The sequence below is a fragment of the Fodinicola feengrottensis genome (assembly GCF_010993775.1).
Lineage (GTDB): Bacteria > Actinomycetota > Actinomycetes > Mycobacteriales > HKI-0501 > Fodinicola > Fodinicola feengrottensis.
In genome coordinates, this window is record NZ_WOTO01000051.1 from 1 (window position 1) to 54,846 (window position 54,846).

At 67.7% G+C, this 54,846-nt stretch carries 56 protein-coding genes and 10 pseudogenes (1 of these 66 only partly in view); 30 read left to right on the forward strand and 36 right to left on the reverse strand.

Annotated elements, in window-relative coordinates:
* Positions 1-53: 53 nt before the first annotated feature.
* The gene (locus GNX96_RS57725) at positions 54-254 is read left to right on the forward strand and encodes a response regulator transcription factor (RefSeq protein ID WP_313885861.1); all 201 of its coding nucleotides are present in this window, start codon (positions 54-56) and stop codon (positions 252-254) included.
* Here the strand turns inward: GNX96_RS57725 and GNX96_RS35750 are convergent.
* A complete protein-coding gene (locus GNX96_RS35750) occupies positions 157-1,593 on the reverse strand; it encodes a nitrilase-related carbon-nitrogen hydrolase (protein WP_163572281.1) in 1,437 nt (478 codons plus the stop codon). The two genes, GNX96_RS57725 and GNX96_RS35750, sit on opposite strands and share 98 nt — an antisense overlap.
* A gap of 140 nt (positions 1,594-1,733) precedes the next feature.
* A complete protein-coding gene (locus GNX96_RS35755) occupies positions 1,734-1,910 on the reverse strand; it encodes a hypothetical protein (protein ID WP_163572282.1) in 177 nt (58 codons plus the stop codon).
* A 98-nt stretch (positions 1,911-2,008) separates the two neighbouring features.
* Here GNX96_RS35755 and GNX96_RS35760 point away from each other — a divergent pair, with 98 nt between their 5' ends.
* A complete protein-coding gene (locus GNX96_RS35760; RefSeq protein WP_279582367.1) occupies positions 2,009-2,623 on the forward strand; it encodes a phosphotransferase family protein in 615 nt (204 codons plus the stop codon).
* Positions 2,624-2,824: 201 nt separating this feature from the next.
* On the opposite strand, the gene GNX96_RS35765 is transcribed toward GNX96_RS35760, so the two are convergent.
* From GNX96_RS35765 to clpB, 3 genes and pseudogenes are all read right to left on the reverse strand, one after another.
* Positions 2,825-3,271 (reverse strand): DUF456 domain-containing protein, encoded by a 447-nt coding sequence (locus GNX96_RS35765; protein WP_313885858.1) that lies wholly within the window; start codon positions 3,269-3,271, stop codon positions 2,825-2,827.
* Positions 3,214-4,101, reverse strand: coding sequence for a GntR family transcriptional regulator (locus tag GNX96_RS35770; RefSeq protein WP_313885862.1), 888 nt, complete (start codon positions 4,099-4,101; stop codon positions 3,214-3,216). The genes GNX96_RS35765 and GNX96_RS35770 overlap by 58 nt, the downstream gene beginning before the upstream one ends.
* A gap of 98 nt (positions 4,102-4,199) precedes the next feature.
* A pseudogene (gene clpB / locus GNX96_RS35775) lies at positions 4,200-6,830 on the reverse strand (ATP-dependent chaperone ClpB).
* Positions 6,831-7,001: 171 nt separating this feature from the next.
* On the opposite strand from clpB, the gene GNX96_RS35780 reads away from it, so the two are divergent.
* The 5 genes and pseudogenes from GNX96_RS35780 to GNX96_RS65705 all read left to right on the forward strand — a co-directional run bounded on the left by GNX96_RS35780 (position 7,002) and on the right by GNX96_RS65705 (position 15,057).
* Positions 7,002-8,591 carry a histidine kinase gene (locus tag GNX96_RS35780; RefSeq protein ID WP_163572284.1) on the forward strand — a complete coding sequence of 530 codons (1,590 nt, stop codon included), beginning with the start codon at positions 7,002-7,004 and terminating at the stop codon, positions 8,589-8,591.
* A 24-nt stretch (positions 8,592-8,615) separates the two neighbouring features.
* On the forward strand, positions 8,616-9,284 hold the full coding sequence (locus GNX96_RS35785) for a response regulator (protein ID WP_163572285.1): 669 nt from the start codon (positions 8,616-8,618) through the stop codon (positions 9,282-9,284).
* A 548-nt stretch (positions 9,285-9,832) separates the two neighbouring features.
* A pseudogene (locus GNX96_RS35790) lies at positions 9,833-10,602 on the forward strand (ABC transporter ATP-binding protein).
* Positions 10,603-10,607: 5 nt separating this feature from the next.
* Complete coding sequence (locus GNX96_RS35795) at positions 10,608-13,199, forward strand: FtsX-like permease family protein (protein WP_163572286.1); 2,592 nt, start codon at positions 10,608-10,610, stop codon at positions 13,197-13,199.
* Positions 13,200-14,028: 829 nt separating this feature from the next.
* Positions 14,029-15,057: an ABC transporter permease gene (locus GNX96_RS65705; protein ID WP_390624228.1), complete on the forward strand. Its 1,029-nt coding sequence runs from the start codon at positions 14,029-14,031 to the stop codon at positions 15,055-15,057.
* 602 nt (positions 15,058-15,659) lie between these two features.
* On the opposite strand, the pseudogene GNX96_RS35800 reads toward GNX96_RS65705, so the two are convergent.
* Positions 15,660-17,544, reverse strand: a pseudogene (locus GNX96_RS35800) (propionyl-CoA synthetase).
* Positions 17,545-17,620: 76 nt separating this feature from the next.
* Positions 17,621-18,145, reverse strand: a complete 525-nt coding sequence (locus tag GNX96_RS35805; RefSeq protein ID WP_163572287.1) for a TetR family transcriptional regulator — start codon at positions 18,143-18,145, stop codon at positions 17,621-17,623.
* Between the two features lie 105 nt (positions 18,146-18,250).
* On the opposite strand from GNX96_RS35805, the gene GNX96_RS35810 reads away from it, so the two are divergent.
* The gene (locus GNX96_RS35810; RefSeq protein WP_163572288.1) at positions 18,251-18,664 is read left to right on the forward strand and encodes an NAD(P)-binding protein; all 414 of its coding nucleotides are present in this window, start codon (positions 18,251-18,253) and stop codon (positions 18,662-18,664) included.
* Complete coding sequence (locus GNX96_RS35815) at positions 18,553-19,380, forward strand: FAD-dependent oxidoreductase (protein WP_163572289.1); 828 nt, start codon at positions 18,553-18,555, stop codon at positions 19,378-19,380. The genes GNX96_RS35810 and GNX96_RS35815 overlap by 112 nt, the downstream gene beginning before the upstream one ends.
* Here GNX96_RS35815 and GNX96_RS57735 read toward each other — a convergent pair.
* Complete coding sequence (locus tag GNX96_RS57735; protein WP_279582346.1) at positions 19,357-19,497, reverse strand: hypothetical protein; 141 nt, start codon at positions 19,495-19,497, stop codon at positions 19,357-19,359. The genes GNX96_RS35815 and GNX96_RS57735 overlap by 24 nt on opposite strands.
* Positions 19,484-20,253 (reverse strand): annotated as a pseudogene (locus GNX96_RS57740) (cytochrome c oxidase assembly protein). The gene GNX96_RS57735 and the pseudogene GNX96_RS57740 overlap by 14 nt, the downstream one beginning before the upstream one ends.
* 263 nt (positions 20,254-20,516) lie before the next feature.
* Between GNX96_RS57740 and GNX96_RS35825 the strand changes: the two are divergent.
* Positions 20,517-21,592: pseudogene (locus tag GNX96_RS35825) on the forward strand (NAD-dependent epimerase/dehydratase family protein).
* Between the two features lie 203 nt (positions 21,593-21,795).
* On the opposite strand, the gene GNX96_RS35830 reads toward GNX96_RS35825, so the two are convergent.
* The 6 genes from GNX96_RS35830 to GNX96_RS57760 form a co-directional block, all read right to left on the reverse strand.
* The gene (locus GNX96_RS35830; protein WP_163572290.1) at positions 21,796-22,821 is read right to left on the reverse strand and encodes a sensor histidine kinase; all 1,026 of its coding nucleotides are present in this window, start codon (positions 22,819-22,821) and stop codon (positions 21,796-21,798) included.
* Positions 22,818-23,057 (reverse strand): winged helix-turn-helix domain-containing protein, encoded by a 240-nt coding sequence (locus GNX96_RS61665; protein WP_313885859.1) that lies wholly within the window; start codon positions 23,055-23,057, stop codon positions 22,818-22,820. The genes GNX96_RS35830 and GNX96_RS61665 overlap by 4 nt, the downstream gene beginning before the upstream one ends.
* Positions 22,984-23,529 (reverse strand): response regulator transcription factor, encoded by a 546-nt coding sequence (locus GNX96_RS35835; protein WP_313885860.1) that lies wholly within the window; start codon positions 23,527-23,529, stop codon positions 22,984-22,986. The genes GNX96_RS61665 and GNX96_RS35835 overlap by 74 nt, the downstream gene beginning before the upstream one ends.
* A 4-nt stretch (positions 23,530-23,533) precedes the next feature.
* Complete coding sequence (locus GNX96_RS57750; protein WP_279582349.1) at positions 23,534-23,755, reverse strand: hypothetical protein; 222 nt, start codon at positions 23,753-23,755, stop codon at positions 23,534-23,536.
* 7 nt (positions 23,756-23,762) lie between these two features.
* Complete coding sequence (locus tag GNX96_RS57755) at positions 23,763-24,335, reverse strand: hypothetical protein (RefSeq protein ID WP_279582350.1); 573 nt, start codon at positions 24,333-24,335, stop codon at positions 23,763-23,765.
* 103 nt (positions 24,336-24,438) lie between these two features.
* Entirely contained in the window at positions 24,439-24,954 is a 516-nt protein-coding gene (locus GNX96_RS57760) for a hypothetical protein (RefSeq protein ID WP_279582351.1), read from the reverse strand.
* A gap of 107 nt (positions 24,955-25,061) precedes the next feature.
* Between GNX96_RS57760 and GNX96_RS35845 the strand changes: the two genes are divergently transcribed.
* The 3 genes from GNX96_RS35845 to GNX96_RS57765 all read left to right on the forward strand — a co-directional run bounded on the left by GNX96_RS35845 (position 25,062) and on the right by GNX96_RS57765 (position 27,058).
* Complete coding sequence (locus GNX96_RS35845; protein WP_163572291.1) at positions 25,062-25,721, forward strand: glycosyltransferase family 2 protein; 660 nt, start codon at positions 25,062-25,064, stop codon at positions 25,719-25,721.
* Positions 25,718-26,377: a TIGR04282 family arsenosugar biosynthesis glycosyltransferase gene (locus tag GNX96_RS35850; protein WP_163572292.1), complete on the forward strand. Its 660-nt coding sequence runs from the start codon at positions 25,718-25,720 to the stop codon at positions 26,375-26,377. Before GNX96_RS35845 ends, GNX96_RS35850 begins: the two co-directional genes overlap by 4 nt.
* Before the next feature lie 246 nt (positions 26,378-26,623).
* Positions 26,624-27,058 carry a hypothetical protein gene (locus GNX96_RS57765; protein ID WP_279582352.1) on the forward strand — a complete coding sequence of 145 codons (435 nt, stop codon included), beginning with the start codon at positions 26,624-26,626 and terminating at the stop codon, positions 27,056-27,058.
* Positions 27,059-27,136: 78 nt separating this feature from the next.
* On the opposite strand, the gene GNX96_RS35860 is transcribed toward GNX96_RS57765, so the two are convergent.
* From GNX96_RS35860 to GNX96_RS65715, 10 genes and pseudogenes are all read right to left on the reverse strand, one after another.
* On the reverse strand, positions 27,137-27,757 hold the full coding sequence (locus GNX96_RS35860) for a hypothetical protein (protein ID WP_163572293.1): 621 nt from the start codon (positions 27,755-27,757) through the stop codon (positions 27,137-27,139).
* Positions 27,758-27,774: 17 nt separating this feature from the next.
* Positions 27,775-28,563 carry a hypothetical protein gene (locus GNX96_RS35865; protein ID WP_163572294.1) on the reverse strand — a complete coding sequence of 263 codons (789 nt, stop codon included), beginning with the start codon at positions 28,561-28,563 and terminating at the stop codon, positions 27,775-27,777.
* Positions 28,564-28,615: 52 nt separating this feature from the next.
* The gene (locus tag GNX96_RS35870; RefSeq protein ID WP_163572295.1) at positions 28,616-29,644 is read right to left on the reverse strand and encodes a hypothetical protein; all 1,029 of its coding nucleotides are present in this window, start codon (positions 29,642-29,644) and stop codon (positions 28,616-28,618) included.
* Positions 29,645-29,871: 227 nt separating this feature from the next.
* Entirely contained in the window at positions 29,872-30,660 is a 789-nt protein-coding gene (locus GNX96_RS35875) for a hypothetical protein (RefSeq protein WP_163572296.1), read from the reverse strand.
* Positions 30,661-30,769: 109 nt separating this feature from the next.
* Complete coding sequence (locus GNX96_RS35880) at positions 30,770-31,447, reverse strand: Crp/Fnr family transcriptional regulator (protein ID WP_279582353.1); 678 nt, start codon at positions 31,445-31,447, stop codon at positions 30,770-30,772.
* Between the two features lie 143 nt (positions 31,448-31,590).
* Entirely contained in the window at positions 31,591-32,328 is a 738-nt protein-coding gene (locus GNX96_RS35885) for a DedA family protein (RefSeq protein ID WP_279582354.1), read from the reverse strand.
* A 175-nt stretch (positions 32,329-32,503) separates the two neighbouring features.
* Positions 32,504-34,261, reverse strand: coding sequence for a serine hydrolase (locus GNX96_RS35890; RefSeq protein WP_163572298.1), 1,758 nt, complete (start codon positions 34,259-34,261; stop codon positions 32,504-32,506).
* A 31-nt stretch (positions 34,262-34,292) separates the two neighbouring features.
* The gene (locus GNX96_RS57770) at positions 34,293-34,832 is read right to left on the reverse strand and encodes a DUF1343 domain-containing protein (RefSeq protein ID WP_390624229.1); all 540 of its coding nucleotides are present in this window, start codon (positions 34,830-34,832) and stop codon (positions 34,293-34,295) included.
* Positions 34,833-35,086: pseudogene (locus tag GNX96_RS65710) on the reverse strand (exo-beta-N-acetylmuramidase NamZ domain-containing protein); the annotation flags it as partial.
* A gap of 68 nt (positions 35,087-35,154) precedes the next feature.
* Positions 35,155-35,511 (reverse strand): annotated as a pseudogene (locus tag GNX96_RS65715) (exo-beta-N-acetylmuramidase NamZ domain-containing protein); the annotation flags it as partial.
* Between GNX96_RS65715 and GNX96_RS57775 the strand changes: the two are divergent.
* Positions 35,393-35,641: a hypothetical protein gene (locus tag GNX96_RS57775; RefSeq protein WP_279582356.1), complete on the forward strand. Its 249-nt coding sequence runs from the start codon at positions 35,393-35,395 to the stop codon at positions 35,639-35,641. The pseudogene GNX96_RS65715 and the gene GNX96_RS57775 overlap by 119 nt on opposite strands.
* A 263-nt stretch (positions 35,642-35,904) precedes the next feature.
* On the opposite strand, the gene GNX96_RS35900 is transcribed toward GNX96_RS57775, so the two are convergent.
* From GNX96_RS35900 to GNX96_RS35915, 4 genes are read right to left on the reverse strand one after another with little or no spacing between them, the layout of a single operon-like run.
* Complete coding sequence (locus GNX96_RS35900; protein ID WP_279582357.1) at positions 35,905-36,576, reverse strand: hypothetical protein; 672 nt, start codon at positions 36,574-36,576, stop codon at positions 35,905-35,907.
* Positions 36,576-36,956, reverse strand: coding sequence for a hypothetical protein (locus GNX96_RS35905; protein ID WP_163572300.1), 381 nt, complete (start codon positions 36,954-36,956; stop codon positions 36,576-36,578). Before GNX96_RS35905 ends, GNX96_RS35900 begins: the two co-directional genes overlap by 1 nt.
* Positions 36,947-37,264, reverse strand: coding sequence for a hypothetical protein (locus GNX96_RS35910; RefSeq protein WP_163572301.1), 318 nt, complete (start codon positions 37,262-37,264; stop codon positions 36,947-36,949). Before GNX96_RS35910 ends, GNX96_RS35905 begins: the two co-directional genes overlap by 10 nt.
* On the reverse strand, positions 37,261-37,842 hold the full coding sequence (locus GNX96_RS35915) for a hypothetical protein (protein ID WP_163572302.1): 582 nt from the start codon (positions 37,840-37,842) through the stop codon (positions 37,261-37,263). Before GNX96_RS35915 ends, GNX96_RS35910 begins: the two co-directional genes overlap by 4 nt.
* 170 nt (positions 37,843-38,012) lie before the next feature.
* Here GNX96_RS35915 and GNX96_RS57780 point away from each other — a divergent pair, with 170 nt between their 5' ends.
* The 11 genes and pseudogenes from GNX96_RS57780 (at position 38,013) to GNX96_RS35960 (ending at position 44,570) form a co-directional block, all read left to right on the forward strand.
* Positions 38,013-38,681, forward strand: a complete 669-nt coding sequence (locus GNX96_RS57780; protein ID WP_279582358.1) for an NAD(P)/FAD-dependent oxidoreductase — start codon at positions 38,013-38,015, stop codon at positions 38,679-38,681.
* Positions 38,681-39,064: an NAD(P)/FAD-dependent oxidoreductase gene (locus GNX96_RS57785; RefSeq protein ID WP_279582359.1), complete on the forward strand. Its 384-nt coding sequence runs from the start codon at positions 38,681-38,683 to the stop codon at positions 39,062-39,064. Before GNX96_RS57780 ends, GNX96_RS57785 begins: the two co-directional genes overlap by 1 nt.
* A gap of 11 nt (positions 39,065-39,075) precedes the next feature.
* Positions 39,076-39,384, forward strand: coding sequence for a hypothetical protein (locus GNX96_RS57790; RefSeq protein WP_279582370.1), 309 nt, complete (start codon positions 39,076-39,078; stop codon positions 39,382-39,384).
* Between the two features lie 290 nt (positions 39,385-39,674).
* The gene (locus GNX96_RS35925) at positions 39,675-40,043 is read left to right on the forward strand and encodes a hypothetical protein (RefSeq protein WP_163572303.1); all 369 of its coding nucleotides are present in this window, start codon (positions 39,675-39,677) and stop codon (positions 40,041-40,043) included.
* A gap of 4 nt (positions 40,044-40,047) precedes the next feature.
* Positions 40,048-40,308, forward strand: a complete 261-nt coding sequence (locus tag GNX96_RS35930) for a hypothetical protein (RefSeq protein WP_163572304.1) — start codon at positions 40,048-40,050, stop codon at positions 40,306-40,308.
* 158 nt (positions 40,309-40,466) lie between these two features.
* Positions 40,467-41,066 carry a hypothetical protein gene (locus GNX96_RS35935; RefSeq protein WP_163572305.1) on the forward strand — a complete coding sequence of 200 codons (600 nt, stop codon included), beginning with the start codon at positions 40,467-40,469 and terminating at the stop codon, positions 41,064-41,066.
* A 162-nt stretch (positions 41,067-41,228) separates the two neighbouring features.
* Positions 41,229-42,262, forward strand: a pseudogene (gene fbaA / locus GNX96_RS35940) (class II fructose-bisphosphate aldolase).
* A gap of 108 nt (positions 42,263-42,370) precedes the next feature.
* On the forward strand, positions 42,371-42,796 hold the full coding sequence (locus GNX96_RS35945; RefSeq protein WP_163572306.1) for a SigE family RNA polymerase sigma factor: 426 nt from the start codon (positions 42,371-42,373) through the stop codon (positions 42,794-42,796).
* Positions 42,793-43,776: a hypothetical protein gene (locus GNX96_RS35950; RefSeq protein ID WP_163572307.1), complete on the forward strand. Its 984-nt coding sequence runs from the start codon at positions 42,793-42,795 to the stop codon at positions 43,774-43,776. The genes GNX96_RS35945 and GNX96_RS35950 overlap by 4 nt, the downstream gene beginning before the upstream one ends.
* On the forward strand, positions 43,718-44,095 hold the full coding sequence (locus GNX96_RS35955; protein ID WP_163572308.1) for a hypothetical protein: 378 nt from the start codon (positions 43,718-43,720) through the stop codon (positions 44,093-44,095). Before GNX96_RS35950 ends, GNX96_RS35955 begins: the two co-directional genes overlap by 59 nt.
* A 64-nt stretch (positions 44,096-44,159) precedes the next feature.
* The gene (locus GNX96_RS35960) at positions 44,160-44,570 is read left to right on the forward strand and encodes a DUF3151 domain-containing protein (RefSeq protein WP_163572309.1); all 411 of its coding nucleotides are present in this window, start codon (positions 44,160-44,162) and stop codon (positions 44,568-44,570) included.
* On the opposite strand, the pseudogene rocD reads toward GNX96_RS35960, so the two are convergent.
* A pseudogene (gene rocD, locus GNX96_RS35965) lies at positions 44,567-45,768 on the reverse strand (ornithine--oxo-acid transaminase). The gene GNX96_RS35960 and the pseudogene rocD sit on opposite strands and share 4 nt — an antisense overlap.
* Before the next feature lie 624 nt (positions 45,769-46,392).
* A complete protein-coding gene (locus tag GNX96_RS35970; RefSeq protein WP_279582360.1) occupies positions 46,393-46,890 on the reverse strand; it encodes a bifunctional 4-hydroxy-2-oxoglutarate aldolase/2-dehydro-3-deoxy-phosphogluconate aldolase in 498 nt (165 codons plus the stop codon).
* A gap of 105 nt (positions 46,891-46,995) precedes the next feature.
* Between GNX96_RS35970 and GNX96_RS35975 the strand changes: the two genes are divergently transcribed.
* Entirely contained in the window at positions 46,996-47,331 is a 336-nt protein-coding gene (locus GNX96_RS35975) for a hypothetical protein (protein WP_163572310.1), read from the forward strand.
* 3 nt (positions 47,332-47,334) lie between these two features.
* Here GNX96_RS35975 and GNX96_RS35980 read toward each other — a convergent pair whose 3' ends face one another.
* The 4 genes from GNX96_RS35980 to GNX96_RS35995 all read right to left on the reverse strand — a co-directional run bounded on the left by GNX96_RS35980 (position 47,335) and on the right by GNX96_RS35995 (position 49,757).
* Positions 47,335-48,039 (reverse strand): polysaccharide deacetylase family protein, encoded by a 705-nt coding sequence (locus GNX96_RS35980; RefSeq protein ID WP_163572311.1) that lies wholly within the window; start codon positions 48,037-48,039, stop codon positions 47,335-47,337.
* The gene (locus tag GNX96_RS35985) at positions 48,002-48,211 is read right to left on the reverse strand and encodes a hypothetical protein (RefSeq protein WP_163572312.1); all 210 of its coding nucleotides are present in this window, start codon (positions 48,209-48,211) and stop codon (positions 48,002-48,004) included. The genes GNX96_RS35980 and GNX96_RS35985 overlap by 38 nt, the downstream gene beginning before the upstream one ends.
* A gap of 89 nt (positions 48,212-48,300) precedes the next feature.
* Positions 48,301-49,320 carry a LacI family DNA-binding transcriptional regulator gene (locus tag GNX96_RS35990; protein WP_163572313.1) on the reverse strand — a complete coding sequence of 340 codons (1,020 nt, stop codon included), beginning with the start codon at positions 49,318-49,320 and terminating at the stop codon, positions 48,301-48,303.
* 176 nt (positions 49,321-49,496) lie between these two features.
* Positions 49,497-49,757, reverse strand: a complete 261-nt coding sequence (locus GNX96_RS35995) for a UBP-type zinc finger domain-containing protein (protein ID WP_163572314.1) — start codon at positions 49,755-49,757, stop codon at positions 49,497-49,499.
* A 175-nt stretch (positions 49,758-49,932) separates the two neighbouring features.
* Between GNX96_RS35995 and GNX96_RS36000 the strand changes: the two genes are divergently transcribed.
* Positions 49,933-51,531 carry a Na+/H+ antiporter gene (locus tag GNX96_RS36000; RefSeq protein WP_163572315.1) on the forward strand — a complete coding sequence of 533 codons (1,599 nt, stop codon included), beginning with the start codon at positions 49,933-49,935 and terminating at the stop codon, positions 51,529-51,531.
* Complete coding sequence (locus GNX96_RS36005; protein ID WP_163572316.1) at positions 51,528-52,166, forward strand: phosphoribosyltransferase; 639 nt, start codon at positions 51,528-51,530, stop codon at positions 52,164-52,166. Before GNX96_RS36000 ends, GNX96_RS36005 begins: the two co-directional genes overlap by 4 nt.
* Positions 52,167-52,232: 66 nt before the next feature.
* On the opposite strand, the gene GNX96_RS36010 is transcribed toward GNX96_RS36005, so the two are convergent.
* A complete protein-coding gene (locus tag GNX96_RS36010; protein ID WP_163572317.1) occupies positions 52,233-53,042 on the reverse strand; it encodes a hypothetical protein in 810 nt (269 codons plus the stop codon).
* Between the two features lie 113 nt (positions 53,043-53,155).
* On the opposite strand from GNX96_RS36010, the gene GNX96_RS57795 reads away from it, so the two are divergent.
* Together GNX96_RS57795 and GNX96_RS57800 are read left to right on the forward strand one after the other, a co-directional pair.
* Complete coding sequence (locus GNX96_RS57795; protein WP_279582361.1) at positions 53,156-54,019, forward strand: class-II aminoacyl-tRNA synthetase family protein; 864 nt, start codon at positions 53,156-53,158, stop codon at positions 54,017-54,019.
* 46 nt (positions 54,020-54,065) lie between these two features.
* Positions 54,066-54,846 (forward strand): annotated as a pseudogene (locus GNX96_RS57800) (phosphatidylglycerol lysyltransferase domain-containing protein) (it continues 94 nt past the right edge of the window).

The following is a 54,846-nucleotide window of genomic DNA, read 5'->3' on the forward strand; positions in this document are numbered from 1 at the left end:
TTCCTCCGGCGCTGCGGCGAGAAAGGAACCGGATCGGACGGGCCCAGCAGCGGGTGGAGCAGCTCACCAACCGCGAGCGCGAGGTTCTTTCGCTGGTGGGCTCCGGTCTGTCCAACGCCGAGATCGCCGGCCGGATACATGTGGTCGAAGGCACGGTCAAGACGTATGTGAGTGCGATTTTGTCGCGTCTGGCGGTAAAGAATCGAGTTCAGGCGGCGATTGTCGCCTACCAGGCCGGGCTGACCGACGACTGATCAGAACCAGGACGAGCAGAGCGACGAGACACAGCCAGGCGAAAAGGTCGCCGAACAACCGGTAGATCGTTGCCGCACTCCTGGTCGGAACATCGGCCACCAGAGTTTGCGAAGCGTTGGTGGAATAGTCGCTGTAGGCGATGGTCCGCCCCTGGAAGTCGGTCACCGTGGCGACGCCGTTGCTCGCCTCTCGTACGATCGACGTGCCATCCTCAATCGCGCGGATGGTGGCCAGCTGTGCGTGCAAATCTGCGAATCCACTCCAGTCATTCGCCGGCACGAGCAGAATGTCGGCATTCGCTTTTCCCGCGAGGGCAGGGAAATCCAGGTCATAGCAGATAAGAGTCCCGATTCGACCGTACGGTGTCATGAGTGTTGGCGCTGGCTCGCCGCCGTCCACCATACCTTCGCTGGCCTCCTGTGGGGTCGGATGCGCCTTCTCGTAGTCCCAGCCGACCTGCCCAGTTGGAGTCAGCAGGATCGCCTTGTTGCGCAGCAAAGGAGCCCTGTCCGACACGACATTGAGATGCATGTCCACGTAGATGCCCGAAGTCCGCGCCACCTGTCGTACCCGATCGATCAACGCCGTCTCGGTCGCTTTGGTCGCGTAGCCGGATTCTTCTGACCAAACGACTATTTTCGCGCCGGCTCGTGCTTCTGTCTTCGTACGCGCGATCATCTCCGCGTTCACCGTCTCGAAAGCCGCTTGCGAATGCGTGGACCAGACTGCTTGCAGGGTCTTGCTTTCTGGGCTGATTCCGGCCACCCGAACGGTCGGGGAATTCGGTGCTGTCCAGGACATTCTGGCCGCGCCAAGGCCAAGCACGGTGACCAGGACCGACGAGTAGACGAGTACCGGTCTGAGGAGTTTCCGTTCCCAGCCAACGTTCGCGATCGAGGCCAGCCAAGCGATGAGGAAACTCACGCCGTACGAGCCGGTCACCGTCGCCAGCTGTAGAAGCGGGAGACTGCCGTACTGGGTCGCGGCGAGCGAGCCGTAGTTGCCGAAATCGGTGATGGCCTGGAAGCCGTACTCGGCGGCGACCCGCCCCAGCGGGAACAGCAGGCTGCCCAACAGCCAGCCGAACCTGTGCGCCAGCAGGCGGTCGAGCACATACGGCAGGCTTGCCAACACTGCCAGGAAAAGAAATGCGAACAGCACTGGCAACGAGAAAAGCAGGCCGGTCGTACAACACCACACAAGCGTCCCGACAACGTTCACGCCCAGCACCCAGAGTAGGCCGGTCAGCGGCTTGGACGAGCGGGTGAAGCGGAGCAGGAAAATCGAGAACAGCCATCCCGCAACGGGAAGGTCGGCACCGGTATGCAGGGCCAGCACGGACCCGGCGGCGCCCAGAACGAGCCATCTTTTTCGGTCACCAGCCGACGCTAAGTGTCGGCGGACCGCGTACGGAGCCCCCGAAAGGCACCCGTTGGCTCTGACTTTCGACAGGTCGCGGACACTGTGCTGGTGGATCTTCAGCCAGTGGGCAGCACCTTGGAGCCGCTGACCGGTGGCACGACCAATCGCAGTTGGCAGGTCCTTGTCGACGGTCGGCCGGTGTCCGTGCTGCTGCGCGAACCGGCCAGCGCGACGACGACGCCCTGCTCGGCATCGATCGTACGACCGAGCGCCGCGCCGCCCAGCAGGCTCATGATCTCGGGGTCGCACCTCCCGTCCTTGCGGCCTCAAATTCTGGTGCCATGCGGATCGGCTGGGTGAACAACGCCGTCGCGATGTCGGCGGACGCGCGCTGCTCAATGACGATTTTCGGCTTCGTCTCTGCGAAACACTGCGCCTCCTGCATTCCGGACCGGCGCTGGGTCGGGTCCTTGATCATTCTGCTGTCCAGACGCATTTATTGGCTGGCGTACGCGACCGTGGGCTCGCCTTGCCCGCCGGCTACGAGGATCTTCCCGGCCGAGTGGACCACCTCGCCGCGGTTTTGCGGCGCCAGCCGATGCCCGCGGTGCCATGCCATAACGACCTGTCGGCGGGCAACGTCCTCGACGACGGCGAGCGGCTCTGGCTGATCGACTTCGAATACGCTGCCGACGCCGAACCGGCCGCCGAGTTGGGCAACGCGATCGGCATGTCCGGCCTGCCGTTCACCGCCGTAGAACAGCTGGTCACCGCGTACCGCGGCGAGCCCGACCAGCTGCTGACCGACCGCGCGATGCTCTTCCACACGCTGAGCATCACCACGTGGATCCCGTGGATGATCCTCCAGGACGCGGCGCACCCGGGAATCCCGAGATCGCCGACTGGATCGAGCTGGACATCCGCGCCGTCCGCGCCGCCTTCGCCGGCCCGGACCTACGAGCCGCACTCAGCCGAGTCGAAAACTCCGCCTGAAAACCACCCGTAGCGGCGCGAAATTGTCGTAGGTGTCTGTTTTTCTTTCCCCCTCCCTTTGAACGGGCGGGGGGTGGGTTGAGAGGTAGTCCTTAATTTTTAGTTGAACATTGGTCCTCGAACCCCCCCCCCCACCCGTCACTGGGTGGGGGCGATTTTTTTCGGGCTCGGTACGACAGTTTCGCGCCGCACCCTATGTAGAGCGCTGCAGGATCTAGGCGAAGAGGGCGCCGGCGGTGAAGGTGAGGGCGATCGCGAAGGCGGCCATCAGCTCGATCAGCATCGACAGGCCGGTTGCCTTCAGGGCGGCGACAGTTGATGGCCAGGCTCCGGAGAAGCTCTTCGCGCGCTGGGCCTCGGCCAGGAAGACGCCGAGGATGAAGCCGACGAACAAGCCGACGACCACGGGGATCACGAACATGCCGACGATTCCCAGCACTACCCCGACGAGGATGGTGGTGGTTGGCACGCCGGACTCTTTCAGCTGCTTGCCCGGCCAGGTGAACTTGACCACCGTCCCCAGCACCGCCCACACCGTGGCGATGCCCAGGACCAGCCACTTTCCCCAGCCGGCGTCGGCGAAGATCGCCCACCCGAGGACGCTCAGCCAGCACAGCACCAGGCCGGGCAGGACGGGGACGATGATGCCGACGATTCCCACCACGATGGCGATCGAACCCAGGACGACCAGCAAAACCTGCATGGCTCCGAGATTAGTTGCGCCCCACCCGCGCCAGCACCTCGTAGCGGTCGCCGCGGAAAAGGGACCGGCTGGATTCCCAGCACGGCGCCGGTGGTGTCGCGGGTGACGCCGTCGATCAGCAGGCAGGGTTGGCTGGGCTCGACGGCCAGCGCACGAGCCTGCTCAGCGTCCGGGAGCACCGAAGCGATGTGGGCGTCGCTGGTGGCGGGGCGTACGGACCAGCGCTCCTCGAGGGTGGCGAACAGCGAACGGTCGGCCCAGTCCAGCGCCTGGATGCCGGGGAAGCGGTGCACCGACACGTCGGTGTGCTCCACCGCCATCGGCACTCGGTCGGCGGTCCGCAGGCGTACCAGGTGCAGCACCGGCGAGGCCGGTGCCACTTGCAGGCGGGTCGCCAGCCGCGAGCTGGCCGGTTCGACCGACACCGCCAGCGGCACCGAGCCGGGCACCATGCCACGGGCCCGCATGTCCTGACTGAACGATGTCAACAGGTCCAGATGGGCGGGTTTGGGCTCCGCGACCAGAGTGCCGTGGCCGTGTCGGCGAAAGAGCAGGCCGTCGGCGACCATCCGCTCGATCTCCTGGCGCACGGTCGTACGGGATACGGCGAAATACTCCGCCAACACCCGCTCGGACGGCATCAGGCCGCCCGGCCCCAGCCCGCCGGCGAGGTCCTCCAGGATCTCCCGGGAGCTGGTGGTGACCCTTGGGTCGGCCGGCGGCGAGCTCCTTGGTACGGAGCGCGTCGACGTCGATCTGATGGCGGCTACGTGGCACCCAACCAGTATCCGAGACCGAGCATCGTTTGCGCACGCCGGCTTCCGAACTCAAGTGGACCAGTTAGACCCGTTACCGGCGGGAAATTCCGGTAACGGGTCGGTGCTAGCTAGGGGAGTTGCTTGCGCAGGGACGTGCTGTCGGCGCGTGAGACGGACAGGCCGGATCGATCCGGGGTGACCTCGACCAGGATCGTGTCGCCGTCGGCGATCGCGCCGGACAGCAGCGCGCGGGCCAGCTGGTCGCCGATCGCCGACTGGATCAGGCGGCGCAACGGCCGGGCGCCGTAAACCGGGTCGAAGCCGTTGATCGCCAGCCACTCCCGAGCCGCCGGCGACACGTCCAGCGCCAGCCGGCGATCCGCCAGCCGGGCGCCCAGCCGGGTCACCTGGATGTCCACAATGGACGCCAGCTCTTCGGTGTCCAGTGCGTGGAAGACGACCACATCATCCAGCCGGTTCAGGAACTCCGGCTTGAAGTGCTGTCGTACGACCGACATCACCGCGGTCTCGCGGCCCTTGTCGTCCAGCGTCGGGTCGGTGATCGCCTGCGAACCCAGGTTCGAGGTGAGCACCAGGATCGCGTTCCGGAAGTCGACCGTACGCCCCTGACCGTCGGTCAGCCGACCGTCGTCCAGCACCTGCAGCAGCACGTCGAACACATCCGGATGGGCCTTTTCGACCTCGTCCAGCAGCACGACTGTGTACGGCCGGCGGCGGACCGCCTCGGTGAGCTGGCCGCCCTCTTCGTAGCCGACATACCCGGGCGGCGCGCCGACCAGCCGGGCAACCGAGTGTTTCTCGGAATACTCGCTCATGTCGATCCGCACCATCGCCCGCTCGTCGTCGAACAGGAATGCGGCGAGCGCCTTCGCGAGCTCGGTCTTGCCGACGCCGGTGGGGCCGAGGAAAAGGAAGGAACCGGTGGGGCGGTCCGGGTCGGAGACCCCGGAACGGGCCCTGCGTACGGCATCGGACACCGCCAGCACGGCTTCGGGTTGGCCGACGACCCGGCGGGTCAGCGACTCCTCCATCCGCAGCAGCTTGGCGGTCTCGCCTTCCAGCATCCGGCCGGCCGGGATCCCGGTCCACGCGGACACCACTTCGGCCACGTCGTCCGGGCCGACCTCGTCCTTGACCATCGGCTCGGTTTCCAGCTCCTGCTCGGATTCCGAGGCCGCGGCGATGTCCTTCTCCAGCTGCGGGATCCGACCGTAGAGCAGCTCGGACGCGACCGCGAGCTCGCCGTTGCGCTGGGCGCGCTCGGCCTGGCCGCGTACGTCGTCAAGCTCCTTCTTCAGCTGACCGACGCGGTTCAGGCCGGACTTCTCCTGCTCCCAACGCGCCGTCAGTGCGGCCAGCTCTTCCTGTTTTTTTTTTCGGCTATGTCGCGGCGAATCCGCTGCAGCCGGTCGCGAGAGGCCGCATCGTCCTCTTTGGACAGTGCGAATTCCTCCATTTTCAACCGGTCCACCACCCGGCGCAGCTGGTCGATCTCCACCGGGGAGGAGTCGATTTCCATCCGCAGCCGGGAAGCGGCCTCGTCGATGAGGTCGATCGCCTTGTCCGGCAGGAAACGTGAGGTGATGTAGCGGTCGGACAGCGCGGCGGCGGCGACCAGAGCGGCATCGGCGATGCGTACGCCGTGATGCGCTTCGTATCGCTCCTTGAGGCCACGCAAAATGCCAACGGTGTCGTCGATTGACGGCTCACCCACCAGGACCTGCTGGAACCGGCGCTCCAGCGCGGGGTCCTTCTCGATCCGCTCGCGATACTCGTCGAGCGTGGTCGCGCCCACCATCCGCAGCTCGCCGCGGGCCAGCATGGGCTTGAGCATGTTGCCGGCGTCCATCGCCGAATCGCCGGTCGCGCCAGCGCCCACCACGGTGTGCAGCTCGTCGATGAAGGTGACGACGACCTGGCCTTCGGAGCCCTTGATCTCCTCCAGGACAGCCTTCAACCGCTCCTCGAACTCACCGCGGTATTTCGCGCCGGCCAGCATCGCGGCGAGGTCAAGGCTGACCAGCCGCTTGCCGCGCAACGACTCCGGCACGTCGCCGGCCACGATCCGCTGCGCGAGGCCCTCGACGACGGCGGTCTTGCCGACGCCCGGCTCGCCGATCAGGACGGGATTGTTCTTCGTACGCCTGGACAGCACCTGGATGACCCGGCGGATCTCGGTGTCCCGGCCGATCACCGGGTCGAGCTTGCCGTCCCGAGCGGCCGAGGTCAGGTCCACGCCGTACTTCTCCAGCGCCTGATACGACTCCTCGCCGTCCGGGGTGGTGACCTTGTGGTCGCCGCCGCGGACCGTCGGGAAGGCTGCCACCAGCGTGTCTTCGGCGGCGCCGGCGCTGCGCAGCAGCTGCGCGGTGGAACCGCCGGTCCGGGCGAGGCCGGCCAACAGGTGGTCGGTGGGCCAGGTATTCGTCGCCGGCCGACCGCATGATCTGCTCACCGGCGGTGATCACGTTGGCCAGCTCCCGGGACAACTGCGGCTCGGCGACGCTCGCACCCTGTGCGGACGGCAGCCGGTCGATCGCGGTGGCCGCGGCGGCTCGTACGCCCGCCGGGTCAGCGCCGACCGCACGCAGCAACGCGGGCGCGGTGGACGATTTCACGTCCAGCAGCGCCAGCAGCAGGTGCGCGGGCTCGACGGTGGCGTGACCGCGGGTGCCGGCGACGGAGATCGCCTGCGAGAGCACCTCGCGGCTGGTGGTGGTCAGGATCTCGGCGTTCATGGGCTCCTCAGCAGCATCTCAACCAGCCAATACAGTAAACACAACGTAACTAAGTTGAGTCTATTCCACTCAACTACTTCAGAATAGTTGATCTGTCTACGACTGTCGGTGGTCCGGTAATCACCCGGCAGGTCGACGCCGGCCGGTTACCCCGCACCTAGAGTCGTTGATATGAGCACGCCAGACCCGGACCAGCCGACAACACCCACCAGGGTGCTGCCGTCGGTCGAGCCTGGCCAGCCCACCGGGGCCGACCAGCCCACAGAGACTGCCCCGCTGGTTGCCCGACCGGCCGGTCGGGCGCGTGGGTCGGCGTCGGTCCCGTCGTTCGCGCGGCAGGAGACGGTCCCGCAGATCGTGGCACCGCCGCGGCCGCCGTCGATCCTGCGGCCACCGCCGCCGTACGCGCCGCCGCCGGTGCCAATCGGACCCGGTGCGACCCGCGGCACCATGTACGGGACGCCGACGGCCGACGGCCGGCGGCCGCGGCGCCGGCTGCTGGAGCGGCTGGATTCGTGGCTGCGCGGCAACCCGTGGCTGTCGGACAGCATCCTCGCGATCGGCATGCTGCTTTTCGTCGCGCCGGTCTCACTGGTCATCGCGGTCTCAAACGATGGCATGGGCGTCGAGTCGACGCCGGCGGTGCTGATCCCGATCCTGATCCTGATCGTGCTGGTGACCCACGGCGTTGTCGTCGTACGCCGGGTCATGCCGATCACCGCGCTGATCGTGGTGACGGTCGCGCTGGCGATAAAAGTCCTGATCACCCCGGTCCCGTTCCCGTCCGACCTGATCTTCCTGCTGGTCACGTACTCGGTCTGCGCGTACGGGAGACGTCCGGCCGGCGCCATCGCCTTCGTGCTGGGCATTGCCGGCGGGCTGGCCGAGACGGCGCGGTTCAGCGTCCTCATCGGCTACCGGATGGACCAGGACCCGACGCTGATCCTGCTGCTGGTCTTCATCTTCATGTTCATCGTGGCGGCGGTGTTCGCATCCTGGGGGCTCGGGCAGTTCCGCCGTGTCCGGTACGCGTATTTCACGACTCTCGAAGACCGTGCCGAGCGCGCTGAGGCGGAGCGCGAGGAGCGCGCGGCCCGGGCCGTCGTCGAGGAGCGGAACCGGATCGCCCGGGAGATGCACGACGTGGTGGCGCACTCCCTCGCGGTCATCGTCTCGCAGGCGCAGGGCGGGCAGTATGCCGCGAAGACCAAGCCGGAGCGGGCGCAGGAGGTGCTCGGCACCATCGCCGAGACCGGCCGCCAGGCGCTCGCCGACATGCGTGGCCTGTTGGGCGTCCTGCGCAGCAACGAGCCGCTCAACGCCGACTCCGCCGTTGAGGTGAACCGCGGCCCGCAACCGCGGCTGGCCGAGCTGGGCGACCTGCTGACCCGCGTACGAGCCAGTGGGCTGCACGTACGCCAGGACGAAGAAGGACATCGCAAGCAGCTCGGACCGACCGCGGAGCTGGCGGTCTACCGGCTGGTCCAGGAGTCGTTGACCAACACGATCAGCAGCACGCTGGGCCGGACGCGCACGCCACGGTCGTGCTGCACTGGTCGTCGGAGGCGCTGGAAGTCACCGTCGCCGCCGACGACGGCCGCGGCCCGACCGTGCGCGACCCGGACGACCCGACCAGCGGCGGGCACGGCCTGGTCGGCATGCGCGAGCGGCTTGCCGTGGTCGGGCGGGTCCGTACACACCGGGCCCCGGCCGGGTGGCGGGTTCCAGGTCCGGGCGCGGCTGCCGTACCGTCCGGCCTAGCAAACGACTGATCGGATCCTCAGCATGACAATTCGCGTGTTCCTCGTCGACGACCAGGCGCTGGTCCGCGCCGGTTTCGCGATGGTGCTGGACGCTCAGGAGGACATGCGGGTCGTCGGCGAGGCCGGCGACGGGTCCGAGGCGCTGACCAAGCTCGCCGTCACGGCCGCCGATGTCGTGATGATGGACGTACGCATGCCGCGGATGGACGGCGTCGAGGCGACCCGCCGGCTGCTCGCCCAGCGGTCCGCTGAGGAAGGCCCGCGGGTGATCGTGCTGACCACCTTCGACCTCGACGAATACGCCTTTTCCGCGTTGCGGGCCGGAGCCAGCGGCTTCCTGCTCAAGGACGCGCCGCCGGAGCACGTCCTTTCGGCTATCCGTACGGTCTTTCGCGGCGACGCGGTGATCGCGCCCTCGACCACCCGACGGCTGCTCGACCACGTGGCGACCACATTGCCCGATCCGCAGCCCGGCCCGGACCCGCTGGCCGCCCTCACCGAGCGCGAGCGTGAGGTCCTGCTGGAGGTCGCTCGTGGCGCCTCCAACGCGGAGATCGCGGCGAAGCTGTTCCTGTCCGAGGCGACTGTCAAGACCCACGTGGGCCGCATTCTGGCCAAGCTGAAACTGCGCGATCGGGTGCAGGCCGTGGTGCTCGCGTACGAACGAGGCCTGGTCCGCCCCTCCGGCTGAGCTTTCCCCGCTTGGTACGAGCGTCGCTGGCTTTCGCGGTCACGCTTGCGGCAAATCTGGATCCACGAAATGCCCACTGCGGCGCGAAACTGTCGTACCCCCTTGGTTAATCTGGCCCCCACCCAGATCGGGTGGGGGGTGGGTTTGAGGCCGCGCGCGAGCAAGAATTTTGCGGTTCCGCCGTTTTTGTGACTGAAGTGGCTTTTGAGAAATCTCTGCCGAAATATGACGATAAGTGTCCGTCCACTGTGGACTCGCGGCCGCTCATACACCGAGCCCTACTGAAGATCCACGCTGGCAGCGCCAGTCGCACGCGATGAGGCATCGCGGCCGTCGTTGTTAAAGGGCTTGTGACCTTTCACGCGGCAGGAACGTGCTGGTCGCAGCAGATGGCGCGGCGCGTACGACTTGGGGATGAATGGGCGCACGGTGGACATGCGCCGTGAGGGGGGGCGGGTGGGCGCGACCGCGTGCGGACGCGAAGTGTCGGGGCCAGCGGGCAGAGTTGTGGACGGTTCACGACACATCTCAAGCAGGAGGCATCACCCATGGGAGCACCGCAGGCGGTCGCCCTACCCCAGCAGCAGGCCGCGCAACAGCCGGCGGCCGCCACCCGCGAGCTCGTCAAGGTCTACGGCAGCGGTGAAGCCGCCGTCAGAGCGCTGGACGGCGTCAGCGTGCAGTTCGGGCGCGCGCAGTTCACCGCCATCATGGGCGCCTCTGTTCTGGCAAGTCGACGCTGATGCACTGCATGGCAGGGCTGGACAGCGCCACCTCAGGGCAGGTCTGGGTGGGTACGACCGAGCTGACCCGGCTGCGGGACGCGCAGCTGACGCGGGTGCGGCGGGACCAGATCGGGTTCGTCTTCCAGGCGTACAACCTGCTCCCGCAGCTGACCGCCGAGGAGAACATCCTGCTGCCGCTGCAGCTGGCCGGGCGCCGCCCGGACGCCACCCTCTTCAACCACCTCATCGAGGTGCTGGGCCTGCGCAGCCGGCTGAAGCACCGGCCGAGCCAGCTCTCCGGCGGTCAGCAGCAGCGGGTCGCGGTGGCCCGCGCGCTGGTCAGCCAGCCAGCGGTGGTCTTCGCGGACGAGCCGACCGGCAACCTGGACTCACGGTCCGGCGCCGAGGTGCTGTCCTTCCTGCGCCGGTCGGTGCGCGAGCTCCAGCAGACCGTCGTGATGGTCACCCACGACCCGGTCGCCGCGTCGTACGCGGACCGCGTGGTGCTGCTCGCGGACGGCCGGCTGGCCGGCGAGATCCACCAGCCCACCCAGGACTCGGTCGTCGACGCGCTTCGTGGCCTGGGGGCCTGACAAACATGTCCGTTCTGCGCACCCAGCTGCGTGGCCTGGCCAGCCGGCCCACCCGGCTGCTGCTGACCTCGCTCGCCGTGATCGTCGCGACCGCTTTCGCGTATGCGACCTTCCTTGTCCAAAGCGTTGTCGAACAGTCCCTCCAGGATTCGTTCAGCACCACCACCTCGGCCACCAGCGTGGTGGTCAAGTCCTCGACCAACCTGCCGGACTCCGCCGCTGGCAAGGTCCGGGCGCTCCAGGGCGTCAGCCAGGTCGCCGAGCAGGGCGTCACCTTCATCCAGGGCGGCGGCCTCGACTTCTTCGTCCAGTCCGACCCTGGCAGCGGCCCATTGTCGCTGGTGAGCGTGGTGTCTGGGCACTACCCGACGGCTGCCGGGCAGATCGCGGTGTCCGAGGACACCGCCAAGAAGGCCCACCTGAAGATCGGTGACACCCTCCCGGTGCAACCGAGTGAGCAGGGCAAGAAGTCGATCCAGGTGACCGTCACCGCGATCGTCAGCCCGCATGGCCGGGGTGCTGACGTGTTCGTGCCTGCCAGCGGCCTGACCGCGTTGGGGGCGCATTTCAATCGGCTCAACATCAGCGCCACCGCCGGTACGGACACGGCCGCCCTGGTCAGCAGCGTGAAGAGCGCGGTCGGTGGCACCGGCATCACGGTCGACGACGCCGCCACCATTCGGCAGAGCGACGCGACCGACGTGAGCAAGGCGGTCGGCGAGCTGTTCCTGGTGCTCGGCCTGTTCGTGCTGGTCGCGGTGCTGGCCGCCGGCCTGGTCGCGGCCGCCACCTTCCGGATCGTGTTCGCCCAGCGGATGCGCCAGCTGGCCCTGCTTCGGGCGATCGGCGCGAAGCGCGACAAGATCATCGGCGCTCTCGTCATCGAGGGCGCGATCACCGGCCTGGTCGCCGGAGTCCTGGGTGTGGTGCTCTCGGCCGGCATCGCGTACGGCGCGATAGCGATCATCAACTCGACCGGCTCGGTCGTGCCGTTCCCCGGCCTGAATGTGCTGGCTCTGCTCGGCTGCGTGGCCGGCGCCGTGCTGGTGACGGTCGGTTCGGTGCTCGCCCCGGCGATCTCCGCCTCCCGAGTGCCGCCGCTGGCCGCGCTGCGGACGGCCGCGGTTGCCGACGGCGCCAAGAAGGTGGGCTGGCTCCGGATGTCCTTCGGCATCCTGCTCGTGCTGGCCGCCGCACTGGCGGGCGTTGCCGCGACGGTCATCCACTCCTCGACTGGCGCGCTCATCGTGGTCGTCTCCGGCGCCTTCGCGTTCGGCGCGCTGCTCACCCTCGGGCCGTATGTGGTGCCCTCGCTGGCCCGGCTGCTCGGCTGGCCGGCCGGCGCGCTGGCTCGCACGACCGGCCGGCTGGCCATCCGCAACGCGGCCCGCTCGCCCCGTCGAATCGCCGCCACCACGTCGTCGGTGGTCGCGCTCGGCGTGACGCTGGTGACCGGCCTGCTGGTGGGCACGGCGTCCATGCAGGCTTATGCGGATGCGCGGCTGAGCGCCGAATTCCCGACCGCGGTGGTCGCGTACCCGACCAGCGGCGCGACACCCGCGCAGCTGCAGGCGTTGGCGAAGAACCCGGCCATCGCCCGAGCGGTGCCCAAGACCGCGGCGGATGTCACCATCAGCGCGCAAGGCGCGCGAGAGACCCTGCCGGCGACCGGCTTGGACGCGAGTGCGGTCCCGAGCCTGGCCAAGGTCGCGGTCGCCGGCGGCCGGCCGAGCGACGTGGGGGTCGGTGACATCGGCCTGCACAGCGATGTGGCGGCCAAGCTGGGCGTGCATATTGGTGACTCGGTCGCGGTCTCGGCCGGCAACCGGTCGGTCACCCTGAAGGTCACCGCGACCTGGCAGACCGCCTTCGGGCCGGCGTTGCTGATGCCGTCCGATCTCCGCAAGATCGCGCCGAACGCCACGGTGAGCACCGTGCTGGTTGACCCGGCGGCCGGCCACACCGTGCCGGAGATTCGCAAGATCGTCAGCGCCGCTTTGCCGAACTCCCAGGTGCAGGACGCGGCGTCGGCGCGGGAGAGCTTCCAGGGCCCGCTGGCCACCGTGACGCTGATCGCGCTCGGCCTGCTGGCGCTGACCGTGCTGATCGCGGTCACTGGAGTGGCGACCACCATGACCCTGGCCATCGTGGAGCGTACGACCGAGTCCGGCCTGCTCCGGGCGCTCGGCCTGTCCCGCCAGGGGTTGCGCGGTTCGCTGATGCTGGAGTCGGGGGTGTTCGGGCTGGTCGGGGCCGCGATAGGGCTGGTGCTGGGATCGTTCTACGCCCTGGCGGCTGCTGGACTCGCTGTCGCTTGGGGTGAGCCTGGTGCTGCCGGTCGGCGAGCTGGTGCTGGTGGCGGTGGTGCTGGTCGCGCTGACCCTGCTGGCCGGCTGGCTGCCGTCCCGGCGGGCCGCCCGGATCTCCCCGGTCGACGCGCTCGCCACTTCCTGAGGAGTCACCCGGATGTTTCCGCTGCTGCGGGTCTTCCTGTCGGACCTGCGCCGGCACCCCGTCGGGACGTTGCTGCCCGGCGTGGCGCTGGCGGTCGGGCTGGCGTGTGTCGTCTCGTCTGTGCTGGTCGGTGGTGCATATGACACCGCCATCCAGCGGAACAAGCCGCACACGCCGGCCGGTTCGGCGGTGGTCATCCGGGCGCCTGGTACGGACCTGCCGGCCAGCCTGGTCACCGAGGTTCAGCAGCTGACTGGGGTAGCCACCGCGCAGCCCCGGCAGGTCACTTCCGGTCAGGTGCTCGGCGCGGACGGACGGCCGCTGAACACGCCGGCGAGCATTCGGGTGGAGCCGAGCGACCCGCGGCTGTCGACCACGACCATCCTGCAGGGCCGGCTGCCGCGCGGTGACCAGGAAGTCGCGATCGACGAGGTGGACGCTCAGCGTAAACATCCGCTCGGCAGTTCGGTGCTGATCGCCGACTACCGGACCGGCAAGCCGGTCAAGGCACTGATCGTCGGCGTCTCGGCGCAGGATCTCGGTCGCCCGGGTGGGATCGCGATGGTGGCCGCACCGGCGTTCGCCACCGCGCATCTGGACTCGACCACGATCTACGGCATGGACGTGGTGCTCACCGCTGGCACCCCGGTCGACGCGATGCTGCCTCGGATCGAGGCGACCGTCGGCGGCAACTATCAGGTAGAGACGGCCGCGCAGGCCCGGGCGAGCGAGCAGCCCAGCCCGATCGGCATCAGCAGCACGCTGTTCGTGATGTTCAGCCTGCTGGCGATGGCGACCGCGGTGTTGGTGGCCGGCGCGGCTTTCCGGGCGGTGACGGCGTCCCGGGTTCGGCGTACGGCGTTGCTCCGCGCGCTGGGCGCGTCCCGGCCGCCGCTGGTCGTGGTGACCGTGCTCGAAGCCGTCGTGATCGGGGTGGTGGCGGCCGGGCTGGCGGCTGGCGGTCGGGTCGGGATGGTTCATCTCGGTCGGCATGCTTTCGGTGCTGAACAGCGTCGGCGTGTCCGCGCTGCTCGGGAGCACCGGCGTGACGCCAGCCGTGCCCGGGTTGGTGCTGGCCACGGTGGCTGTGGCGTTGGGGGTCGCGGCGGCCGTGACCGCCGCGCTGCGGCCGGCCATTCAGGCCTCCGGGGTGCCGCCGGTGGCGGCGCTCTCCGCGGTGCCGGACGCCCCGGTCGAGCGTGGCGCCGGCGTCGCCCGGCTGGTCCTGGGGGCCGGCATCGTGCTGCTCGCCGGCCTGCTGGCGATGCTCGGCATCGCCGCCCGGAGCTTCTTCCCGCTGCTGGCGTCGGCTGTCTTCACCATGATCGGGCTATTCGGTGTGCTCGGCCCGCTGGTGGTGCCGCTGCTCGTACGGGTGCCCGGCTGGATCGCCGGCCTGGTCGCCCGGTTCCTCGGGCCGGCTGGTGCGGTCATCCGAGTCGCGGCCCGGGAGCCGTCCCGTACGCCGCCGTACGCCGCGCCGGGCGGCCGCCGTCGCGATGCCGCTGGCCGCGCGCTTTCTCGCTGCTCGCCTTCGGGGTGGTCGGCAGCGCCTCGCTGCGGGACGCGGTCGTTCGGCACAGCGACGCGGCCAACACCGCGGCCTTCGACACCGCCACCCTGCTCGGCTGGGGGCTGCTCGGCCTGTCCGTGCTGGCCGCCGTCAGCGGGGTGGTCGCGACCACCGCGGTCTCGATCACCGAGCGGCGCCGCGAACTCGCGCTGTCCCGCGCGCTGGGCGTTACCCGTACGGGCGTCGGCCTGCAGGTGGTCGCCGAGGCGATGCTGCTGTCAGTGGTCACCGCCGTCACCGGCAGCCTGATCGGCTACCTGTACGGCGTGGCCATCGTGTCGATGCTGAACCTGCCGACCGCGGTGGGCCCGCCGCTGCCGCTGCTGGCCTCCCTCGCGGCCGTCACCGTCCTGGCCGTGCTGGCCGCCGCCGGCCCAGCGATCCGCGGCGCGTTGCTCACCCCCACCAACGCTCTCGCCGACAACTAAGTGGTCTGGGCCGTTAGTCGGCTCCGCCACTTGAGTGCGGCACGCCCTGTACGTCACGCTCTGTTACCATTTACTTGCCCTATACCTGCCAGAGGTATGTCCGATTGTGACATTGTTGGCCGTTGGGGCGGTCGAATGGGCAACAACGTCACAATCGGACATAGCCGTCCGGCTATATATCCAAAATTTGGTGACCGGGCGCGAGAATCAGTCACCTCAGCCACTCCAGCCCTGTGTTGATCTTGGTTAGTTGGTCCGCCCAAAACGGACACTCACTCGATATGTCCGCTTCAGGTAGACCAGCTAACCAAGATCAACAACGGAAACAGTGGACGGTGACCGTCGGGCGGCAATCTCCACACGTACAGTCGCGACGATCGCAGTCAGAAAAACGCCCACTCTTGCGGAAAACCACGCACATCACACCAGTCACTCCAGCCCCAAAACAGGCCCCCCGAAATCGAGCGTTCACGACAGCACCGACAAAACGGCGCCACCCACCCAACGCATCAGCCAGACCGACCCCGTTCTTCCTTGAGGCCCCGCCCGGAGGGCAGACCTTGGCCTCCACCCCCGACGAACTAGCAGCCTGGACCACTAAGTCAGCGGCGAGAGCGCAGGACCGGGCGGAGCGCCTCGACCACAGCCGGGTCCTCGATCGTGGAGGGCATCGGCTCGTCCTTGCCATCGGCGATCCCGCGCATGGTTCGGCGCAGGATCTTGCCGGAGCGGGTTTTGGGCAGTGCGGCCACCACATTCACCTGCCGCAGCGCGGCGACCGCGCCGATCTCGTCGCGTACCCGCTGCACCAACTCCGCGCAGACGGTGTCCGGATCGGTGTTCACCCCGCTTTTGAGCACCACGAGACCACGCGGGACCTGGCCTTTCAGGTCGTCCGCGACACCGATCACGGCACATTCGGCGACCGCCGGGTGGCCGGCGAGCAGCCTCCATCGCGCCGGTGGACAGCCGGTGCCCAGCCACGTTGATGACATCGTCCATCCGGCCCATGACGTAGACATAGCCGTCCTGGTCGACGAAACCGCCGTCGCCGGTCAGGTAGTAGCCCGGATATCGGGACAGGTATTCGGAAACATAGCGGTCGTCGGCGTTCCAGAGCGTTGTCAGCGTGCCCGGCGGCAGCGGCAGTCGGATCGCCACCGCGCCTTCCACACCGGCTGGTACGCGGCGGCCGGACTCGTCCAGGATCTGTACGTCATAACCCGGCACGGGCACACTCGGCGAGCCCGGCTTGATTGGCACCCGATCGAGGCCACGCGGGTTCGCGCAGATCGGCCAGCCGGTTTCGGTCTGCCACCAGTGATCCACCACCGGCACGCCGAGAACTCTGCTGGCCCAGTCGTAGGTGGCCGGGTCGAGCCGCTCGCCGGCCAGGAACAACGTACGGAATCGGCTGAGGTCCAGTCGGGCCAGCGCCCGGCCGAGCGGGTCTTCCTTCTTGATCGCCCGGAATGCGGTCGGTGCGGTGAAAAGCGCTTTCACGCCATGCTCGGAAATGACCCGCCAGAATGCGCCCGCATCCGGGGTGCCGACCGGTTTTCCCTCGTACAGAACGGTAGTCGCGCCAATCAGCAAAGGCGCGTAGACGATGTACGAATGCCCGACGACCCAGCCGACATCGGATGCGGTCCACCACACGTCACCAGTGTGGACGTCGTAGATATTGGTCATGCTCCAGGCAAGCGCGACCGCGTGGCCACCGTTGTCCCTTACCACTCCCTTGGGTTTCCCGGTGGTGCCGGACGTGTAGAGAATATAGAGCGGATCGGTCGCCGCGACCGGTACGCAGGGTCGCGGGCTGGCGGTGGCCATCACTTCGGCCCAGTCCAGATCTCCCTTGCGCATCAACGCGACCGCCTGCTCGCGCTGCAGGACAATGGTGACGTCCGGTGGATTCCGGGCCAGCGCGAGCGCCCGGTCGACCAGCGGCTTGTATTCGATCACCCGCTTGCCTTCGATGCCGCAACTCGCGGTGACCAGGACTTTTGGCTGTGCGTCGTCGATACGGATGGCGAGCTCGGTGGGCGCGAACCCGCCGAACACGACCGAATGGACCGCGCCCAACCGGGCGCAGGCGAGCATCGCGATGACCGCTTCCGGGATCATCGGCAGGTAGATGACCACCCGGTCGCCGGCTACCACGCCCTGTTCTGCCAGCACTCCGGCGAAAAGCGCGACCTGGTCGCGGAGTTCTTGGTACGTGTACGTCCGCTGGGTGCCGGTGACCGGCGAGTCGTAAATCAGCGCCGGCTGCTGGCCGCGACCGGCGTCGACATGCCGGTCGAGCGCGTTGTGGCAGGTGTTGACACGGCCGTCCGGGAACCAGCGGTAGAACGGCGGCCTGGAGTCGTCCAGCGCCTGGGTCGGCGGCACGTACCAGCTGATCGCCTCGGCCGCTTCCAGCCAGAACCTCGCTGGATCGGTCAGGCAGGCGCTGCGCTGGTACGTCTCCCGATAGGACGGCATGGACGGGTTCCTCCAGGGTCAACCGACGGCATGTCCCCGTTGCCAGCCCACTGTCTCAGAGTCGCCGCCGGATGCGCTATTCGGCCAGGCCGGCGCGGATCCCGGCGAGGATGATTTCCAGCCCCGCGCGAAAACCCCGGTCGCGGTCGCCGCCGCGGGTCTGTTCCTCGATGGTGAACCCGTTGACGTAGCTGAAAATCGTGTCTACCGCGGTCAGCGCGGCTTGGTGGGTCCCGCCGGCCTTGACCAACACGTTGGCCAGCTGGTGAAAGGCTGCTTCGCCGGCCTCAGACGGCACTTGGAAGGTGGACATCAGCCGGGCGCCGTCGCGGTGCGCGAGCATCCCCGCGCGGGTGCCGATGGCGACCGCGCGGTAAACGTCCGCCCAGTCGCCCTCGAGGGCGTCCACCGGAATCCCACCGGAGCCGACGATGTGCCCGACGACCGCGTCCAGGAGGGCCTGCTTGCTGGGGTAATGCCGGTAGAGCGCGCCGGCCTGGACGCCGAGTTTGGCGGCCAGCTTGCGGGTGGTGAACGCGTCCAGCCCAACCTCGTCGAGCAGCTCGACGGCCGCCTCCAGCACCTCGTCCCGCCGCGCCATCCGCGTACCCCCTCCGCCTCGGCTCATCTTGCCAGTTGACAACCCGCGACCCGACTGTGAACATTGTTCACGTGAACAATGTTCACGTGACTGGAAGGATATGACATGAGACGCGTACTGGTGATTGGCGCTGGTCTTGGCGGGCTCGCGGTGGCGCAGGGGTTGCGTAAAGCGGGCATTGACGTGCAGGTGTACGAAAAGGACACCGATATCGAGGCGCGGTGGCAGGGCTACCGGATCGGGCTCCGGGAGTACGGCTGGTCGGCGTTGCGAACCTGCCTGCCGGCGGAGCTGTACGACCTGGCCTGGGCCACCTCCGGCAGCCTGGTCGGGCCCGGCCTGTTGTGGGACGAACAGCTGACCTGTTGGCCAGCGGCGATCAGATCGGTCCGCCAGAGGACGCCCGGGTGCTCGACCGGCACGTCTTTCGGCACGTGCTCTTCCGGGGCATGCAGGACCGGGTGCACTTCGGGAAGAAACTGGCCAGCGTCGACGAGACCGCCACCGGCGTACGGGTGACCTTCGCCGACGGCACGATGGCCGAAGGGGACGTGCTCATCGGCGCTGACGGCGGCCACTCGGTCGTACGCCAGCTGCTGCTGCCGCACTTCGGGTTCGTGTCCGCGGACCTGTGCGGCGCGATGGGGCGTACGCCGCTGACCGAGCGGTTCCGCCGGCTGGTCTACGGCCGCGGCACGATGGTCAAGGGGCCGCACCTGAACCTGATGCTCGGCCGGATGGAGTTCGCCAACGCGCCCGGTCCGCTCGGGCTGCCGCCGACCTCCAGCTATGTCCGCTGGGTGCTGCTGATGCCGCCGGACCACCCGGCCGCCCAGCCGACCGCCGTGATGCCGGACGTCCGCAAGGTCGTCCTGGAGCTGATCGACGGTTGGCATGAGGACCTGACCGACCTCATCAAACAGAGCGACGCGTTCAACAGCGCCATCGGCAGCCCGGTCCTGCTGGACCAGCCGGTGACCGCGTGGGACGCCGAACGCATCACGATGCTGGGCGATGCGGCTCACCTGACCATCGCCAGTGGTGGCAATGGCGCCAACACCGCGCTCCGCGATGCTGAGCAACTGACCCAGCGACTCACGAACGACGATGATGTGGTCGCGAGTTTGCGGGCGTACCAAACGGAAATGCTGGAATACGGCAACGAGGCCGTCGAGTTCGCCAAGGAAAATCAGAAGAACTTCGTTCCCGAGTCAGCTCCGGCGAAAGCGCTCTGACAGCTCCGGGTTGGTTTCCCACCACAACCTGGTCGGTTCTTCTTCGGCCTGGACTTCCTCGGCTTCATCCAACTGCTGATCGACTTTCGCCGCGTCTTTCGCGTCATCGGAGATCATCCGGCGAAAAAAGCGCGGCGAGGAACGGAAGCCCGGCAAGGTCGCCGCCGATCCACAGCACGCCGGCGCCAATGATCTGGTCCATTCGCAGGCTGGGGCCCCACGTACGGCCAAGTGCCGTGTAATACGCGGCGGCCACCACCAGGGGTCCCAGCCACAGCACCAAACCCAGGCCCGCGTCGAAAACTACCTCGACGAAGGTGATGGCGACCGCGATCAGGTGCGGGTATTTGCGCGGCATCGGGTCGATCTGCAAGCGGCCGTAGAAATAGACGAACCCGATCACCACAAGAGCCAGCCGGCTGAGTGCGTCGAGGCCGCCGTTGCGCAGAATCGCCTCGTACCAGCCGGTGAAATACAACAACCATGGCGTGGCCAGCAAAATCACCGAGCCAATTGGTGGGTACGTCAGCAGGTGGGCGACCTTGCCATTCAGGACACGGTCAAGTTTTGCCTTGTTTTCGCAGGCTTCCCGCAAGAGCGTGAGCGGCGCGCCCATCGCCAGGCGAAAGGCGTGATCATCAGCAACACGATGACCTGCACGGCCCGTACCCAGAAAAGCACGTCGTCGTACGCGCCAACGAAAGTCACCGACACCAGCAGCATGCTGCCCAGGCCACCCCCGAAAAACGCTGCTGACCTGGCCAACGGCCAGCCCGGCACGCGGCGCAGGGCCCACAGGTAACCGGCGCCGAGCGCGATGGCCAGCACCAGGCTGACCGCATCCGGCGTCCAGGTCGTCACCGCGGTTACCATCGTCAGCGGTTGCACATGCACGTCCGTACTCTCCTAACGCCGTTCTGCCAACGTACGCTCGCCGTTTCTGTCGGCATCCCGGAGGACCCTCAGATCCGGGGCGGCATTTTTCCTCCCTACCCACAGTCACCCACGCCCTCGTCATTCTGTCGATGCGGACAATGCCGCAGTTGCGGAGAGTGAATGGGCGGGTTTCTTACGGTCTGATGATGTAAGCCCGCGTACGGGCCTAAGCGAGTCCGTAGGCGGCTAGCGTCCAGACGGTGACTGTGTTGATCACCGGCGGCGCCGGTTTCGTGGGTTCGCACACCGCTGACCGGCTGGCCGCCGACGGCGTACCGATCCGGCTGGTGGACGCCCTGCTGCCGGCCGCGCACGGCGGCGACCCGCCGGCGTGGACCGAGCCGTACGGGCTGATCAGGGACGATCTGACCGACGTGGACACAGTCGCCGGAATGCTCGACGGGGTGGACGCGGTGTGCCACCTGGCCGCCATGGTCGGTCACGGCGTGGACCCCTCGGACGCGCCGGACTACGTCCACAACAACGACTACGCGACGGCCGTCCTGCTGGCCGCGATGGCGCGTACGGGCGTGCGCCGGCTAGTGCTGGCCAGCTCGATGGTCGTCTACGGCGAGGGCCGTTATCGGTGCGCCGAGCATGGCATCGTGGCAGCCGCGCCGCGCCGGCTCGCCGACCTCGCGGAAGGTCGCTATGACCCGCCCTGCCCGCATTGCGGCGGCTGGCTGAGAGCCCGGAGTTGATCGGCGAGGACGCGCCGGTCGATCCGCGAAGCACGTACGCGGCAACGAAACTCGCCCAGGAGCACCTCGCTTCCGCGTGGGCGCGACAAACTGGCGGCGCCGTGTGGGCCTTGCGCTATCACAATATTTACGGTCCGCGGATGCCACGCGACACGCCTTATGCTGGCGTCGCCTCAATTTTCCGTTCAATGCTGGAACGCGGCGACGCGCCGACCGTGCTCGAGGACGGCCACCAGCGCCGCGACTTCGTACACGTCACCGATGTCGCCGCCGCCAACGTCGCGGCGCTGTCGACGCCCGCTCCCGAGGGCCGGCTGGAGGCGCTGAACATCTGCTCCGGCACACCCCACACCGTCGGCGACTTCGCCACCGCGCTCGCAGCCGCGATGAACGGCCCGGCGCCGGTGATCGCCGGCGGAGCGCGGCCCGGGGACGTACGACACGTCACCGCCGACCCGGCCAAGGCCCGCGAAGTCCTCGGATTCCACGCCCGTACGTCCTTCGCGGCAGGCGTCGCCGCCTTCGCCACCGACGAACTCCGTGAGCCACCTCGTACGATGGCGCTCTCTACATAGGGTGCGGCGCGAAACTGTCGTACCCCTCGGGCAGATTTGCCCCCACCCAGTGACGGGTGGGGGGTGGGTTTGAGGACCAATGTTCAACTAAAAATTAAGGACTACCTCTCGACCCACCCCCCACCCGTTCAAAGGGAGGGGGAAAGAAAAACAGACACCTACGACAATTTCGCGCCGCACCTGCCGTTTCCGGCCGGGGAAAATCATGCGGCCTGGGTGGAGCTTTCCAGCGGGAGGCGGACTTCGAAGCGGCAGCCGGGGCCGTGGTTGCTGGCTGTGATCCGGCCGGCATGCGCCTCGACCAGGCCACGGGCCACCGCGAGGCCGAGGCCGCCGCCTGCGTCCGCGCCGCCGGGCGTACGGGCGGGGGTGCCTCGGTAGGCCACATCGAAGACCCGGTCGATCTCGTTTTCCGGGATCCCGCCGCAGGCGTCGTCCACCCGCAGCCAGGCCTCCGCGCCTTCGACGCCGGCGGCGACCACGACCGACCCGTCCGGCGGAGTGTGCCGGATCGCATTGGCGAGCAGGTTGCGAAGGACTCGGCCGAGTTCGGCGTCGCTGCCCTGGACCACTGGCCAGTCGGCGTCTTCGGCGGCGGCCAATCGCACGCCCTTGCGGGCCGCGCCGGCGCCCTCGGCGGCCAACGCCTCGGACACCACTTCGCCGAGCGACACCGCGGACAGGGTGAGCTGTAGGGCGCCCGCGGTGATCCGGGACAACTGGAACAGATCGTCGACCATCGCGGACAGCCGCTCGGTCTCGCGCCGGATGTTGCGGTTGTATTCGGCGATCTCGTCCGGCGAGGAAACGACCCCGTCCTCCAACGCCTCCGTCATCGCCCGGATACCGGCGAGCGGTGTTCGCAGGTCATGGCTGATCCAGGCGACCAGCTCGCGGCGGGATGACTCGAGCGTACGTTCGCGGGCTCTCGCCTCGCGCTCCCAGACGCTGTCCGCGGCGATCTGCCGGCCAAGCAGCAGCCCCGCCGGCACCGAGATGGCGGCCACCAGCAAGCACACCACGATGGTGTTTTTCAGTGCGGTGTCGAACATCAGGCCGTTGACCAGCAGCACGCCGGTCAGGGTGGCGAGCACCGGGACCAGCACCAGCACCGCGAGCGCGGTGGCGATCGACTGGCGGCGCATCCGCTGCAACACCAGGCTGCCGATCAGCACCATCGGCAGCGTGCCGACCAGCGCCAGCGGCGCGACGTGCAGGAAGAGGGTCATGAGGTGGTCCCCTGCGGGTCGTACCGGTAGCCGACGCCCCAAACCGTGGACAGCCGCCGCGGATGCACCGGATCGGTCTCGATTTTCTCCCGCAGCCGGCGTACGTGCACCGTCACGGTCGACTGGTCGCCAAAACTCCAGCCCCACACCTGTTCCAGCAGCTCAGGTCGGCGATGGACCTGTCCGGGATGTTTGAGGAAGAAGGCCAGCAAGTCGAACTCGCGGGTCGTCAGCACCAGCTCGCGGCCGGCGAGGACCGCTCGGCGGGCGTCCAGATCGAGGGTGAGGTCGCCGTCGGCGACCGTGCCAGAGGCCTTGTCCGCGTCGGCTGGCACGGCGGTGCGACGCAGCACCGATCCGATCCGATCCGATCCGTAGCACCAGCTCGCGCGGGCTGAACGGCTTGGTCACGTAGTCGTCGGCGCCAGTTTCCAGCCCCAGCACGCGGTCTTCTTCTTCGCCCAGCGCGGTCAGCATGATGACCGGGATGCTGCTCTTGGCGCGCAGCTGCCGGCAGACCTCCAGGCCATCCAGCCCCGGCAGCATCAAGTCGAGGACGACCAGGTCAGGTGGGTCGGCCTGGATAGCGGCCAAGGCGGCCTCGCCGTCGCCGCGGACCTCCACCCGGTAGCCGGCATGCGTCAGGTAGCGCTCCATCACGTCCCGTACGGTCAGGTCGTCGTCAACGACCAGTACGCGCGCGCCCATCAAGTCACCATCCTGTCGCGAGCAGATGATTGACCGCCAAGGCCAGGCCGGCCTGGGCGGCGAGCCACCAGCGGGTCTTGCGCACCGGGAGTGCCGCGCAGACCGGGACTATCCAGACCGCGAAGGGCAGCCAGATCCGCTCCACCTCAGCTTTGCTCAGCCCGGACAGGTCCGCCAGCACGACGGCCAGGACAGCAGCGCCGGCGAGCACCACCGCCGCCCCCATCCGGTCGTTACAATCGGATTCCGATTGTAACAACGGCGGGGGGTTTTAGCTGCGCAAACGTACTGCCGCGTGACAATCGGACACGACGCAGGCCGGCCACTGTGGCCGGGCCGATGACCAGCGCCAGCGCGGCGAAGTTGGCCCACACCCAGTACCAGTACGGCCGCATCGTCGCGATGCCCTGGTAATAGCGGACATGCACCAGCGCGATGCCCTGCCACCAGAGAAAGCCGGTCGCGCTGAAAGCCACCACCACCGCGACCACGCCCAGCCCGGCGATCAGCAGCGGACGGATCCGCCGGGTGATCAGGGCCACCGCGAGGGGCACCACACCGGCGAGAACGAGGCCGTACGACAGGTAAAGCCCGTAGCCGAGCAGCAGCCCGCCGCCGAGCGAGTACACCTCCCGCCACCGGCCGCGACCGACCGCGCCGACCGCGAAAGCGGCCACGCCCCAGGCCACCACGGCCGCGAAAATCGCGTCCGCCGACACGCCCATCCAGATCGCGCCAGGAAACAGCACTCCGAATGGCAGTGCCGTACGAGCGACCTTTTCGGCGCCGAGAGCGCGCAAAGTCACCGCGACGGCAATGCAGGCTGACGCCCCCGCGAAAATGCACAGCAGGCCGCCGCGATTCCTCCGCCACCGAGGCCGACCCGTTGCAATAGCACGAAAATCAGCGTCACACCGGGCGGGGGTGGCCGGCCACGTGCTCGGTCCACTGGTGTGGGCCAGCGACGATGCCGTCGGTGAAATGCGCCAGGAAAGCCCCGATGTCACGGATTTTCGGTACGGCACTGAGATATTCCGGCTGCCGCTCCAGGCGGCCCTGAATGCCGTCGCCCCAACCGTCCACCAGCGCAAGGAAAAAGATCCAACCGGCTGCGGTCGCGTACGCGACCCAGAGCAGCCGTTTCCAGCTGAGGCGGGCCGCCCATTCAGGGCCTTTGACCACCACCAGTGCGGCCAGCGCGAGCGCGGGCACAGTGCCCGGGCCGACATGCGGCGCCCACTGCGCCCACAGCGGTGGCCAGCCGGTGTACGGGCCGCGGCCGTTCGGGCCGACCGAAAAGTCGATCAACAACCAGCCGACGCCAGCGGCCACCGCCACGAGAGCGCCGACCGCGCCGACGGCGAGCAGGTCGCGGCGGGTGCCGCGATCCGGGCGCGCGCCAGCGCGGGTGGCAGTCGTCGTCACCCGGCTGACGCTAGTCAGTGAGCCGGCCACTCTCGGCGTTGTCGGGCAGTGCGTCACAAGACCGTAAGAAGAATCGGGCGCCGGATTCGGCCCTAGCCTCAGGTGACATGAGCCCACCCGTGGATGTCATCCTGCCGTGCCTGGACGAGGCGCTCGCGTTGCCGGGTGTGCTGCACGCGCTGCCCGCCGGATATCGGGCGATCGTCGTCGACAACGGTTCGACCGACGGCAGCCCACAGGTGGCGGCGAATTTTGGTGCCACCGTGGTGCATGAGCCCCGCCGCGGCTATGGCGCGGCTGTCCACAGTGGACTCCTCGCGGCCACCGCGGACGTGGTGTGCGTGATCGACGCGGACGGCTCACTGGATCCGGGCAAACTCCCGGATTTGGTGGCCGAACTGAACAGTGGCACCGATCTCGATCTCGCGGTCGGCCGCCGAGTGCCGACCAGCCGGCGGGCCTGGCCGTGGCATGCCAGGATCGGGAATTCCCTGGTGGCCTATCTGCTGCGCCGCCGGGGCGTACGAGTGACGGACATCGCCCCGATGCGTGCTGTCCGGCGAAAAGCACTCCTTGAATTGGACGTACGGGATCGCGCTTTCGGTTATCCGCTGGAATTGCTGCTGCGGGCCGGTGCGGCTGGCTGGACGATCGTGGAGCAGCCGGTCGACTACCGGCCGCGAACCGCCGGCACGGTTTCCAAGGTTTCCGGCTCTTTCCGGGGAACTTTGCGGGCCACCCGGGATTTCGGCCGGGTGCTGCGATGATCTGCGTTGTCCTCGCGAAAGCGCCGATTCCCGGCCGGGTCAAAACTCGGCTGTGCCCGCCGGCCACAGCGGTGGAAGCGGCCCGGCTCGCGGCCGCCGCACTGGTGGACACGTTGGCGGTCGTACGATCCTGCGCCTTCTTAAGACCGGTGGTCGCGATGGCTGGATCTCTCGACCAAGCCGAGTACGCCGACGAAATTCGCAGCGTACTGGCCGGAATTCCGGTGATTGGCCAACGTGGCCGTACGCTCGGCGAACGCATCGCGGCCGCACACGCCGACGCCTCGACCCTGTTCGCTGGCCTGCCATCTCTCCAGATCGGCATGGACACCCCGCATCTGACAGTCACCGATCTCGAAAAATCCGCCGGCCTGTTGGAAAACGCGGATGCGATGCTGGGCATGGCGACCGATGGCGGCTGGTGGATTCTGGGCCTGCGGCGGCCCGCGAACGCGCAAGCGATCGCCTCGGTGCCAACATCCCGCTCGGACACTGGCGAGCAGACGCTGAAGACTCTGCGGCGGCACCTAAAAGTTGCCATCGGACCCGTACTGTCCGATGTGGACACCATGGCGGACGCGTACGCATCAGCCGCTCTCGCGCCAGACGGCCGATTCGCGGCGGAGCTGGCGTCCGTCCTGGTGACTGACTCATGACCGTCGTCGGCACCGAATTCACCGCCGGCCTCAAGGGCTTTCGCTGTACGCTCCGGCGCACCGACGGCGTCGTCGTACGCCTCCCGGTTCGCCGCTGGCACGCCCCTGCTCGCGGCGCCGACCGCTGGATGCTGCCCGCTGCGCCCGCCCGACCCTGGACCTGGGCTGCGGCCCGGGCCGGCTCGTCACCGCCCTCTCGCCGAACGCGGCCTGCCGACGCTCGGCGTCGACATCAGCCCGGAAGCCGTGCACCGCACCCTCAGCCGCGGCGGGATGGCCCTGCACCGGGACGCGCTGACCCGGCTGCCGGGGGAAGGCCGGTGGCGGCATGTGTTGTTGGCGGACGGAAACATCGGCATTGGCGGCGACCCGGTTCGGCTCCTCAGCCGGGTCGCCGACCTGTTGGAACCCGGCGGCACCGCGCTCGCGGAACTGTCCAGCAACGGTGGCCTCTGGCGCGGCGGCGCCCGGCTGGAGTCACCCGACTCGGTTAGTCCGTGGTTCCCGTGGGCTCAAGTGGACCTAAGGTCCATCCCCACCATCGCAGCGGCCGCCGGCTTCACCGTACGGTCAGTCCGCCGCGGCCTCCGCGCCTTCGCCGAACTGCAGTTGCCAAGCGATCGGATCAGCCCGCGAGATCGTTTAGTTCCTTGGTCAGATCCGGCCGACCGAAAGTGGTGAAGATCAATCCCAGCTGATTGAGTAGGTGCTGGCGTTCATCGACTCCTAGCCCGTCGAGGAATTTATCGATCACACCAGTCATGGCCGACAACTGGTCGACCGCGCCAGCCGCGGGGGTCCGGCGATCAGCCCGGCCACTCGATCGAAGCCGTCCTCAACCAGCTCCGGCCATACATTCTTTCCCCGTTCCTGGTTCCGGTAGAACCAATATGCGCGGGCCATCGCCGGATCGCGGAGGATCTTGTCTCGAAGAAATCTGACGTGCAGCAGGTCGAACTCCCATTTTCGGCGTACTTCTGCTGCCTTTTCGCGTTGCAGAGCCAGTTCCTGCGCGATGTGCACAGATTGGTCGTTCGTCCATAGGTCAATCTGTACGTGCGAGATCAGCACCGGTAGGTCGACCCGCCGTCGCACCCCCACCAGGGCGGTGTTCATGCAGTCCTGCGCCGCCTCGCTTTCCAGAGGGGTGAATCTGGCGGCGATCTGACACGCGATTTGGCGCACGTAGTCGCGTACACCAGCGAGATTGACCACCGTTGGCATCTGCGCATCCAGGCTTTGCCATTCGGCGATCGCCCGCGCCGCGAACGAGCCGCCTTCCACCGAGCTGCGCAAAGTCATCGACCATTCCTCGCACGAGAGCGGGGGTCGTCCGACCAACCAGTCGAGCACGCTGGCGAGCCGTTCCTTGGCGGACATTCCAACCTCCGTACGAATCATCGGGTGATCAGCGGATCGGCGTGGTGAAGTGATTCCTGCGCTAGGTCCCGGAGCCTTCGGCGGTCTGGCCGAACCTCGTCGGCACTGACCGGCTGCCAGCGAAAGAGCAGCTTCTCCAGGAAAATCAGTCGTCGAACGTCAGCTGGCTCGATGCGAACAGCTCCGCTCAGCACCGCGACTACTCGCTCAGTTCGCGCCGGACTCTCGGAGCAGTCCTCCAGCCAACCATCGATCAGCGCGGGCAACCGAGGCCGCAGACTCGGTTCGTCACAGGCCCGTGCGACCGCTGCGGAAACGCTTTGTTGATGACTGAAATCGGTGATGAAGTCCAGGAAATGCGCGCCAGACGCTGCTCTGATCGCGGTGAGAGCGGGCAGCGCGACCGCACCCTGTTCTTGCGTCCCAGAAGCGAGCCAGGCGACAATTTCAGTCAGGAGTTCCTGGCGTTGAGCGGGACGAGTCCAAGTCGAGACGACGGCGTCGATGACCGCGTCGGCAACCTGTTCACGACTATCTAGACTTAGCGCTCGCAACCGGCGGAGGGCATAGGTCGGGTAATAGTCCATCAGCTGCCCACCGCACACGCTCGCGACTACGGACAACAACGCGGCGCTGGCGCCTTCCCGCGTCCACTGCCCCATGCGTTCCCGGAGCCGCGGGCCGATCCCTGGGCGCAGCGCCGCACTGGCTATCAGGTCGACGCCGGCCTGCCGCATTCCCGTCGCTTTGGCCCAGTCGATCGCGACTGCGGTAACCAGACCGAGATCAGTGTGCTGCTCGGCCACGTCCAAGAGCAGGTGTGCCGTCGAAACCGCGATCCGTTGCCGTGGATAGCCATTAAGGCGGGGAAGCCGTGCGATCCAATGACAAACGTCCCGCCGAAAGGAGGATGAGCGGTCCCGCAACGCGAAGCTGAGTACCGCGGGGGCGTACGCCGGCTTGTCGAAGGCGACACACCCGTCTGACGAGATGGTCGCCTCGATGGCAGTTGCCAGTATGTGTGCTCCCGGACCGAAAAAACCCACTGCTGATGGCGCTCTGGTCTCCCAACGCCTGGGCGAGCGCTTCGGCGGCACGCACCACCTGGGGCGCTGGCTCTGCTTCCAACATCGCAGTGGCGAGAAGGAAGAGGCGCGCTTCGGTGGTGTTGGACTCATCGGCGAACCACTTTTCCAGGTTGTCCCGCCAGTTGTGGTAGGCGGCGAGTACGTCGTTCGTGATCTGTTCGTCAGATTTCTCCGACTGCGATGGGCTTTTACGCGCATCGACGATCAACGCGGCCAATCGAGCGACCGCTCGTGGCGGCTTGTCGGCCCACAGCCTGTGTGCAGAGGTGTTCCCCAGCCACGGCCCGGCCGAGATTCCCGCGGCTGACAGTCGGGATGCAAGGACCTGCCTCGAGTCCGGTCGTGGCAGCGTGAACACCAGTTCGGTCGCACCTGCCTGCAGTTCTCGCCAGTGCTCGGCTGTCAGACATAGAACGAGGAAGGACCCGCAGTCTTTGATCGTACGTACATATGACATGAAAGACAGGGACAACTTCTCTATGACCTTCGGATCCGCGGTGTCCAGGCTGAGAAGGTAGCCGGCTCTTGGCTCGGTCGGAAGGGTGTCCTGCAGAATTCGGTTCGGTACGTCGTAAACCACTTTTCGTTCGATTCCGGGGAGCTCCGCGAGTAAACGCATCGCTGAGGTTTCCGCGCCGTTACCTGGATCCGTGACCAGGATCACAGCGCCCGTTTTGTGTAAGTGCCCTTTGGCCCCCTCCAAGGTGTGGTGCTGACCGTTGGCGTCGATGAAGCCGGGGTCGACGTACGTACGCTTGCATTCCTTGAGAAATTCGTCGCTTAGCTTGGTGTGCGGCATCTCCCGATCGGCAATTGGTGTGTGTGCCGATGTACATCGTGTACGTGTTCTGACCGCCGAAAACTTTGCCCGCTGCTTGGCCGGCGTTGGCACTTACGTCGATCCGAGCTGTCTCGTCCGCGTCTAGCGCTCCCCATTCGGTATCGGCGATTCCGGGTTCTTCCATGGGAATGTCCGTCGGCTCGGTCACCGGTCTCCCCTCTCCGTGGGCGGACGGCGATACATGGTCATGCCGCCGTGGACCGTTCCCGCCGCTTGTGCGCCATCGTGGGCCGTGATCGTGACGTGGTCGTTCTTTCCCTCCTGCCTTGGTGCGGGCGTGGAAGATTCTTCGGGCGGGGCCGGAAGAACGCCACCACGCAGCGGTTCGCCGATGGTGCCGGTATGTGCAGCCAGGCGTGTTGGGTGAAGGATTTTCCAGGAACCACGGCCGAAACATCGACGAAATGGTCTGGATGTAGGCCTGCGTAGCCGCCTTCGACGACATCCTCATAGACCCGATCGGACAGGATCGCCACCACGTGGGTGACGGTGTCGCTGCTGGCCGCGAGCATCATCTTGGCGACTTTCGAATCCAGCAGGCGGTGTGCGTCGTTGCGCGGTTTTCCGTTGCCGTCGAAGAAAGGGTTGTCGCCGTTGCCCGGCAGTGGACCGACATTGAGACTGACTCGAAGCCGAAGCAGTGGATCTTGTCGGCGGGCATTGTCATTGCGTTCGGCCAGGATTTCCTGGAGATACCGCAGATACGGATGCACCAGGCGGGGGAGCAACTCGGTGGGCACACCGATGGCGACGCCGTCGCCGGTGCTGTTGAAGAACCTGGGGGTGGCCCAGGCAGCGGCCAACCCGCTGCGACGGGCAGCCTCGGCGGCCACCACCCGAGCGATCTCCGTGCTGAGCGGCTGGTGGTCGCGACTCCGCGCGGCGGTGAACTTTTCCGCGTCCACCACGAGAATGCCTTGGTACGGCGGAAGATCCGCAGGTCGGCTGTACGGGCTGACAGGATCGACGGGCATGGTCGGCTCCGATGAGAGGGGGAGAAGGCGGATATAAGCCTCGCCCCGCCTGCCTACGGCTTCTGCCCACTATTGGGCAGACAAGACCGTGACGGCGGACTCACCATGGTCATGCCCGGTCGGTGGCGATGCGGTGCAGTCGGGGGAGATCTCGGAGCACCACCAGTCGCCGGCCGGTGCGTACGAGTGCCTCGCCGCGCAGGTGTGTCAGCTCCTTCACGATCATGTTGCGGGAGGCGCCGACCGCCTGGGCGAGGTCGTCCTGAGAAACCTCTATCCATACCTCGTCACCTCGGACGGATCCGCAGCTGTTGGTCAGCCGGATCAAGGTGCGGGCGAGCCGGGCACGAACGGGAAGGACAGCCATCTCCGCGCGCAGTTCGTCCGATTCACGCAGCCTTCCCGTGACGTAGCGCATCAGGTCGGGGGCAAGCCGGCATTCCTCCATCGCCCGATGGAATTCGTCAGCGCCGAACCGATGGGCGGTGACGGGTGCGAGAGCGGTGACCGTCGCGGACCGGTCCCGCCCATCGAGCACGGATGTCTCGCCAATGAGATCTCCACCGACACGGACGGCGAGCAGCGTGGTGCGTCCGTCCGGCTCGATCCGGACGACTTTCACCCGGCCGGTCCTCAGTAGGTAGACATGATTACCGGGTTCGCCTTGCTGAAACAGGACCTGGCGGGAGGCGAAGCGGGCGGGTCGGCCTCGAGACACGAGGTCGGACCGTCGGTGCGACGGGACCCGGTCGAGGAAGGTCACCCGGCGCTGATCGCCATCGAGCATCGACGCACCCCCGAAGTTGGTCAAAACACCAACAGTAGTCACCAAATGACGTTTGGTGATAGGTGCGTCCACATTCGGTAGCCATGGACATGCGGTACGGGAGGGGCCAGAACGGCTTGGATTGTTGAGAGTGCCGCCCGGAATCAGGCGGAGCGGTCGGCGTGCCGGGGCTCGTGGGTGCTGGCGGTGGCCGCGGCGCGGCGCTGTTCGCGCTTGTTCTTGACCAGTTCGATGGTGACCGGGATGAGCGACAGCAGCACGACACCGCCGATGACCGGCAGCACGAACTTGTCGATCGGGAAGTTGCCGAAGCGCTCGCCGAGGAAGTGGCCGAGCAGGATGATCGAGTCGGTCCAGAGCACCGCGCCGATCAGGTTGTAGACGAAGAAGCGCCTGGCGGACATTTCCAGCACGCCGGCGACCGGATTGAGGAACGTCCGTACGAGCGGGATGAAACGCGCCAGCACCACGGACTTGCCCGGGCCATACTTGTTGAAAACGCCCTCGGCCTTGTCGACGTACTTCTTCTGGAAGATCACCGAATTCGGTTTCTCGAACATCGCCCGGCCGAACTTGGCGCCGAGGAAATGCCCGACCTGGGCGCCGGCGGTGGCGAAGAGCGGGCAGCCGATCAGCAGCAGTGGCAGGCTCAGCTGGGCCCCAGCGACCTTGACGGCGACGCTGGTGGTGCCCACACCGGCCACGAAGAGCAGCGTGTCACCGGGCAGGAAGAAGCCGATCAGCAGGCCGGTTTCGGCAAACAGCACCGCGTATACGCCGAAAAGTCCGAATGGCTCGATATATGACTTCGGGTCAAGCGGATTGAACGACAGGCTCTGCTTCTGGGCGAGAGTGTCGTGGATGTACTCGCGGAGGCTCACCGTTCCCAGGCTACCGGGTGACCCGTCCTATCTGGCCGGCCGGTCTCAGCGCAGATTCAGGTTAGGAGCAATCTTCGACCATCTCTCGACCTCGCCACAAGAGTTCGCGACGGTTTTGGCCGCGATGAGGCATCGCGGCCAAAACCGCAGACGAAGCCGCGGCCAAAATCGAGGGTCAGTGGTCCGTACGAGTGAAGCCGTCCGCCTGCAGCAGCCACGGCTGCCGCTCGGTGTCCACCAGCGTCCGGTGCCCGTCGCTTTCCCTGACGCCGTCGACGTAAACGCCACGGCCTTCCTCAGACGGGTCCGTCACGTACTGCCAGCGCACCAACGCCGGTCCGGAGAGGGTGCTGAGGTCAGCGGTCGCCTTCATCCAGCGACGGCCGGTGAAGCCGGAGATCTGACCGTTTTGGTACGTGGCCGCGCCGATCGCCGGCGAGGTGGCCGAGAAGGGCAGCGCCGTCCAGGTGGTGCCGTTGTCGGTCGACACCGTCAGGCTGAGGATGTCCGAGTCGGCCTCGGTGTCCACGAACAGGTCGAAGCCGAGCTTGCCGGGCTGGGAGACCGGCAGCGTGAGCCCGGAGGTCCGCTTGTCGCCGTAGCCGGCGAACCACTCGTCCGGCCCGTCCGCCGGGTGTACGGGCAACGCCTCCGCGGTGTAGCGGGCGGCGGCCAGCCGGGACGGGTTGGTGCTGCCCCAGTTGCGGCTCGGGTGCACCCGGTTGGTCAGCAGAATCTCGAAGGTGTGCGACAGCGGGTCGATCACGATCGACGTGCCGGTGTAGCCGGTGTGACCAGCCGTTTCCGGGCTCGACAGCGCATCCATGTACCAGCGGTGGTTGAGCTCGAAGCCCAGCCCGTGCTGCGCCTCCGGGTCGGTCAGCGTCGGGTTGTAGTTGGTGAACATCGTGTGCACCGACTGCGGTGAGAGCATGTGGTAGCCGCGGTACGTGCCACCGTTCAGCAGCGTCTGCGACAGGATCGCCAGGTCGTCGACGGTGGAGAACAGGCCGGCGTGGCCGGCCACGCCGCCCAGCGACCACGCGTTCTCGTCGTGCACACTGCCCCACACCATTCCGCGCGGCGGGTTGGCCTGGAACTCGGTGGCGGCGATGCGCGGCTGCAGAGACGCGGGCGGGTTGTACATCGTGTCGTGCATGCCCAGCGGCCCGGTGATCCGCTCGCGAACCAGCTGGTCCAGTTTCTTACCGGTGACCCGCTCGGCCAGCACACCGAGGTTGATCATGCTGAGGTCGGAGTAGAGGTAGCGGGTGCCCGGCGGCGCGGTCAGTTTCGCGCGTACGGCCGCGTCCAGCCGCGACGCCGGGTCCGGATACGCGCTCCACAGCGGCAGCCCGGACGGCAGGCCGGACGTGTGCGTCAGCAGCATCCGTACGGTCACCGCCTGCTTGCCGCCGTCCGCGAACTCCGGCACGTACTGCGCGACCGGGTTCTCCAGTCCGACCTTGCCGCTCTGGATCAGCTGCACGATCAGGATCGACGTGAACAGCTTGGTCATGCTGGCGAGGTCGTAGATGGTGTTCGTACGGGCCGGAATCTGCTGGTCGGCGGGAAGTTCGTTGGTGGCGTCGGCATATTTCACCGCGTCGCCGACGGCCTCCCTGTCCACGATCGTGCCGTCATGGCCGACGATCCAGGTGGCGCCCGGATACATCGGGAAGCCGTTTGCCTGTTTCTGCAGGAAAGCACTAAGCGACGGGCGCAGTTTGTCCAACTCGGAGGCGGTCATCCCGGCCTGCCGTGGGCTGCCGGTGTGCAGGGTGGTCCACGGCGACGCGAAGCCGGAATACGGCTGGTCGAAACCGCGCGCCGACCCGGGCCAGTCCGGGCTCGCCGAGGCCGGCAGGGCACCGCTGAGGGTGGCCGAGACCAGAGTGGTCACGCCAATAGCCAAAGCCGCGAAGCGCTTCATCGCCGACTCCCTTCTGTGTCGATGTGGTTCATTACCGGTGCCCGTACAGCAAGTAGGGCGCGCGCTGGCGGTTGAAAGCGGCGAGCTCGCTCTGCCAGGAGGCGACGATGTCGGCCACCTCCATGCCGCTGTCGAGCTGGGTACGCAGCCGGTCCGAACCGGACAGCAGGTCCAGCCAGTATTGGCTGCCGGTGTGCACCCAGCTGAAGTTCGGATAGCGGCGAGCCTCCACCAGCATCGCCACCGCGGTTTCAATCGCCCGGTAGCGGTGCGGGTCGGTCACGGTCAGCTCGACCCCAGCGCAGGTTTGGTTGACATGGTCCGAAAAAGTCGGGACGAAATACGCTTCGCGAAAGCGTACGCCGGGCAGGTTGCGGGCATTGAGCCGATCGCCGTACTTGTAGTCCAGGTCAGGTGACCCAATAAACTCGAACGGCCGGGTGGTGCCGCGGCCCTCGGAGATGGGTACGGCCTCGAAATAGCAGGTGCCGACGTAAACCTGGGCGGTCTGCGGAGTCGGCATGTTCGGCGACGGCGGCACCCACGGCACCCCGGTCTGGTCCGGCAGCATGTTCGGCTGCCAGCCGGTGCAGCGGATCACCGTCAGGTTCTTTCCCAGCTTTTTTCCGACTTCGGCCTGCAAGAACTCGCCGTCGTAGAACCTGGCCAGCTCGCCGACCGTCATGCCGTGCCGCTGCACGATCGCCTTCAGGCCGACACCGGACGTGAAACCCGGGCGCATCAGGGGCCGTCCGCCTGGCCGCCGATCGGATTCGGCCGGTCCAGTACGACGAACTTGCGGCCACTCGCGGCCGCCGCTGCCATCGCGTTGTAGAGAGTCCAGATATATGTGTAAAAAAACGCGCGCCGGCGTCCTGGATGTCGAAAATCACCGTCTCGACCCCGGACTTGTCGAACAGTGCCTGGAATTTCGCGATGTTCGCGCCGTAGGCGTCGTAGACGGTCAGGCCGGTACGCGCGTCCGTACCAGTGCCCTCCGAACCGCCGGCCTGCGCGCTGCCGCGGAATCCGTGCTCCGGACCGAAAACTCCGGTGATGGTGAGGTTCTTGTTGGTGACCATCGAGTCGACGATGTGGCTGTAGTCGGGCAGCACGCCGGTCGGGTTCGAGATGACCCCGAGTTTCTGGCCGGTGAACATCGACCAGTTCGCGGCCGCGGCCACCTCGGCGCCGGTACGCACCCGGCCTGGCCAGTTCGCCGGGCTGATCGGACCGGCGCTGGCCGCCATCGGGAGCGCACTGCCGCCGGCTACCGCGGCAATACCGCCGAGGCCGCCGGCCAGCACGGCCCGGCGGCCGAATCCGGACGGAGTTGTGGGCATCAGAATTCTCCCAGTGGTAGGGAAAGGCCGGCCGTGACCACCAGCGGACAACGCCCAGACCGGTGGCCGGGCAGCACAGAACTCGCGGTGCGCAAGGAGATGCCTCCGGGGGCGAAGGAGGTGATGAGCGGGAGGAAATAAATTCCTCATCTTTCGAGACGATCGAAAGGTACCTACAGCGTTGCCGCTGGTCAATGCGCTGGCCGCGCAGATTTACCTATAATATCCCGAATTGCGGTCGAAGATCCCCGAAGGGGGATATGTAATGATCAGCAGGTATTTGCCGGTTTATTCGGCTGGTCAGCCCGCGTTCGTACGAATGCTGGCCACCATCGCGGACAGCAGCGGCTTCGCGGCCGGAGGCCCCTCGACGACCACCACGTAGTTGTACGGCGAGTCGTCGTATTTCGTGAATCGGGACAGCGCGGAGAAATACGCCGAGGGCGAATTGGTCTCCAGAGTGGCTGTTTGCCGGTCCACCGGCGTAAACCGGCGAACCTCGCCGTACCAGGCCACCTGCCAGTCCACGCTGTAGAGGTTCTGCCGCTCCACCGGGCAGTCGTCTGGGCAGGCCCGCCAGATCAACCGCAGTCGGGCGGTGACCTTGCCGGGGTCGCTGCTGTTGGCGCACTCGTACCCGAGGCCACCCAGGCCCGCGGTGTCGGTCGCGCAGGACCAGCTGGCCGGCAGGATCACGTCGAAAGGCAGCCTGGGCAGCGCGTCCGGGTTGACGCTCGGCTCGCCGGGCAGCGTGGGCGAGCCGGTCGGCGACGGGTTCTGCGCACTCGGCGTCGCTGTCGCGGATGGGCTCGCCGACGCCGCCGGACCCGCGCTGCTGGGCTGCACCGACGGCCCGTCGGGAAGGGCCGAAGTGCTGCTGGCGGGGTGCGCGATGGCGTACCAGCTGATGCCGATGACCAGCGCGGCGACCACCAACGCTGCGGCGACGATGAGGATGCTTCGGCGGCTCATCATGGCCCTGCCTGGGTACGGATGTCGTTCACGATCTGCTGCGTCAACCGGGTGTCGGTGACGGGTCCGTCCACCGCGACCGCGACCTGCATGCGGCCCTGGGTGCCGTTGGAGATGGTGAACAGGCTGGCCCACAGGTGGTAGCGGCCGGTGGCGGTGACCTGCGCATAGCTGGCAGACGCGCCGACAGCGGTCCAGTCGGTGCCGGTCGGCGGCGCCCACAGACCCGGCCAGTTGGCGGTCAGCTGCTGTCGTACGGCGGTGGGGCAGCCGCCCCTGCAGTCGCGGGCCATCACCCGCAGCTGGATCTTGAAGGAGGCGGCGCCGCCATCCACGCAGTCGGACCGGATGCCATAAGTCGCGTCGGTCGTCAGTGGCACGCAGGCCCAGCCCTTGGGCAGCCGGAATGCGAAGGGCAGCCCGAGATCGCGCGGACGGCGAGGTCCTGCGTCGGGTCAAACATCGGGCCGACCAGCGGCATCGGCTGCTTGGTGGTGCTGAAGCCGGGCGGGCGGGCGGCCCAGCCGACGAACGGCGGCGACGGGCTCGCGGTGGGTTTGGGCACCGCACGTACGACGTTGGAGGGCCGTTGGAGGGCGGAGCGTACGAGCGTGCCGGCGAAGAACGCGACGGTCAGCACCAGGATCCCGACGACGGCCAGGACCGTCCACCGGCTCGCGTGCCTCACCGGCTGACCACGGCGCGATAGAGCACCAGCTGGGCGAGTGCGACCGCGGCCCGGTCGGCGAGGTCCTGCGAGGCGGCGATCGCCTCGTACCGAACCGTCACGATGTCCTTGCCGGCCCGGGCCACCACGATCGACGTGACCGGATCGGTGCCAGCTTTCTTGCCGTGCGTCAGATAGCCCTCGTCGCCCAGTCCGTCGAGCGAGTGATAGGCCGGCGACACGTCGTCCAGGCGCCGCTCGTACGCCAGCGTGGCCGCCGCGTGCGCCTCGGCGTCCTTGCCGCGGTAGCGGTTCACCACGATGCCCAGCTCCGCGTGCGGGATCTGCCGGCCGGCGTCGGCCGCGGTGCTCACGTGGCAGGTGGAACTCGAATACTGCGCGGTCACCGGCTTGTCGCCGGCGGCCATCAGCCCGGGGGACGGCACCAGATCGTCGATGAGCTCGCGGGTCACCACCCGACAGAGGTTGACCGGCAGCGGGATGTCGGCCGCGATCACGGTGGCGCTGACCGGGTTGAGCAGCCAACCGAGCCCGAACATCGCGGCCACCCCGATGCCGGTCACGATGATGGTGCTCACCGGAACGCCGCTGACTCGGATGACTCCTCCCTCTGTTACCACCCGGAGTCTATGGCGGTCGCACCGGCCAGCCGCACGGTGGCTGTCTTTTGGCTTTTCGACGCGGCGCCGGTGAGGATCGCTGCTATGACCGAACGACTGGTGGTGGTTGGCGGCGACGCGGTGGTGGGATGGCGGCCGCCTCACAGGCCCGCAAGCTGCGCGGACCGCAGGACCTGGAGATCATCGCGCTCGAACGCGGTGAGTTCACGTCGTACTCAGCCTGCGGGATCCCCTACTGGGTCGGTGACCAGGTCACCAACGGCCCGGACTCGCTGGTCGCGCGCGATCCGCGCACGTTCCGGGAGAAGTACGCGGTGGACGTACGGCTGCACCACCGGGTCACCAGCTTCGACCTGTCCGCGGGTCTGCTGGCGATGAGCGACGACGCGACCGGTGCCGAACTGGCGCTGCGGTTCGACCACCTGGTGATCGGTACCGGCGCCGCACCGGTCCGGCCGCCGTGGTTCACCGAGGCCATTGAGGACGAGGTTTCCGGCGTCCACTTCGCCCAAACGCTGCCCCAAGGTGCGGGCCTGCGGGACGAGGTGGCCGGGCTGCCGGGTGGTCGTGCGGTGGTCTGCGGCGGCGGTTACATCGGCGTCGAGATCGCCGACGCGCTGCACCGGCGCGGGCTTCAGGTGACGGTGGTGTCCCGCTCGCCCGAGCTGATGTCCTCGCTGGACGCGGACATCGCGGTGGAGCTGCGTACGGCCATGGAGAAGGTCGGCATCACCGTCCTGACCGGCACTTCCGCCGCCGGCCTGACCAGCGCGGATGGGCACGTCACGGGGGGGTGATGCTGGCCGACGGGTCCGAACTGCCCGCCGACCTCGTGGTGCTGGGCCTCGGCGTACGTCCGCGCAGCTCACTCGCCGCCGCGTCCGGGCTGGAGCTCGGCCCGTCCGGTGGCATTCGTACGGACGAGCAGTTGCGGGTCCGGCGGGCCGGGCAGGTGCTGCCGAACGTCTATGCGGCCGGCGACTGCACGGAGGTGTGGCACCGGGTGCTGGAGCGGCCCGTCCACCTTCCGCTGGGCACCCACGCCAACAAGCAGTCCCGCGTCGCGGGCATCACCATCGGCGGCGGCCAGGCCACCTTCGCCGGTGCCATCGGCACGGCCATCACCGGTTTCTGGGCGGGGCGGACGGCGTCGAGGTCGAGGTCGGTCGTACGGGTCTGAGCTGTCGCGAACTGACCGCCGAGGGCCGCCCGTACGTACAAGCCACGATCCACGGCACCGCCGCGTCTGGCTACATGCCAGCCGCCCCGTCCGTCACCTGCCGGCTGGTCGCCGACCCGACCACCGGTGCGATCCTTGGCGGCCAGCTGATCGGCGGCCACGGCGTCGCCAAGCGCATCGACGTCGTCTCCGTCGCAGTCTGGCACCACCTCACCGCCGCCGACCTCGTCGACGCCGACCTCGGCTACTGCCCACCGCTGTCCCCCACCTGGGACCCCATCCAAATAGCCGCCCGCAAACTCCTCACCCAACTCGGCTAACAGTTGCCAGACTCAGGTCATGCGGGGGTGACCAGCGATGCTCGCGAAATCCTCGAAGAAGCGGGTGGGAGCGAGTGATCTCGTGGTGTCGGTCTTCGTGGACAAACTCCGAAAAGGTAAGGGTAGGAAACGAATCGGACGGAAATGCACGTGCAAATGCACGGGCGAGTTTCCTAGAGTTTCCAACAAAATTTTGCCAACCCTTGTCGCTTAAGCTGGTACGATAACCGCTCCCAACGCGTCGCTGGCAGTTGGAGCGGGAGTCTGGGGGAAAGTTACGGGGAGGGCAAGTGGCCACCATCATTGTCCCGGTCGGGTTCTCGAACGGTCCGAGCTGGAATCCGGATCCGGACGTGCAGCTGGGCGCCGAGCCGGACTGCTATGAGATCATTCTGGGCTACGGGACGGTCAGCCTGCAGCGAGAATCCTTCCTGACGTGGGTCTCGGCCTTCGCCGACATCGACGTGCATTCCAAGCTGGAGCTGACCCGGGATCGGCTCATTCAGACCGCCGGGTCGATGGCCGGCGTGCTGGACGCTGGACGGCGCTGCGGCGGCGGTGCAGCGGCTGGTCGACACCGGGCTGCTGGTCGAATTCGATCCGGCTGCGGACTCGATGATCGAGTTTCTTCGGTCACACCGACTTTTCCCGACCGGTGAGGGATTGGGGAACACCAGAGAGTCCCCGGAATACTTCCGGATTGGCCGGGACGGCAACGTGCTTTTTCACGTGTTGAGCGAGGTCTACACGCTCTGGGGCCTTTCTCATAACAACAAGTCGATGTGGGACAGCGTCGGAGAATTTTTCCGTGGGCTTGACCAAGATCCCGTCATCCCGTACGACAGGGCAGGCCTCGGATCAATTTTCGCCGCCGCGATTCCGCTGCTGGTGGCCGGTCGCTGCGCCTATCTGCAACCGCTATGACCGTTCCGGGGGTCGGGTCTAGTGAGCCGACCCGGTCCGGATTCGCCGCCGGAATGCGGAAGGCTTCCGCTGCCCAGAAGAGATTTCAAGGGAGCCGCCCGAAAACCTGGGCGCTGTTGGGTGCCGGCGGGGAGAGTCTAAAGAAAAGCAGCGTTGACGTGATCGCCCGAGCCGCCACGTTGGCGGCGTACAACGAAGTGTATGCCGGTTGGTTGGCGACGCAGACGGTCCACGTGGACCTGGCCACTTTCGCGGTGCCGGCCGCAGCCACCGTGGTGGGCACTTTGCTGACCAAAGGTCCGGAGAATCTTCGGGCTATCGGCAAAGGCAAGGTTGAGCAGGAAAGGACCCGCAATGCCGAAAAGTTGCTCACCGAGCTGACCGAGGCCAGGGACGCCGCCTATCACCTCATCGCGACTCAAGGTCAACAGATCGACCAGCTAACCGGGGCGGTCGCGGAGCTGATCGCCAGCTCCAGCCGGCAACAGCTGGTCATTGACGGGTTGGTCGCCCGAGCTGTCGGGCAGCCGACGAGTCCCGCGGCGGTTAGTCCGCAGCGGTCCGCGGCTCCGCCGGATCCGTATCTGGTCCAGCTGGACCCGGGCATCACGGCGCGTACGTACCGAATCAACGAGCGCGCACGCCAGGCCGCGCAGGAAGCGCGGCGGCGGAATGTCCGGAGCGGCCCGGAACCGCCGGACCAAGGCAACCCACCGCCGCCTCGACCGTCACCCAGGCCGCAGTCGCCCCACCCGTAACGTGCGTAAGCGACCGCGCGTACGCGCGGCGGACCCGGGCGTGAACACCGACGCACCCTGCGCTGCGTCGAGACCCCGGCCGGTAGGGTAAACGCAGGTCGACCTGGCTGCGGCTGGGTGACCCGCGGAACGTATCTGGCTCGATACAGAGGAGCGGTTGGAATGCCTATCGCCACGCCCGAGGTCTACGCCGAGATGTTTGACCGGGCCAAGGACGGATCCTTCGCCTATCCGGCCATCAACGTCACCTCGTCGCAGACGCTGACCGCGGCGATCCGCGGCTTCGCCGAGGCCGAGAGCGACGGCATCGTGCAGGTGTCGACCGGCGGCGCCGAATACCTGTCCGGGTCGACGGTCAAGAACATGGTCGTCGGAGCGCAGGCGCTGGCCGAGTTCGCGCACCACGTGGCCGCGCAGTATTCGGTGAACATCGCGCTGCACACACGACCACTGCCCACTGCCCCAAGGACAAGCTCGACGCGTACGTACGACCGCTGCTCGCGATCTCCGCGGAGCGGGTCAAGAACGGCCAGGAACCGCTCTTCCAGTCGCACATGTGGGATGGCTCGGCGGTGCCGCTGGACGAGAACCTGACGATCGCCAAAGAGCTGCTGGCCCAGGCGGCCGCGGCGAAGATCATCCTGGAGATCGAGGTCGGTGTGGTCGGCGGCGAGGAGGACGGCGTCGCCAACGAGATCAACGAAAAGCTCTACACCACCGTCGAGGATGGCCTGAAAACCGTCGAGGCGCTCGGGACCGGTGAGAACGGCCGCTATATCACCGCCTTGACTTTCGGCAACGTGCACGGAGTTTACAAGCCAGGCAACGTAAAACTGCGGCCGGACATCCTGAAGGAGATCCAGGAAGCGGTGGGCGCCAAGGTGGGCAAGGAAAAGCCGTTCGACCTGGTTTTCCACGGCGGATCCGGTTCGCTGCCGGAAGAGATCGCGGCCGCGGTGAGCTACGGCGTGGTCAAGATGAATGTAGACACCGACACGCAATATGCGTTCACCCGCCCGGTCGTGGACCACATGTTCAAGAATTACGACGGCGTCCTGAAAATCGACGGAGAGGTCGGCAACAAGAAGGCGTACGACCCGCGGGCCTGGGGCAAGGCGGCCGAGGCGGGCCTGGCTGCCCGAGTGGTCGAAGCCTGCCAGAACCTCAGTTCGGCCGGGACTTCGCTGAAAAACTAGTGGTGGCCGAAAAATCGGGGCGGGCGAAGAAAAAAACAGCGGCAGTACGAGGAGGAGTTCGAGGCCTTCCTTACTTACCGCTATGCCGTCCTGCTCCGGTTCGGCTATTTGCTGACCGGTGACATCGGTGCTGCTGAGGACATGCTCGACTCGGCGCTGGCTGGTGCGTACCGGCACTGGCGCAGCACCCGGCTCGCCGGCGCCGAGCAGGTCGTCCGCAAGACGATGTTGTCCGGCGCGCTTTCATCGGGGTGGTGGCGGGAATCCCTGACCCAGCTGACTGGTTGGCAGGGGCGTCGCCCACTGCCGGTACGGGCGGAATTGCCGGGCGCCCCAGCGAGCGAGGAAGCCGAGGATCTCTGGCATCGGCTGGCTGGGCTGCCGCGGTTGCAGCGGGCGCTGATGGTGTTGCGCTACGACGAAAATCTGGAGCTCGACGCGATCTCCGAGCTGATTTCCCAACCGCCTCGCCGGGTCACCCGGCTGATCGAGGAGGCGCTGCATTCTTTGGCCGTGCGGGAGGTCGTCGAATGAGCCTGCCGGACACCCAGGAATCGGCCACCGAGACCTTGCTGCGGGAGTCGTTCGCGGCGCCGGCCCGTACGCCCCTGGTGCCGGTCGATCCGCGGCCGGCGATCCTCGCGCTGGATCGTCGGCAGCGCCGCCGCTTCCTCGCAGTTTTTTTCGTTGCGGTGGTGGTGATTATCCTTGCCGCGGTGGGCATTCCAGCGGTGACCACCGCGCTGTCCGCCGACCCGGCGGCGGTGGCGCTGGAGGCGCCGGCCGCTGGCAGTGGCCTGCTGCCTTGGGCGCCGCGTGGCGACCGGGTGACGGACAAGACCGCGATCGCCGTCGCCGAGCGGTCCTGGGTGCGCCGGGCGGAGGCCGATCCGGCCGTACGCGATGTCCATCTGCTCTACGCCAACACGTCTTCGGAAGGCGTTTGGGTTGTCCTGCAAGGCATCGACAAGAACGGCCAGCCGACGGCCGCGCAGATCCGGTACGCGGCTGGCGGTGCTTTTGTTGAGTGGGCTGCCAAAGTGCCCAAGCCGGCGCCGCTCGCGATTTACCTGCCGGACGGCCTGTTGGCCACCCGACTGCTGTTCGCGCCGGGTCTGGCCGCCAGCAAGGTCACCTTGCGCGAAGACGGCTGGCCGGCTCCTGACGCCGGCCCCAGCGCGGGCGTAGCCGCCGATGGGCTGTCCCAGCCGGTGCCGCTGGCGACCGAGATGCCGTCGAACGATCCGTTCGACTTCGACGTTTCGGGGGATCCGCGGCGGCCGGCTCGTACCGATCGCGTCCGGCACCGCCGCCTACGGCTCGCTGTTCACCACCTCGAATGCCATCAGCATCAGCCCGCCGCCCGCCGGCTGGTCGTCCGACGCGCTGCCGTCCGGCCGGATGATCTCCCTGGCCAAGGCCGCCCGCGCCCAGTTGGGCGTACGGTCCCTGGACGTGGCCGAGCTCGGCCAGTTCACGCCGGCCACGGTTGCCGGCAAGCAGGTCACCGGTGAGGCGCTGCTCGTACGTGACGGCGGCCGGTCGTGGCTGGTCACCGGTTTCGCGGTCGGCGACGACACGATGCCGTGCGTACGAGTCGAGGCCATCGCCGCCGTTCCCAACGTCGTCGCGGGCAGCTGCCAGAGTGGGTCCGTACACGCTCTTATGGGCTCCGCCGCAACGCCCGCGGCCTCTTTATGGCTGGCCGGCAGCAAGGTCGCCGACCAGTCGTCGGTGACGGTCGCCGACCCCGCGCCCGGCACCGCCGGCCGGCACCTCCAGGCCCGCTCCGCCACCGGCCAACCCCTCGGCGCCGCCCCCATCCCCAACTAGCGATGACGGCTGCTTCGGCCAGGTCGCGTCGTCGCCGGTCTGGTGACCTGAGCATGATGGGGTCATGACTCACAACCTGCTGGGCGAACCCGCTCCCACCCTGCTGCCCGTGGACCCCGCGACCGCCGCGCTGGAGTCCCTCGGCGACGGCGACCTGTCGTCGGTGGCGGCGCGGTTCCCGTCTTCCAGCGCGGCCTGGGGAGCGCTCGCTGATCGGGCCTTCGCGGCCGGCGATCCGGTGGCTTCGTACGCGTACGCGAGGACCGGCTATCACCGCGGCCTGGACCAGCTGCGGCGGTCCGGCTGGAAGGGCTTCGGCCCGGTGCCGTGGTCGCACGAGCCCAACCGCGGGTTCCTGCGTGCGCTGCACGCGCTGGGCCGCGCCGCCGCCACGATCAACGAGGCAGACGAAGCGGCCCGCTGTGCCCAGTTCCTGAAGGACTCCGACCCGGTCGCAGCTGACGCCCTCCGCTAGGAAACGACGGCGCGGATCTGCTCGACGGCCCAGTCGATCTCGTCGGCGGTGATGACGATCGGCGGGGCGAGCCGGATGGTGGAGCCGTGGGTGTCTTTCGCCAGCACTCCACGCTCGGCCAGCCGCTCGCAGACCTGCCGGCCGGTGCCGACCGACTCGGCGAACTCGACACCGGCCCACAACCCGCGGCCGCGCACCGCGACAACCGCCTCGGACGGCAGCTTCGCCAGAGATTCATGCAGGTGGGCGCCCAGCTCGGTGGCGCGGCGCTGGAAGTCGCCGGTGGCCAACAAGTCCACCACGGCGGTGCCGACGCGCGCACGCGAGCGCGTTGCCACCGAACGTGCTGCCGTGCTCACCCGGCTTGATCACCCCGAGCACCGGCCAGTCAGCCACCACAGCGGAGACCGGCAGGATGCCGCCGCCGAGCGCTTTGCCCAGCACGTACATGTCGGGCACCACGTCTTCGTGGTCGCAGGCGAAGGTCGCGCCCGTACGCCCAAGGCCGGACTGCACCTCGTCGGCAAGCATCAGCACGTTGTGCCTGGTGCAGGCCTCCCGGATGCCTGCGAGGTAGCCAGCCGGCGGCACGATCACGCCGGCCTCGCCCTGGATCGGCTCGACCAGGATGGCGACCGTACGCGGATCGGCGATCTCCTTGACGGCGGCTTCCAGATCGCCGAAGGGCACCACGACGAAGCCAGGCGTGTAGGGGCCGAAGTCGGCGCGGGCTTCCTCGTCGGTGGAAAACGAGATGATGCTGACCGTACGGCCGTGGAAGTTGCCTCCGCAGGTGACGATCCGGGCCTCGCCGTCCGGCACGCCCTTGACCCGGTAGCCCCACTTGCGGGCCACCTTGATCGCGGTCTCCACCGCCTCCGCGCCGGTGTTCATCGGCAGCACGGCGTCCTTGCCGGCGAGCCGCGCCAGCTTTTGGCAGAACTCGCCGAACCGGTCGTGGTGGAAGGCTCGGCTGGTCAGCGTTAGCCGGCCGAGCTGGTCGGTGGCGGCGGCGACAGCGCGCGGGGTGCCGGTGGCCGAAGTTGAGCGCCGAGTAGCCGGCGAGCAGGTCGAGATAGCGCCGACCGTCCACGTCGGTCACCCAGCTGCCTTCGGCTTCGGCGATGACCACCGGCAGCGGGTGGTAGTTGTGCGCGGCATGCTCTTCCGCGTACGCCACCGCGTTCGATCCGGTCATGGGCACAGGGCTACTGGTCAACGAGGTCACGCTGTCAGTATCAGGGCCGACCGGGCGACCGCAACAGCGGCTCACCTCATCATCCTGCGCAAGAACATTGCGTAGCAGCCGTACGAACCGGTGGTTCGTTGCGTCCCTCGCGAACTCGGCGTTCCGGTTGCCGACTCGCCTGTGGTGACGACAAGCTCGCGGATGGTGAAATTTTTGACGCGCGCGCGTCCTCAAACCCACCCCCCACCCGATCACTGGGTGGGGCTAGGGCGCGTCTCCTCATCCCAGGCGGCGAGGGCCGAGCCCAAACGCCGCCTGCGAGCACCGGACGATCACACTCATACAACAAAGGTATGAGCGCGACCGCCCGGCACTCGCAGGACGACGCTTGGATCTCGACCCTCATCCACCTGGAATGAGGAGACACGCCCTAAAAAACAGTGTGGGTACGACAGTTTCGCGCCGCACCTGGGTCAATCGGCGGGTCCTTGTTATTCGGCCAGCATCGCGAGGAAGGTGCGGGCTCGCTCGCGCAGTTCGGCCTGGTTGCCGCCCGAGGAGGCGGCGTCGCCGACCAGAGGTGAGCCGACGCCGACCGCGAGCGCGCCCGCGTTGAGGTAGGCGCGTACGACGTCAGCTCCCTCCCCCGCCGACCGGGACGAAGTGCAGGTCCGGCAGCGGGTCGCGGAGGGCCCGTAAGTAGCTGGGTCCGCCGGCGGAGGCGGGGAAGAGCTTGACGGCGGTAGCGCCGGCGGCGTCCGCGGCGAGTGCCTCGGTGGCGGTGAAGGCGCCGGCTAGTACGGGCAGACCGGCGTCGACGGCGGCCGTGACGCCGGCCGAGAGGCCGGGGGTGACCACGAAGGTCGCGCCGGCGTCGCGGCGCGCGGGGGCGTCGTCAGCGGTGCGTACGGTCCCGGCGCCGACGCCCAGGCCGGCGGCACCCAGCTCGGCGGTCGCGGCGGCGATGACCTTCGGCGCGTCCGGGGTGTTCAGCGACACCTCGACCAGCGGCACGCCGGCCGTCACCAGCGTGACGACCGTACGCAGGGCCGCGTCCGGGTCGGCGCCCCGCACGATCGCCACCAGCCGGTGGGCCGCCAACTGGTCGCGAAGTTCCTGGCTCGTCAGCATGTCCCTCATCATCGCTGGCCGCCGGCCCGCACCTGCCGGCGGCAAAGCAACGGTGACGGATTACCTTGACGGAGCACTTACAGCGATCGAGATGGGGCGAGCGAGATGCCACGCGGACAGCGGCTGGCGACGGCGGCTGTGCTCGCCGTGATGGCCGCCGGGCTGGTCACCGGCTGCGGTCAGACCAGCGGCCAGGCCACCTGTCAGGGCACCACCTGCACGGCCACCCTCTCCGGGGCTGGCGCGCTGATCACGATCGACCGGATCAAGACGGTCGTACGGCTGGATTCGGTCGGCGACGACGGCGCGACCGTGTCGATCAACGCCAAACCCGTGCCGCTGCGCGTCGGTCAGACGACGACCATCGCGCAGACGCAGGTCACTCTCAAAAGCGTGAGCGACGGCACGGTGATCGTCGTCGTCCTGCAGCCGGCTGACTGACATCTATTCCGGTCGTGGTGTGACGAAGGTCAGGCCACGGGATTTCAGTGCTGGCAACGCTTTCTGCAGCGCCGCATAGGTCTGGGTACGATTCCCGCCGCCGTCGTGGCAGAGAATGATCGACCCGGGTTTGGCGTTCTTGATCACCGTGGTGATGTGGGCGACCCCCGGCCGGGACCAGTCGCGCGGATCCACGCTCCAGTCCAGCGGGGTGAGTCCGACCTTGCGGGATTCGGCGAGCAGCCGTGAGGTCCAGTTTCCGCCGGGCGCCCGGAAGAACACCGGACGGACGCCGCCGCTGGCCTTCATGATCACCGCGGTGGTGGCGGTGATGTCCTGGTGGATGGTGCTGGTGCTCTTGGTGCCCAGGTGCTCGTCGTGATGCATGGTGTGGTTGCAGAGCAGGTGCCCGCCGGCCACGATCTGCTTCACCAGATTCGGATACCGCTGGACATTCTCCCCAATAAGGCAAAAAACCGCCTTTATGTGAAGTTTGGCCAACAGGCGCAGGTATTCCGGGGTGTACGTGGGGCTCGGGCCGTCATCGATCGTCAACGCGATGTTCTTGCCGCCGACCGTACGCAACGGGGATTTTCCGCCGCCTGGCAGCGATGCCGGCTGTCCACGGAACTGCGCGGTGGGCGGCTGCGAGCCGTCGACCGCGCCGCCGTCATCGTCGGATGATGAACCTGAAGGTGAGGGTGACACCGATGGGGTGGGCGAAGGAGATGCCGGTGCGGACGGGGAGCTGCTGATCGACGGCCGCGGGGTGCTCTCGGCGACGTTTTTTCTTGCCGCACGCACTCACCAGCAGGAGCCCACTGAGCGCGAACACCAAAGCGAACAGCGGCCATCGCCGGCCATTTTGCCGAGTAGTCATAAATCCTCAGACGCTTGGGAGCAAGATCCGGTTGCCCAGTAGTTGCCGCCAACCGGTCGGATATTACCGTACCCGCCCCTGCGCAGAAATTATTCGGCCGTCCGGCCGCCGGTGCTTTCCCTTTCCATCAAACGGAAATCCGCCTGCACCTCGCGAGGTGGCGCGTCCCGGTCGCCGTCGATCCTGGACTGCAGGAATTCCAGCGACAGCCGGGCGATCTGTTCCTTGTCGGGCGAGATCGTGGTCAGTGTCGGAGTGGAGAAACGGCCGTCCTCGATATCGTCGATGCCGACGATCGCGATGTCGTCCGGCACTCGGGCGCCTATCTCGTACGCACCCCGAATGGCACCGAGTGCCAGCAGGTCGTTGAAACAGAAGACTGCGTCCGGCGGCTCAGGAAGCGACAGCAGGTCCTTGACCGCCTGGATGCCATCCGCGCGGTGGAAGGTCGCTCCCTGTTGGATCAGGTCCTCGTCCACTGGCAGCCCAGCCGTCGACAGGGCGTCCAGGTAACCCTGCAGCCGCAGCCGCGCGGTGCCCTGGCCGTCCGGCGGCTGGACGCCGATGGCCGCGATCCGGCGCCGGCCGAGGGCGACCAGGTGCTCGGTGGCGATGCCGGCGGCGGCCACGTTGTCGATGGCGACGTGGTCAGCCGGCCCTTCGAAAACCGTCTCACCCAACAAGACCATCGGCGTGTTGTCCGTACGCGCCGCGAGTTCCTCTCGACCAACCGACAGTGGGCTCACGATCAGGCCGTCCACCAGCTGCGGCCGGATGCCGGCCAGGACGTGCCGCTCGCGCTCCAGCCGCCCGTCGGTCTGGTCGATCAAAACCGTGTAACCGCGCTCTTCGGCGGCGCGGATGACGCTGCGGGCGAGCTCGGCGAAATACGGCGAGTCCAGCTCCGGCAGCGCCAGCGCGATGATGCCGGACTTGCCGCGGCGCAGGTTCCGGGCCGACAGGTTGGGCCGGTAGTTCAGCTCCTTCAGCGCCGCCTCGACCTTGGACCGGGTAGTTGGGGTGACGTGCTCGTACCCATTGACCACGTTTGAGACGGTTTTCACCGAAACGCCGGCCCGCAGTGCCACATCTCGCAAACTGGCACCCATCGAGTGGGCCTCCCCTCATCGCCGCAAACCGCACAACCGGGTCGTACGTACGCGTTAAGTATCACGGATACGCTTTACAAGCGCACGCCCGATACTGTTAACTTCTCACAACCTGCTGTGGTGAGTGGTTCCCGCGGCACGAAGAGCCAGACCCTGGTGTGCGGTGCCGGACTCCCTCACACCAGGGTCTGATCAACGAAACACCATCTCCAGTTCTCGCCCGGTTCGGCCGAGGCCATCACCGGGTGGTCGTCGGCGGCGAAGTGCGCGCTCGCGTGCCGGGACGGCGACGAGTCGCAGCAGCCGACCTTTCCGCAGCTCAGGCACAGTCGAAGATGGACCCAGCGGGTGCCGGCGGCGAGACAGTCCTCGCAAGCGCCCGGTGTCCGCGGCTCGATGTCCGGGTTGACAGTGCCCACATGAACGCAACTGGGCATTGGCGATCTCCCCTACTGAAGTCAGATGGTGGTCAAAGTAGTGCCCCGGCGGACCAGCGTAGGCCGGTGACGCGCCAACTGCCGGAATAGCCTTCGACCGGGCCCGCTTGGGTGGGAGTGCGGCCTGCTTCATCATGGGGGCGAGCACCGGTCAGGCAGCAGCGCAAGGAGAACAATGCACGGTACTTTCACCCTGTTTGGGCTGGTCGTCGGCGCTGTGCTGGTGGCAGGAGCGGCCCGGAAGCTGAAGCTGTCGGCGCCCATCCTGCTCGTCCTGGTCGGCCTCGCGGCCGCTTTCGTGCCCGGTTTGCCGGACTACTCCCTCACTCGCCTGGATCCAGAGGTCTTCCTCTTCCTGGTGCTGCCGCCGCTGCTTTATTCGGAGGCGGTGGACAGCTCGTACATGGGCTTCCGGCGAAACATGCGGGCGATCGGGCTGCTGTCGGTCGGCCTCGTACTCATGACGACCATCGTCGTCGGGGTGGTCATGCACATGGCCGTGGGCCTGTCCATCGCGGCGGCTTTCATGCTGGGCGCGCTGGTGGCGCCGCCGGACGCGGTCGCGGCCATGTCCATCGGTCGTACGCTCGGGCTGCCGCGGCAGATGCTGACCGTGCTGGGCGGCGAGAGCCTGCTCAACGACGCCACCGCGCTGACCGCGTACAGGGTGGCGCTGGCCGCGGTCCTCGGCGGTGGCGTCTCGCTGTTGGAGGGCGCGACCGGCTTCCTGATCGCGGCCGCCGGCGGTGTCATCGTGGGCCTGATCGCGGGCCCGATCCTGCACTGGGTCCGGATGCGGCTGGCCGATCCGGTGCTGGAGAACGTGCTGGCACTGCTCATCCCGTTCGTGGTGTACGCGTTGGCCGAATCGCTGCACCTCGGTTCGTACGCGGCATCCGGGGTGCTCGCGGTGGTGGTCGTGGGGCTCTATCTCGGGCACCGCAACTCGCAGACGACGTACGCGGCCCGGCTGATCGCCGGCGGGGTCTGGAAGATGGTCAAGTTCTTCCTGGAGTCGATCGTGTTCGCGCTGATCGGCCTGCAGCTGCCGAGCGTGCTGGCCGGGCAGACCGGCAAGTCCGCGACCGTCCTGATCATCAGCGGGGTGGGGATCGTGCTGCTGGTGATCGTGATCCGTTTCGTGTGGGTGTTCCCGGCCTCGTACCTGCCGCGGATCCTGGTGAGGCGGATCCGGGAGGACAACCCGAACTACAGCTGGCGGAACCCGACCATCGTGTCGTGGTCCGGGATGCGCGGAGTGGTCTCGCTGGCCGCCGCGTTCGCGATCCCGACGAACGTGCCCGGCCGCGGCACGATCCTGTTCCTGGTTTTCTGCGTGGTGCTCGGCACCCTGGTCGTCCAGGGCCTGACCCTGCCATCGCTGATCCGCCGGATCGGCATTTCCACCAACGACACCTTCTCCGACAACCTGGCCGAGGCGAACGCCCAGCATGCCGCGATCCGGGCCGCTGTCGACCGGTTGGACACCGTCTTGGAATCCGAGGACATCGAGCCGCCGGACGGTGTCGCCGACCGGCTGCGAGCATGGGCCGACAGCCGGCAGTTGGGCGCCTGGGAGCGGCTCGGCTCCGGGCCGGGACGCGATGCCAAGGAGACCCCGTCGGCGGCCTTTCGAAGGCTTCGTCGGGAGATGCTCACCGCGGAACGGGATGTCTTCGTGTCGATGCGGGACAGCGGCAGCATCGATGACGAGGTGCTTCGGCGGGTCTTCCACGAGTTGGATCTCGAAGAGGCCATGCTGGCTCGGGAATGATCTACGCAAACCGCCATAATGCCGGCGTACGACTGGCCGGGCTGGTCGCCGACTTCGTACCGGCCCACCCGCTCGTCCTCGCGCTGCCCCGCGGTGGAGTGCCGGTGGCGGCTCCGGTGGCAGCCGCGCTGGGCTGCTCGCTGGATGTCCTGGTCGTACGCAAGATCGGCCTGCCCTGGCAGCCCGAGATGGGTGTTGGCGCGATCGCCGAGGGTGGTGCGTCCGTGCTGGATGAGGACGTGTTGCGGCAGCTGCGGCTGGACCGGGCGGCGCTGGAGCCCGTCCTCGCGCGGGAACGGGCCGAGCTGGACCGGCGGGTCGCCGCGTACCGGGATGGGCTCGCCCTTTCGCTCGCCGGCCGTACGGTCGTCCTGGTCGATGACGGCTTGGCGCGCGGGGTGACGGCCCGGGCGGCCGTGGCGGCGGCTGGCGCGCTGGGAGCGACGGCGGTGTGGCTCGCGGTGCCGGTCGCCGCGCCGCCGGGCCGGCCGGGGTTGGGGGGGGTGGTGTGCGATCGGGTGATCTGCCCGTGGCAGCCGGCCGGGTTTGGGGCGGTCGGGCAGTATTACCGGGATTTCGCGCCGGTCCCGGACAGCGAAGTGCAGGAGCTGCTGCGTGCCGCTCGTCCGTGCTGACGGGACGTTTTACGCGGGTCGTCGTTGCTTACGCGCGCGAAACGCGTGGCTTTTTGTGGTGACGTCTTAGACCCACGTACCCCCCCCCGCCCGTTGGGTGGGGGCCCACCATGGCACATAAGAAATCGGCAAAACGGGCATTTGGTCTGTTGTCCACAGGCCGAGCTTTAGCTGGGTTCGGGTGCGATCGCCGTACGTCCGCTGCCCCGGCGCTGCTCGTACATCGCGATCGTTTTGCGGGCAAGCTGCTTGGTCGAGTGCGCGTTGCCCATCGCGGCGAGCGGTACCGAAAGGACGGGTACGGCCCGCAGGAGGGCGCGTTTGCCCAGCTTGAGGCCGACCATCGGCCAGCCGGCGGGCCACGTCCCAGGTCGAGCCGCCTCCTCCGTGCGCCAGCAAATCCGTCGCGGGCGTGCGGCGGGCGGCCACCCTGACCGCCGTCTCGGCCAGGCTCATCGCCTCGTGGACGCCGGTCAGCACCAGGATCTCGGCGGCCCGCTCGCGGTCGCACGGGTCGAGCTCGTAGACCGCCGACAGGAAGATGATCATCCGCGCCTGGTTCCAGGCCAGCACGCCCACGTCGGCGACCGCGCCGGGCAGGCCGAGGACGCCACCGGCGGCGCCGGAATAGCGGGAGAGCCGGGTGAAGCGGTCACGGACCCGCTTCGCCAGCCAGCGCGGAGTCGTACGCCCCGACCGCGCGCGTGCGAACCAGTCGCGCGCCTCGGGCCCGGTCCGGCGTACCGCCTCCAGCGCCAGATGTTCCGGCGCGTGCAACGGGTCGGCGCGCAGCTCAGCGAACAAGCCATCGGGCAGAATTGGCCGGCCGGCGTCCGGGTCAGGGGCTGGAACGTTCTGCTGGGCTGCGGCGTTCACCCTGTTCAGGATAGGGACTGCGAAGTCCACGTTGGCTCACCCGACCGCGCCGCCGCGCCGTAGCTGAAGGCGCCTGCGCGCGGATCGCGGGGCACCGGGCAAACTGGAGCATTGTGGAGACAAAGCACGGGGAAGGCACGACTCCGTGGTGGCTCAGTCAGCGACGCTGGCTGCCCGCCGCGCTCGCCGTCCTTTCCGCGCTCTACGGGGTAATCAGCATTTGGAGCGCGGTCAGCCCGCACGACCGCTACCGGTTCAAGATGCTCGCGGAGTTCGTGCCGGGGCCAGTCACGTTAACGGCCGGGCTGTTGGTGGTGGCCTCTGGAATGGTCCTGATCCTGCTCGCGCACGGCCTGCGTCGGCGCAAGCGGCGGGCTTGGCGGCTCGCGGTCGGTATCTGCGCTGTGCTGATCGTCACGCATGTCGGCAAAGGGCTCGACCTTGAAGAGGCGTTCCTCGCGCTGGTCCTGTTGGCGCTGCTGGTGTACGGCCGGGCCGAGTTCACCGCCAAGGGCGACCGCTCGACCCGGTTGATCGCGGTTGCCGCGGTGGTCGTCATCTACGCGGTCGGGTTCATCGCCGGCATGCTCGCCATCGGCGTCTACCACCGCAAGCTCACCGGTCATCCGACCCTGTTGGCGGCGGCCTGGACCACCGTGCGGGGATTCATCGGGCAGACCGGCCCGGTGCAATACCGGAACGTCCGCTACGAGAGTCTCGCGACGACTTTTCTCGTCAGCGTCACCGTGCTGGCGATCATCATCGGCGCGTACTTGCTGCTCCGCCCGTTGGAACCCAAGGCGTACCTGACAAACGACGACTCCAAGCGCCTGCACGAGCTGTTGGACAGGTTCGGCTCCCGCGACTCACTCGGATACTTCGCCCTGCGTACGGACAAAAGCGTGGTCTGGTCGCCCACCGGAAAGGCCGCCGTCCCGTACCGGGTGGTCGCCGGAGTGGCGCTGGGCCAGCGGTGATCCGATCGGTGATCCGGAGGCCTGGCCGGGCGCGATCAAGCCGTTCATCGAGCTCTGCCGCGAATACGCCTGGCTGCCGGCTGTCATTGGCTGCTCGGAACAGGGCGGCACTGTGTACGCCCGTGAAGCCGGCCTGCACGTGCTGGAGATCGGCGACGAGGCGGTCGTTCAAGTCGCTGACTTCAGCCTGTCCGGTCGCACCATGCGCAACGTCCGGCAGACCGTCAACAGGGTCAAGCGCGCCGGCTATGTGGCCCGCGTACGACGGTTGAGCGAACTCACCCAGGCCGAGGTCGCCGAGATCGCCCGGGTGGCGGCCGCCTGGCGCGGCGCTGAGACCGAGCGCGGTTTCTCCATGGCGCTGGGCCGCTTCGGTGACCCTGAGGACGGCGACTGCGTCGTCGTCACCGCCCACACAGTGGACCCTGAGGAGCCCGGAGCCGAGCGACTGCGTGCGCTGCTCAACTTCGTACCGTGGGGCCCGATGGCCTGTCTCTGGACCTCATGCGGCGAGACCGGGACGCCGACGGCGGCCTCAACGAGTTCCTGATCTGCTCGCTGATGGAACAGTGCGGCGGCCTCGGGGTGAAGCGAGTGTCCCTGAACTTCGCGATGTTCCGCTCAGCCCTCGCCCGCGGCGAGAAACTCGGCGCTGGCCCGGTCAGCCGGATGTGGAGCCGGCTGCTCACCTTCGCCTCCCGCTGGTGGCAGATCGAGTCTCTCTACCGCTTCAACGAGAAGTTCGCCCCCACCTGGATGCCGCGGTTCGTCTGCTACCCCTCGGCCGGCTCACTGATCCGCATCGCCATGGCCGCCATGGAAGCCGA

What these genes read in the sequence shown, in the direction of transcription:
- GNX96_RS35755 (WP_163572282.1), bottom strand. Translation starts at nt 1,910, where the DNA reads ATGAGCCTGCTGGGCGGCGCGGCGCTCGGTCGTACGATCGATGCCGAG.
- GNX96_RS35780 (WP_163572284.1), top strand. Translation starts at nt 7,002, where the DNA reads ATGAGCACGCCAGACCCGGACCAGCCGACAACACCCACCAGGGTGCTG.
- GNX96_RS35785 (WP_163572285.1), top strand. Translation starts at nt 8,616, where the DNA reads ATGACAATTCGCGTGTTCCTCGTCGACGACCAGGCGCTGGTCCGCGCC.
- GNX96_RS35795 (WP_163572286.1), top strand. Translation starts at nt 10,608, where the DNA reads ATGTCCGTTCTGCGCACCCAGCTGCGTGGCCTGGCCAGCCGGCCCACC.
- GNX96_RS65705 (WP_390624228.1), top strand. Translation starts at nt 14,029, where the DNA reads ATGGTTCATCTCGGTCGGCATGCTTTCGGTGCTGAACAGCGTCGGCGT.
- GNX96_RS35805 (WP_163572287.1), bottom strand. Translation starts at nt 18,145, where the DNA reads ATGGCGCGGCGGGACGAGGTGCTGGAGGCGGCCGTCGAGCTGCTCGAC.
- GNX96_RS35810 (WP_163572288.1), top strand. Translation starts at nt 18,251, where the DNA reads ATGAGACGCGTACTGGTGATTGGCGCTGGTCTTGGCGGGCTCGCGGTG.
- GNX96_RS57735 (WP_279582346.1), bottom strand. Translation starts at nt 19,497, where the DNA reads ATGATCTCCGATGACGCGAAAGACGCGGCGAAAGTCGATCAGCAGTTG.
- GNX96_RS35830 (WP_163572290.1), bottom strand. Translation starts at nt 22,821, where the DNA reads ATGACCCTCTTCCTGCACGTCGCGCCGCTGGCGCTGGTCGGCACGCTG.
- GNX96_RS35835 (WP_313885860.1), bottom strand. Translation starts at nt 23,529, where the DNA reads ATGGGCGCGCGCGTACTGGTCGTTGACGACGACCTGACCGTACGGGAC.
- GNX96_RS57750 (WP_279582349.1), bottom strand. Translation starts at nt 23,755, where the DNA reads ATGGGGGCGGCGGTGGTGCTCGCCGGCGCTGCTGTCCTGGCCGTCGTG.
- GNX96_RS35845 (WP_163572291.1), top strand. Translation starts at nt 25,062, where the DNA reads ATGAGCCCACCCGTGGATGTCATCCTGCCGTGCCTGGACGAGGCGCTC.
- GNX96_RS35850 (WP_163572292.1), top strand. Translation starts at nt 25,718, where the DNA reads ATGATCTGCGTTGTCCTCGCGAAAGCGCCGATTCCCGGCCGGGTCAAA.
- GNX96_RS35860 (WP_163572293.1), bottom strand. Translation starts at nt 27,757, where the DNA reads ATGTCCGCCAAGGAACGGCTCGCCAGCGTGCTCGACTGGTTGGTCGGA.
- GNX96_RS35870 (WP_163572295.1), bottom strand. Translation starts at nt 29,644, where the DNA reads ATGCCGCACACCAAGCTAAGCGACGAATTTCTCAAGGAATGCAAGCGT.
- GNX96_RS35875 (WP_163572296.1), bottom strand. Translation starts at nt 30,660, where the DNA reads ATGCCCGTCGATCCTGTCAGCCCGTACAGCCGACCTGCGGATCTTCCG.
- GNX96_RS35880 (WP_279582353.1), bottom strand. Translation starts at nt 31,447, where the DNA reads ATGCTCGATGGCGATCAGCGCCGGGTGACCTTCCTCGACCGGGTCCCG.
- GNX96_RS35890 (WP_163572298.1), bottom strand. Translation starts at nt 34,261, where the DNA reads ATGAAGCGCTTCGCGGCTTTGGCTATTGGCGTGACCACTCTGGTCTCG.
- GNX96_RS57770 (WP_390624229.1), bottom strand. Translation starts at nt 34,832, where the DNA reads ATGCTGCCGGACCAGACCGGGGTGCCGTGGGTGCCGCCGTCGCCGAAC.
- GNX96_RS57775 (WP_279582356.1), top strand. Translation starts at nt 35,393, where the DNA reads ATGACCCCGAGTTTCTGGCCGGTGAACATCGACCAGTTCGCGGCCGCG.
- GNX96_RS35900 (WP_279582357.1), bottom strand. Translation starts at nt 36,576, where the DNA reads ATGAGCCGCCGAAGCATCCTCATCGTCGCCGCAGCGTTGGTGGTCGCC.
- GNX96_RS57780 (WP_279582358.1), top strand. Translation starts at nt 38,013, where the DNA reads ATGGCGGCCGCCTCACAGGCCCGCAAGCTGCGCGGACCGCAGGACCTG.
- GNX96_RS57785 (WP_279582359.1), top strand. Translation starts at nt 38,681, where the DNA reads ATGCTGGCCGACGGGTCCGAACTGCCCGCCGACCTCGTGGTGCTGGGC.
- GNX96_RS35950 (WP_163572307.1), top strand. Translation starts at nt 42,793, where the DNA reads ATGAGCCTGCCGGACACCCAGGAATCGGCCACCGAGACCTTGCTGCGG.
- GNX96_RS35960 (WP_163572309.1), top strand. Translation starts at nt 44,160, where the DNA reads ATGACTCACAACCTGCTGGGCGAACCCGCTCCCACCCTGCTGCCCGTG.
- GNX96_RS35970 (WP_279582360.1), bottom strand. Translation starts at nt 46,890, where the DNA reads ATGCTGACGAGCCAGGAACTTCGCGACCAGTTGGCGGCCCACCGGCTG.
- GNX96_RS35975 (WP_163572310.1), top strand. Translation starts at nt 46,996, where the DNA reads ATGCCACGCGGACAGCGGCTGGCGACGGCGGCTGTGCTCGCCGTGATG.
- GNX96_RS35985 (WP_163572312.1), bottom strand. Translation starts at nt 48,211, where the DNA reads ATGACTACTCGGCAAAATGGCCGGCGATGGCCGCTGTTCGCTTTGGTG.
- GNX96_RS35990 (WP_163572313.1), bottom strand. Translation starts at nt 49,320, where the DNA reads ATGGGTGCCAGTTTGCGAGATGTGGCACTGCGGGCCGGCGTTTCGGTG.
- GNX96_RS35995 (WP_163572314.1), bottom strand. Translation starts at nt 49,757, where the DNA reads ATGCCCAGTTGCGTTCATGTGGGCACTGTCAACCCGGACATCGAGCCG.
- GNX96_RS36000 (WP_163572315.1), top strand. Translation starts at nt 49,933, where the DNA reads ATGCACGGTACTTTCACCCTGTTTGGGCTGGTCGTCGGCGCTGTGCTG.
- GNX96_RS36005 (WP_163572316.1), top strand. Translation starts at nt 51,528, where the DNA reads ATGATCTACGCAAACCGCCATAATGCCGGCGTACGACTGGCCGGGCTG.